At 70.0% G+C, this 54781-nt stretch carries 55 protein-coding genes and 1 tRNA gene (2 of these 56 cut by a window edge); 24 read left to right on the top strand and 32 right to left on the bottom strand.

Annotated features, from left to right (window positions below; translation table 11 throughout):
* Both secD and yajC read right to left on the bottom strand, forming a co-directional pair.
* Window positions 1-1596, bottom strand: the 5' portion of a protein-coding gene (secD, locus tag C6569_RS07180; RefSeq protein ID WP_106748201.1) for a protein translocase subunit SecD. Its footprint begins 21 nt before the window's first position; only the first 1596 of its 1617 coding nucleotides appear in the window; the start codon lies at window positions 1594-1596; its stop codon lies off the left edge, out of view.
* 46 nt (window positions 1597-1642) lie between these two features.
* Entirely contained in the window at window positions 1643-1972 is a 330-nt protein-coding gene (yajC, locus tag C6569_RS07175) for a preprotein translocase subunit YajC (protein ID WP_106748200.1), read from the bottom strand.
* Between the two features lie 217 nt (window positions 1973-2189).
* Here yajC and C6569_RS07170 point away from each other — a divergent pair, with 217 nt between their 5' ends.
* Window positions 2190-3071, top strand: coding sequence for an ATP-binding protein (locus C6569_RS07170; protein WP_106748199.1), 882 nt, complete (start codon window positions 2190-2192; stop codon window positions 3069-3071).
* Between the two features lie 117 nt (window positions 3072-3188).
* On the opposite strand, the gene C6569_RS07165 is transcribed toward C6569_RS07170, so the two are convergent.
* From C6569_RS07165 to C6569_RS07145, 5 genes are all read right to left on the bottom strand, one after another.
* A complete protein-coding gene (locus tag C6569_RS07165; protein WP_106748198.1) occupies window positions 3189-4733 on the bottom strand; it encodes a peptidoglycan DD-metalloendopeptidase family protein in 1545 nt (514 codons plus the stop codon).
* Window positions 4734-4827: 94 nt separating this feature from the next.
* Window positions 4828-5475, bottom strand: a complete 648-nt coding sequence (locus C6569_RS07160; RefSeq protein WP_106748197.1) for a protein-L-isoaspartate O-methyltransferase family protein — start codon at window positions 5473-5475, stop codon at window positions 4828-4830.
* Window positions 5476-5483: 8 nt separating this feature from the next.
* Window positions 5484-6266: a 5'/3'-nucleotidase SurE gene (gene surE, locus C6569_RS07155; protein WP_106748196.1), complete on the bottom strand. Its 783-nt coding sequence runs from the start codon at window positions 6264-6266 to the stop codon at window positions 5484-5486.
* Window positions 6266-7555 carry a serine--tRNA ligase gene (gene serS / locus C6569_RS07150; RefSeq protein WP_106748195.1) on the bottom strand — a complete coding sequence of 430 codons (1290 nt, stop codon included), beginning with the start codon at window positions 7553-7555 and terminating at the stop codon, window positions 6266-6268. Before serS ends, surE begins: the two co-directional genes overlap by 1 nt.
* Before the next feature lie 102 nt (window positions 7556-7657).
* Entirely contained in the window at window positions 7658-8347 is a 690-nt protein-coding gene (locus C6569_RS07145; protein ID WP_106748194.1) for a DUF1045 domain-containing protein, read from the bottom strand.
* 129 nt (window positions 8348-8476) lie between these two features.
* Here C6569_RS07145 and mnmA point away from each other — a divergent pair, with 129 nt between their 5' ends.
* The 3 genes from mnmA (at window position 8477) to C6569_RS07130 (ending at window position 10504) form a co-directional block, all read left to right on the top strand.
* Complete coding sequence (gene mnmA, locus C6569_RS07140; protein WP_106748193.1) at window positions 8477-9646, top strand: tRNA 2-thiouridine(34) synthase MnmA; 1170 nt, start codon at window positions 8477-8479, stop codon at window positions 9644-9646.
* Between the two features lie 11 nt (window positions 9647-9657).
* Window positions 9658-10290, top strand: a complete 633-nt coding sequence (locus C6569_RS07135; RefSeq protein WP_106748192.1) for a class I SAM-dependent methyltransferase — start codon at window positions 9658-9660, stop codon at window positions 10288-10290.
* Window positions 10291-10427: 137 nt separating this feature from the next.
* A tRNA-Met gene (locus tag C6569_RS07130) sits at window positions 10428-10504 on the top strand.
* A 64-nt stretch (window positions 10505-10568) separates the two neighbouring features.
* Here C6569_RS07130 and C6569_RS07125 read toward each other — a convergent pair.
* Window positions 10569-11825, bottom strand: a complete 1257-nt coding sequence (locus tag C6569_RS07125; protein WP_106748191.1) for a GGDEF domain-containing protein — start codon at window positions 11823-11825, stop codon at window positions 10569-10571.
* Window positions 11826-12190: 365 nt separating this feature from the next.
* On the opposite strand from C6569_RS07125, the gene C6569_RS07120 reads away from it, so the two are divergent.
* The 7 genes from C6569_RS07120 (at window position 12191) to C6569_RS07090 (ending at window position 21304) form a co-directional block, all read left to right on the top strand.
* Window positions 12191-12442: an acyl carrier protein gene (locus C6569_RS07120; RefSeq protein ID WP_106748190.1), complete on the top strand. Its 252-nt coding sequence runs from the start codon at window positions 12191-12193 to the stop codon at window positions 12440-12442.
* A 1-nt stretch (window position 12443) separates the two neighbouring features.
* A complete protein-coding gene (locus C6569_RS07115; RefSeq protein WP_106748189.1) occupies window positions 12444-13637 on the top strand; it encodes an acyl-CoA dehydrogenase family protein in 1194 nt (397 codons plus the stop codon).
* A 3-nt stretch (window positions 13638-13640) separates the two neighbouring features.
* Window positions 13641-14558, top strand: a complete 918-nt coding sequence (locus tag C6569_RS07110; RefSeq protein ID WP_106748188.1) for an amino acid--[acyl-carrier-protein] ligase — start codon at window positions 13641-13643, stop codon at window positions 14556-14558.
* Between the two features lie 4 nt (window positions 14559-14562).
* Window positions 14563-15576 (top strand): DUF1839 family protein, encoded by a 1014-nt coding sequence (locus tag C6569_RS07105; RefSeq protein WP_106748187.1) that lies wholly within the window; start codon window positions 14563-14565, stop codon window positions 15574-15576.
* Window positions 15577-15583: 7 nt separating this feature from the next.
* The gene (locus C6569_RS07100; RefSeq protein WP_106748186.1) at window positions 15584-18046 is read left to right on the top strand and encodes a glycoside hydrolase family 2 protein; all 2463 of its coding nucleotides are present in this window, start codon (window positions 15584-15586) and stop codon (window positions 18044-18046) included.
* A complete protein-coding gene (locus C6569_RS07095) occupies window positions 18043-19749 on the top strand; it encodes an alpha/beta fold hydrolase (RefSeq protein ID WP_106748185.1) in 1707 nt (568 codons plus the stop codon). The genes C6569_RS07100 and C6569_RS07095 overlap by 4 nt, the downstream gene beginning before the upstream one ends.
* Before the next feature lie 112 nt (window positions 19750-19861).
* Window positions 19862-21304, top strand: coding sequence for an undecaprenyl-phosphate glucose phosphotransferase (locus tag C6569_RS07090; protein WP_106748184.1), 1443 nt, complete (start codon window positions 19862-19864; stop codon window positions 21302-21304).
* Between the two features lie 102 nt (window positions 21305-21406).
* Here the strand turns inward: C6569_RS07090 and C6569_RS07085 are convergent, their stop codons facing one another.
* From C6569_RS07085 to C6569_RS07075, 3 genes are read right to left on the bottom strand one after another with little or no spacing between them, the layout of a single operon-like run.
* Window positions 21407-22465: a glycosyltransferase family protein gene (locus C6569_RS07085; RefSeq protein WP_106748183.1), complete on the bottom strand. Its 1059-nt coding sequence runs from the start codon at window positions 22463-22465 to the stop codon at window positions 21407-21409.
* Window positions 22452-23762 carry an O-antigen ligase family protein gene (locus C6569_RS07080; protein ID WP_106748182.1) on the bottom strand — a complete coding sequence of 437 codons (1311 nt, stop codon included), beginning with the start codon at window positions 23760-23762 and terminating at the stop codon, window positions 22452-22454. The genes C6569_RS07085 and C6569_RS07080 overlap by 14 nt, the downstream gene beginning before the upstream one ends.
* 2 nt (window positions 23763-23764) lie before the next feature.
* Entirely contained in the window at window positions 23765-24763 is a 999-nt protein-coding gene (locus C6569_RS07075; protein ID WP_106748181.1) for a glycosyltransferase family 2 protein, read from the bottom strand.
* A gap of 191 nt (window positions 24764-24954) precedes the next feature.
* Here C6569_RS07075 and C6569_RS07070 point away from each other — a divergent pair, with 191 nt between their 5' ends.
* From C6569_RS07070 to C6569_RS07055, 4 genes are all read left to right on the top strand, one after another.
* Entirely contained in the window at window positions 24955-25797 is an 843-nt protein-coding gene (locus tag C6569_RS07070; RefSeq protein WP_181313943.1) for a polysaccharide deacetylase family protein, read from the top strand.
* Between the two features lie 121 nt (window positions 25798-25918).
* Entirely contained in the window at window positions 25919-27412 is a 1494-nt protein-coding gene (locus tag C6569_RS07065) for a GumC family protein (RefSeq protein WP_181313942.1), read from the top strand.
* A 1-nt stretch (window position 27413) separates the two neighbouring features.
* Window positions 27414-28193 carry a WecB/TagA/CpsF family glycosyltransferase gene (locus C6569_RS07060; RefSeq protein ID WP_106750936.1) on the top strand — a complete coding sequence of 260 codons (780 nt, stop codon included), beginning with the start codon at window positions 27414-27416 and terminating at the stop codon, window positions 28191-28193.
* Between the two features lie 73 nt (window positions 28194-28266).
* Entirely contained in the window at window positions 28267-29454 is a 1188-nt protein-coding gene (locus tag C6569_RS07055; RefSeq protein ID WP_106748178.1) for a hypothetical protein, read from the top strand.
* Window positions 29455-29497: 43 nt separating this feature from the next.
* Here C6569_RS07055 and C6569_RS07050 read toward each other — a convergent pair whose 3' ends face one another.
* On the bottom strand, window positions 29498-30925 hold the full coding sequence (locus C6569_RS07050) for a lipopolysaccharide biosynthesis protein (RefSeq protein WP_106748177.1): 1428 nt from the start codon (window positions 30923-30925) through the stop codon (window positions 29498-29500).
* Window positions 30925-32022 carry an endo-1,4-beta-xylanase gene (locus C6569_RS07045; protein ID WP_245898264.1) on the bottom strand — a complete coding sequence of 366 codons (1098 nt, stop codon included), beginning with the start codon at window positions 32020-32022 and terminating at the stop codon, window positions 30925-30927. The genes C6569_RS07050 and C6569_RS07045 overlap by 1 nt, the downstream gene beginning before the upstream one ends.
* A gap of 180 nt (window positions 32023-32202) precedes the next feature.
* On the opposite strand from C6569_RS07045, the gene C6569_RS07040 reads away from it, so the two are divergent.
* Window positions 32203-33177: a quinone oxidoreductase family protein gene (locus C6569_RS07040; protein ID WP_106748176.1), complete on the top strand. Its 975-nt coding sequence runs from the start codon at window positions 32203-32205 to the stop codon at window positions 33175-33177.
* A gap of 72 nt (window positions 33178-33249) precedes the next feature.
* Here C6569_RS07040 and C6569_RS07035 read toward each other — a convergent pair whose 3' ends face one another.
* The 3 genes from C6569_RS07035 to C6569_RS07025 form a co-directional block, all read right to left on the bottom strand.
* On the bottom strand, window positions 33250-34689 hold the full coding sequence (locus C6569_RS07035; protein ID WP_146144749.1) for a TMEM43 family protein: 1440 nt from the start codon (window positions 34687-34689) through the stop codon (window positions 33250-33252).
* A 92-nt stretch (window positions 34690-34781) separates the two neighbouring features.
* On the bottom strand, window positions 34782-35504 hold the full coding sequence (locus tag C6569_RS07030) for a response regulator (protein WP_106748174.1): 723 nt from the start codon (window positions 35502-35504) through the stop codon (window positions 34782-34784).
* Window positions 35505-35508: 4 nt separating this feature from the next.
* Complete coding sequence (locus C6569_RS07025; protein WP_106748173.1) at window positions 35509-36066, bottom strand: MarR family winged helix-turn-helix transcriptional regulator; 558 nt, start codon at window positions 36064-36066, stop codon at window positions 35509-35511.
* 190 nt (window positions 36067-36256) lie between these two features.
* Here C6569_RS07025 and C6569_RS07020 point away from each other — a divergent pair, with 190 nt between their 5' ends.
* Together C6569_RS07020 and C6569_RS07015 are read left to right on the top strand one after the other, a co-directional pair.
* Window positions 36257-37144 (top strand): branched-chain amino acid aminotransferase, encoded by an 888-nt coding sequence (locus C6569_RS07020; protein WP_106748172.1) that lies wholly within the window; start codon window positions 36257-36259, stop codon window positions 37142-37144.
* A gap of 184 nt (window positions 37145-37328) precedes the next feature.
* Entirely contained in the window at window positions 37329-38363 is a 1035-nt protein-coding gene (locus C6569_RS07015) for an amino acid ABC transporter substrate-binding protein (protein ID WP_106748171.1), read from the top strand.
* Window positions 38364-38385: 22 nt separating this feature from the next.
* On the opposite strand, the gene C6569_RS07010 is transcribed toward C6569_RS07015, so the two are convergent.
* The 6 genes from C6569_RS07010 to C6569_RS21910 form a co-directional block, all read right to left on the bottom strand.
* Complete coding sequence (locus tag C6569_RS07010; protein ID WP_106750934.1) at window positions 38386-38742, bottom strand: tRNA-binding protein; 357 nt, start codon at window positions 38740-38742, stop codon at window positions 38386-38388.
* 78 nt (window positions 38743-38820) lie between these two features.
* Complete coding sequence (locus C6569_RS07005; protein ID WP_181313941.1) at window positions 38821-39570, bottom strand: TetR/AcrR family transcriptional regulator; 750 nt, start codon at window positions 39568-39570, stop codon at window positions 38821-38823.
* 49 nt (window positions 39571-39619) lie between these two features.
* Window positions 39620-40462 (bottom strand): pyrroline-5-carboxylate reductase, encoded by an 843-nt coding sequence (proC, locus tag C6569_RS07000; RefSeq protein ID WP_106748169.1) that lies wholly within the window; start codon window positions 40460-40462, stop codon window positions 39620-39622.
* A gap of 52 nt (window positions 40463-40514) precedes the next feature.
* Window positions 40515-41018 carry a type III secretion system chaperone family protein gene (locus tag C6569_RS06995; protein ID WP_106748168.1) on the bottom strand — a complete coding sequence of 168 codons (504 nt, stop codon included), beginning with the start codon at window positions 41016-41018 and terminating at the stop codon, window positions 40515-40517.
* Between the two features lie 556 nt (window positions 41019-41574).
* Window positions 41575-43620, bottom strand: a complete 2046-nt coding sequence (locus tag C6569_RS06990; RefSeq protein WP_106748167.1) for an elongation factor G — start codon at window positions 43618-43620, stop codon at window positions 41575-41577.
* A gap of 174 nt (window positions 43621-43794) precedes the next feature.
* Complete coding sequence (locus C6569_RS21910) at window positions 43795-43959, bottom strand: hypothetical protein (RefSeq protein WP_181313940.1); 165 nt, start codon at window positions 43957-43959, stop codon at window positions 43795-43797.
* Window positions 43960-44213: 254 nt separating this feature from the next.
* On the opposite strand from C6569_RS21910, the gene C6569_RS06985 reads away from it, so the two are divergent.
* Both C6569_RS06985 and C6569_RS06980 read left to right on the top strand, forming a co-directional pair.
* Window positions 44214-44528: a hypothetical protein gene (locus C6569_RS06985; protein ID WP_106748166.1), complete on the top strand. Its 315-nt coding sequence runs from the start codon at window positions 44214-44216 to the stop codon at window positions 44526-44528.
* Between the two features lie 14 nt (window positions 44529-44542).
* Window positions 44543-45715, top strand: a complete 1173-nt coding sequence (locus C6569_RS06980) for a PQQ-dependent sugar dehydrogenase (RefSeq protein WP_215905798.1) — start codon at window positions 44543-44545, stop codon at window positions 45713-45715.
* Between the two features lie 2 nt (window positions 45716-45717).
* On the opposite strand, the gene C6569_RS06975 is transcribed toward C6569_RS06980, so the two are convergent.
* From C6569_RS06975 to C6569_RS06960, 4 genes are all read right to left on the bottom strand, one after another.
* Complete coding sequence (locus C6569_RS06975; protein ID WP_106748164.1) at window positions 45718-46476, bottom strand: class I SAM-dependent methyltransferase; 759 nt, start codon at window positions 46474-46476, stop codon at window positions 45718-45720.
* Window positions 46473-46832, bottom strand: coding sequence for a DMT family protein (locus C6569_RS06970; RefSeq protein ID WP_106748163.1), 360 nt, complete (start codon window positions 46830-46832; stop codon window positions 46473-46475). The genes C6569_RS06975 and C6569_RS06970 overlap by 4 nt, the downstream gene beginning before the upstream one ends.
* A gap of 68 nt (window positions 46833-46900) precedes the next feature.
* A complete protein-coding gene (locus C6569_RS06965) occupies window positions 46901-47314 on the bottom strand; it encodes a hypothetical protein (protein ID WP_106748162.1) in 414 nt (137 codons plus the stop codon).
* 61 nt (window positions 47315-47375) lie between these two features.
* Window positions 47376-47639: a SemiSWEET family sugar transporter gene (locus C6569_RS06960; protein WP_106748161.1), complete on the bottom strand. Its 264-nt coding sequence runs from the start codon at window positions 47637-47639 to the stop codon at window positions 47376-47378.
* Window positions 47640-47732: 93 nt separating this feature from the next.
* Between C6569_RS06960 and msrP the strand changes: the two genes are divergently transcribed.
* The gene (gene msrP / locus C6569_RS06955) at window positions 47733-48689 is read left to right on the top strand and encodes a protein-methionine-sulfoxide reductase catalytic subunit MsrP (RefSeq protein WP_106748160.1); all 957 of its coding nucleotides are present in this window, start codon (window positions 47733-47735) and stop codon (window positions 48687-48689) included.
* A gap of 4 nt (window positions 48690-48693) precedes the next feature.
* On the opposite strand, the gene C6569_RS06950 is transcribed toward msrP, so the two are convergent.
* Complete coding sequence (locus tag C6569_RS06950; RefSeq protein WP_106748159.1) at window positions 48694-49566, bottom strand: MBL fold metallo-hydrolase; 873 nt, start codon at window positions 49564-49566, stop codon at window positions 48694-48696.
* A gap of 241 nt (window positions 49567-49807) precedes the next feature.
* On the opposite strand from C6569_RS06950, the gene C6569_RS06945 reads away from it, so the two are divergent.
* Window positions 49808-50161 (top strand): septal ring lytic transglycosylase RlpA family protein, encoded by a 354-nt coding sequence (locus C6569_RS06945; protein ID WP_106748158.1) that lies wholly within the window; start codon window positions 49808-49810, stop codon window positions 50159-50161.
* A gap of 146 nt (window positions 50162-50307) precedes the next feature.
* Here C6569_RS06945 and carA read toward each other — a convergent pair whose 3' ends face one another.
* Window positions 50308-51507 (bottom strand): glutamine-hydrolyzing carbamoyl-phosphate synthase small subunit, encoded by a 1200-nt coding sequence (gene carA / locus C6569_RS06940; protein WP_106748157.1) that lies wholly within the window; start codon window positions 51505-51507, stop codon window positions 50308-50310.
* A 158-nt stretch (window positions 51508-51665) separates the two neighbouring features.
* Here carA and C6569_RS06935 point away from each other — a divergent pair, with 158 nt between their 5' ends.
* Window positions 51666-52118: a GatB/YqeY domain-containing protein gene (locus C6569_RS06935; RefSeq protein WP_106748156.1), complete on the top strand. Its 453-nt coding sequence runs from the start codon at window positions 51666-51668 to the stop codon at window positions 52116-52118.
* A gap of 5 nt (window positions 52119-52123) precedes the next feature.
* Window positions 52124-52591: a DUF2214 domain-containing protein gene (locus C6569_RS06930; protein WP_106748155.1), complete on the top strand. Its 468-nt coding sequence runs from the start codon at window positions 52124-52126 to the stop codon at window positions 52589-52591.
* On the opposite strand, the gene C6569_RS06925 is transcribed toward C6569_RS06930, so the two are convergent.
* The 4 genes from C6569_RS06925 to carB all read right to left on the bottom strand — a co-directional run.
* Complete coding sequence (locus tag C6569_RS06925; protein WP_106748154.1) at window positions 52584-52946, bottom strand: DUF6152 family protein; 363 nt, start codon at window positions 52944-52946, stop codon at window positions 52584-52586. The genes C6569_RS06930 and C6569_RS06925 overlap by 8 nt on opposite strands.
* 101 nt (window positions 52947-53047) lie before the next feature.
* On the bottom strand, window positions 53048-53998 hold the full coding sequence (locus C6569_RS06920) for a YiiG family protein (protein ID WP_106748153.1): 951 nt from the start codon (window positions 53996-53998) through the stop codon (window positions 53048-53050).
* Window positions 53999-54158: 160 nt separating this feature from the next.
* Window positions 54159-54635, bottom strand: coding sequence for a transcription elongation factor GreA (gene greA, locus C6569_RS06915; RefSeq protein ID WP_181314005.1), 477 nt, complete (start codon window positions 54633-54635; stop codon window positions 54159-54161).
* 105 nt (window positions 54636-54740) lie between these two features.
* On the bottom strand, window positions 54741-54781 hold the end of the coding sequence (gene carB / locus C6569_RS06910; protein WP_106748151.1) for a carbamoyl-phosphate synthase large subunit. Its footprint extends 3289 nt past the window's final position; 41 of the gene's 3330 nt are visible here — the last part of the coding sequence; its start codon lies beyond the right edge, outside the window; its stop codon occupies window positions 54741-54743.

Genomic DNA, 54781 nt, shown 5'->3' with positions numbered 1-54781 from the left:
CTTGAACAAGCGCAGCCAGATGACGACCAGATAGCGTGTGAAGGTGATGGCGGTGAACATCGTGGTGATGATGCCGAGGCCGAGGGTGAGCGCAAAGCCCTTCACCGGTCCGGTCCCGAGATAAAAGAGGATCACGCAGGTGATGAGCTGGGTGATGTTGGCGTCCATGATGGTGCCCATCGCCTTGGTGAAGCCGCCGTCGATGGAGGCGATCACGCTGCGGCCCGAGCGCACCTCCTCGCGGATGCGCTCGAAGATCAGCACGTTGGAATCGACGGCCATGCCGACGGTGAGCACGATGCCGGCGATGCCCGGCAGGGTCAGCGTCGCGCCGATCAGGCTGAGGAGACCGAACATCATCACCACGTTGACGATGACGGCGATGTTGGCGAACAGGCCGAAGAGCCCGTAAGTCGCGAAGATGTAGATGAGCACGAAGATCGAGCCGATGATGGCGGCGCGGGTGCCCGAGGTGATGGAATCCTGCCCCAGGGAGGCGCCGACGGTGCGCTCCTCGACCACGGTCAGCGGCGCGGGAAGCGCGCCGGCGCGCAGCAGCAGGGCGAGGTTGGCCGAGCTCTCCGCAGTGAAGCGGCCGGAGATCTGCCCGGAGCCGCCGAGGATCGGCTCGCGGATGACCGGCGCCGAGACCACCTTGTTGTCGAGGATGATGGCGAAGGGCCGGTTGACGTTCTCGGTCGTCGCCTGGGCGAACTTGCGGCCGCCGGACGAATTGAAGCGGAAGTTCACCACCCACTCCGCCTGCTGGGCGTTGAAGGCGGCCTGCGCGTCGACCAGCTCCTCGCCGGAGACGATGACACGGCGCTGGATGACGTAGGGCACCTGCTGGACGACGCGGTTCCCCTCCTTCACCTCCTCGTAGAGGATGACGCTGTCGGCGGGGGGGCGGCCGGACAGTGCCTGTTCCGCCGTCACCGACTGATCGACCATGCGGAATTCCAGCTTCGCGGTCTGGCCGATGATGGTCTTCAGGCGCTGCGGGTCGCGCTCGCCCGGCACCTGCAGGAGGATGCGGTCGATGCCCTGGCGCTGGATCACCGGCTCGGTGGTGCCGAGCTGGTCGATACGGCGGCGCACCACCTCGATGGACTGGGTCACGGCGCGCGAGACCTTGTCGCGAATGCCGGCCTCGGTGGCCGCGACGACGAAGCTGTCGCCCTGGCGGGACACGTCGAAATCATACTGACCGGAGGTGGAGAAGGCGCCGCCGATGAGCTGCGGGATCTTCCTCAGCTCGGTCAGGGCGAGATCGGCGTTCTGACCCTCGCGCAGGCGCACCACGACGGAATTGCCCTGGAAGCCGAGATTCTGCACCTGCAGGCGGTTGTCGCGCAGCACCCGGCGCACGTCGTCGCGCAGGTTCTCCAGCATGGAGCGGCGCACCTCGTCGGAATCGACCTGCAGCATCAGGTGGACGCCGCCCTGCAGGTCGAGCCCGAGGGTCATGTGGGTGCGCATCGCGCGCGGGAGCTTGTCGACCCAGGACTGGGGCATGATGTTGGGCGCGGCCAGCATCATCGTGGCGAACACCGCCACCAGAATCAGGGTCGCCTTCCAGCGCGTGAAGCTCAGCATCGATCAGTCATCCTCGGCGGCCGGCCGCTGGCAGCGGCCTGATGCGTCACTTCTCGTCGGCGGGTTCGCTCTTCGACCGCAGGTCGGAGACGAACTGCTTGGCGGCCCGGATGCGCACGTTGTCGGCGATCTCGAGCTCGATGGTCGAATCGTCGATCACCTTGGTGATCCGGCCGATGACGCCGCCCGACAGCGTCACCTGGTCGCCGCGGCGCAGACTTCCGATCATCTCCTGATGCGCCTTCACCTTGCGCTGCTGCGGGCGCAGGATCAGGAAATACATGATGATGAAGATCAGAATGAAGGGCAGCATCGACATCAGGATGTCGTTGGTGCCGCCCGCACCGGTCTGCGCAAAGGCCGGGGTGATGAACATGAGGGATCCTCTTGGGGATTTCCCGCCGCGGAAGCGCGGCTGGACGGGATTTTGGCGCGGACTATAGCCAGCAAGCCGTCGATTGCAACGATGCCGTCGCGCCGGTCGCGACCCCGGGCGAAACGCCATGTAAGCCGCGCACGGCATTCTTTCCAGTAGGGCTCATTGCCTCATCGGCGGCGCTGGTGCATGGGACGGGAAAATCGCCCGCGGAGGTATGCCCTTGTCCGATCCCCTGACCCTCGACGCGCTGCACCGTATCGCCGCCGCGCTCGAGCGGCTGGCGCCCCCTGCCCCGAAGCCGGCCGACCTCGCCGCCGCTGACGCCTTCGTCTGGAATCCACAGGGCCCCAAACTCGACCCGGTCGCCCGGGTGAACCGCGTCGAGATGGTGCTGCTGCGCGGCATCGACCGGGCCCGCGACACCCTGATCGAGAACACCCGCCGCTTCGCCGAGGGACTGCCGGCCAACAACGCCTTGCTGTGGGGTGCGCGCGGCATGGGCAAGTCGTCGCTGGTGAAGGCGGCCCACGCCACCGTCAACGGCGACCTCGCGCGGGCGGGACAGGGCGCGGTGCTGAAGCTCGTGGAGATCCACCGCGAGGACATCGAGAGCCTGCCGCAGCTGATGGCGCTCGTGCGCGGCTCCGACTATCGCTTCATCGTCTTCTGCGACGACCTGTCCTTCGATCACGACGACACGTCCTACAAGTCGCTGAAGGCGGTGCTGGAGGGCGGCATCGAGGGCCGGCCCGACAACGTCATCTTCTACGCCACCTCCAACCGCCGCCACCTGCTGCCGCGCGACATGATGGAGAACGAGCGCTCGACCTCGATCAATCCGGGCGAAGCGGTGGAGGAGAAGGTCTCGCTGTCGGACCGGTTCGGACTCTGGCTCGGCTTCCACAAGTGCAGCCAGGACGAGTATCTCGCCATGGTCTTCGGCTACGCCGCCCATTTCGGCATCGCCACAAACGAGGACCAGCTGCGTGCCGAGGCTCTCGAATGGGCCACCACCCGCGGATCGCGGTCGGGCCGCGTCGCCTGGCAATTCGTGCAGGACCATGCGGGGCGCGCCGGCCTCAGGCTGGAGGCCTGACCCTGATAAGGATGGGGCGGCACTGCCGTGCCGCCCCGAAAAGACCGGTCCCTTTGGAGGTCGCAGGAGAGGACCGATCGACTACCCGGCCCCGGCTCGCGCCGGGGAATGGATGCCTCAGTTTGCCCCGAGGAAGGTCATCGGATCCACCGGCGTCGCGCCGCGGCGGATCTCGAAGTGGAGCTGCGGCGAGGACACGTTGCCGGTCTGACCGGCGGCCGCGATGGTCTGGCCGCGACGCACCTGCTCGCCGCGCCTGACCGCGATGGTCGAGTTGTGGGCATAGGCCGTGACGTAGCCGTTGGCGTGGCGGACCAGCACCAGGTTGCCGTAACCGCGCAGCTCGTTGCCGGCATAGGCCACGACGCCGTCTTCGGCCGCCTTGATCGGCGTGCCTTGCGGCACCGACAGCTTGATGCCGTCGCTGGAACCGGCGCGGAAGCCGGTGACCACGCGGCCGCGCACCGGCCAGCGGAACTGCGGCTCGGAGGACGCGGCGCGCGCCGGAGCCTCGGCCGCGGCGGGTGCCTCGGCGACCGGGGCGGGCGCCGGAGAGACCGGCTGCGCGGCGGGCTGCGGCTGCACCGGCGGAATGGCGGCGGTCGGCTGCGGATCAGCCTGGCGGCCGGCCGGGGTGGCCTGGGCCTGGGCGACGGCGCGCTGGGCCTGCTCGCGGCGGGCCGCGGGAGTGGCCGGCGCCGGGGTGGCCGCCGGAGCGGCGGGCGTCACCGAGAGCTGCTGGCCGGCGGGAGCGGCTGCGGTGCGGGTCGCGCCGGGAAGGCGCAGCACCTGGCCGGTGCGCAGCGATTGGGTCGGCTGAAGCTGGTTGGCGCCGGCGAGCTGCTGGCGCGTCACGCCGTAGCGGCGGGCGACACCGGCGAGTGTCTCGCCCGACGTGACCGTGTGGCTGGCGGGGCGCGCGCCGGTGGTCGCCGGACGGGTCGGCGCCGCCTGGGGGGCGGCGGGCTGCGCGCCGGCCTGCCAGTTCATGCGGCCAGCCGGCGTCTGCGGCGCAACGGCTGCGGTCCGCTGCTGCGGCACTGCGGCGGCCGCCGGCTGGCGCACGAGGTCCGTCGCGGCCCGGGCGGGCGCTGCGGCCTGCGGCGCTGACGCCATGGAATAGGTGGGGATGACGAGGCTCTGGCCGGCGGAGAAGCCCTGGTTGCCGGAGACGCCGTTCGCCTGGGCGATCGCCGCCGCGGGAACGCCGTAGCGGCGCGACAGCACTTCGGGCGTGTCGCCCTGCGCGGCGGTGATGGTGGTACCGCCCGCGGCCGACCAGGTGCCACGGCCGTTCGCCGCCGGAGCGGTCGCCATCTGTCGCACGGCGGGCGTCGCGGGATTGGCGGAGCCGAAGGGCTGGCGCGGCGTCACCGTGCCGGTGGTCAGACCCGAATCGGCATTGCGACCGAAGGGCGAGCCGCCCTGCGCCGCGGCAGGCGGCGGCGACGTCACCACGAAGTCGCGGGCGGGAAGCGGCTGGGCCTCCACCTGGGCCACGGGCGCCGCATCCACCTGGGGCGGGGGCGCACTGGCGACCTGCCGCGTCGCGAAGGGGTTTTCGTCGAACCGCGCCACGTCGGTGCTGCAGGCAGCACCGAGGCCGGAGACCGCGATGACGAGGACGAGCCGGGACAGCCCGGGAAACGCACGAGGACGCATGGCTACTCTCACGCGGTACGCAACAAGTGACGCCCCGATTTATGACCTGTTCAGGTTAAGTTTCGGTATTCACCGCGCCGATTGTGCCGGACAATCAGAGGCGCCGGGCGACGCCGTGGACCGCCGGGTCGACATGAGCCACCGCGAAGGCAGTGCGCGCCGCCTGGGAATCGGCCTTGCCCGTGCGCACGACGACGCCGGCAGTGAGCGGCACCACCATGACGCCGTCGGGCGCGAGCTGCGCCAGGAGATGGGGCGGTGGATCGGAGACCGCGCAGGTCAGCAGAATGCGGTCGTAGGGCGCGCGCTGGGGATAGCCGTCGTAACCATCGCCGAAGATCGTCTCGACCATGTCGTAGCCGAGCGAGCGCAGCCTGACATGGGCGGAATCGGCGAGGGTGCGCCAGCGCTCGACGGTGACGACGCTGGCGGCGAGCCGGCCGAGAATCGCCGCCGCATAGCCCGAGCCCGTGCCGATATGCAGGACCTTGTGGGTGGGGCCGACGTCGAGGGCGTCGAGCATGGTGGCGAGCAGCGTCGGCCGGAGAATCGACTGCCCCATGGCGATGGGCAGGGCAATGTCCTCGTCGGCGAGGGCGAAGTGACGCTCCTCGACGAAGGGCACCCGCGGCACCTGTTCCATCGCCTTGAGGACGCGGCGGTCCGACAGGCCGGACTGCCGCAGCATGAGCACGAACTCGGCAGCGGCCAGGAAATGCTCCGGTCCGGGCGCTGCGTTCATCGGGTGCCTCAGCTGCCGGGGGCGCGGTCGCCGGCGAAGACGGCGGCGAGGCGCGTCATCGTCGGCTCGTCGGTCATGTTGATTTCGAGCGGCGTCACCGAGACGTAGCCCTCGGAGAGCGCCCACAGGTCGGTGCCGTTCTCGATGCGGTGGCGGTTCCGCACGAAGGCGATCCAGTAATAGGGATTGCCGCGGCCGTCGTGGCGCGGATCGATGGTCAGGATCTCCTGGTCGCGGCGGCCCTGCGCCGTCACCTGGATGCCGCGCACCTGGTCGGGGCTGCGGTTGGGGAAGTTGATGTTGATGAGCGATCCCGGCCGCAGCCCCTCCTCGAGGATGGTGCGGATGATGCCGGGCGCATGGGCTTCGGCGGTCTCGTAGGGAACGGTGTGGCGGCTCTCGGGGCCATAGGCTTGCGACAGGGCGACGGAGGGAATGCCGAGGATGGTTCCTTCCATGGCGCCGGCGATGGTGCCGGAATAGCCGACGTCCTCGGCGACGTTCTGGCCGCGGTTGACGCCGGAAATGACGAGGTCGGGGCCCTCCCCGGCCATAATGTGCTTGACCGCCATGATGACGCAGTCGGTGGGCGTGCCACGCACGGCGTAGCGCTGCTCGCCGACCTCGCGCAGGCGCAGCGGATCGTTCAGCGACAGCGAATGCGAGACGCCGGACTGGTCGGTCTCGGGCGCCACCACCCAGACGTCGTCCGACAGGGTGCGGGCGATGGTCTCGGCCGCCAGCAGGCCGGGCGCGTGGATGCCGTCGTCGTTGGTGACCAGGATGCGCATCAGGCTTTCTCGATCCGTGTGAGGCCGCCCATATAGGGCTGCAGAACGGCGGGGACGGCGATGGCTCCACCGTCCTGCTGGTAGGTCTCCATCACCGCGATCAGGGCGCGGCCGACGGCGGTGCCCGAGCCGTTCAGCGTGTGGACGAACTGGGGCGCCGGCTGCTTGTTGTCGGTGGCCTTCGGCCGGTAGCGGGCGTTCATGCGGCGGGCCTGGAAATCGCCGCAGACCGAGCAGGACGAGATCTCGCGGTAGGCCTTCTGGCCCGGCAGCCAGACCTCGATGTCGTAGGTCTTGCGCGCCGAGAAGCCCATGTCGCCGGTGCAGAGGGTGACGACCCGGTAGTGCAGGTCGAGGCGCTTCAGCACCTCCTCGGCGCAGGCGAGCATGCGCTCGTGCTCGTCGAGCGACTGCTCCGGCGCGGTGATCGAGACGAGCTCGACCTTCAGGAACTGGTGCTGGCGCAGCATGCCGCGGGTGTCGCGGCCAGCAGCCCCGGCTTCAGAGCGGAAGCACTGGGTGGCGGCGGTGAGGCGCAGCGGCAGCACGTCCTCGGCGACGATCTCCTGCGCCACCATGTTGGTCAGCGTCACCTCGGCCGTGGGGGTGAGCCACAGGCCCTCACGGGTGACGAACATGTCCTCCGCCGCCTTCGGCAACTGGCCGGTGCCGTAGGGCGCGGCGTCCTTCACCAGGACCGGCGGATTGATCTCGGTATAGCCGTGGGTGTCGGTGTGCAGGTCGAGCATGAACTGGGCGAGGGCCCGCTCCATGCGCGCGAGATGCTTCTTGAGAAGGACGAAGCGCGCGCCCGAGAGCTTGGCGGCGACCTCGAAGTCCATCTGTCCCAGGGCCTCGCCGAGCTCGAAATGCTCCTTCGCGCCGTCGATCACACGCGGCGTGCCGAAGCGGTGGCGCTCGACATTGGCGGTCTCGTCCGGTCCGACGGGGACGTCGGCCAGCGGCAGGTTGGGAATGACCTCGAGGGCGGCGATCAGGTCGGCGCTGGCCGCCTTTTCCGTCACCTCGGCTTCGGCCATGCGGTCCTTGAGCGCGGCGACCTCGGCCTTGAGGGCATCGGCGCGGGCCATGTCCTTCTGGCCCATGGCCTGGCCGATCTCCCTGGAGGCGGCGTTGCGGCGCTCCTGCGCGGCCTGGAGGGTGGAGACGGCGGCCTTGCGGGCGTCGTCCAGCGCCAGCAGGGAGGCGGCGAGCGGCTCGCGCCCGCGCGCCGCGAGGGCGGCGTCGAAGGCCTCCGGATTGTCCCTGATCCAGCGAATGTCGTGCATGGTCGTCCCGCGGTCTGCGCCCGGCGGATTCCTAAGCGGAATGCGCCGTGCAAGCGGCTTAAGCGAGGCTCACCGCCAAGGCAAGCGCGGCCCTGCCCCCGATCAGGCCTCGAAGGGGAAACGGGCGAGGATGGCGAACCGCCCTGCCCTGTCCGGCTGGCGGAAGAGGCAGAGCGCGTCGACGGCCAAGGGCGCGGCGACCGCGCGATAGCGTTCCGCCAACGCCGCGCGGACCGGCTCGCGGCGCGCCTCGTCGAGCCGGCCGGTCAGCGTCATGTGGAAGCGGAAGTCCTCGAAGACGTGCGGATAGCCCCAGGCGTCGAGATGGGCGATCTGCCGCTCGCTCAGCGGCGAGCGCAGGCGCCGTGCCCGGTCCGCCTCCGTGAGCGGCGCGCGGAAGGCGTCGAAGTCGCGCACGCAATCGGCGGCGAGCGCGTCGAGCTCCGGCGCGGGGCCGTCGGGAACGAGGGCGACGAAGGCGCCGATGAGCGAGACCTTCAGGGCGGGAATCGTGAAGGCGCGGCGCCGCTCGGCGAAGAGCATGGCGGCCTCGAGGAGATCGGCCTCGCTCCGCCCCTCGGCCAGGGCGAAGGGCGGCTTGAGCGTGCCGTGGAAGCCGTAGCGCTGGGGATCCTCGGTCAGCGCCGGCCAGTCCGGGGCGTCGAAGGGCGAACCGTCGGGAAAAGGCGCGTCTGCCGCCGTTGCGGCGTCATAGCCGATGACGGAGGAGCCGAAGCGCCAGAGCTGTGCGTCGGGTGCGGGTGCGGCATAAAGGGCGTAGCGGGCGGTCATGGAGGCCTGTTAGCGGGCGCATGTGACCGTCTCAAGTCTCGGCCGCAATCTCGTCCCTCCCGCGAGCGAATGCTTTGCGGCGGGCGCTTCGCAGCCTATATAGCCCGTTCAGACGAGAAAAGCCGCCCGATGCTGAACAGCCTCGACATCGCCAAGCCCCCCTCCGCGACCCGCGTGGTCGTCGCCATGTCCGGCGGCGTCGATTCGTCGGTCGTGGCCGGCCTCATGGCCGAACAGGGCTACGACGTGGTCGGCGTCACGCTGCAGCTCTACGACCACGGGGCCGCCATCCACCGCAAGGGCGCCTGCTGCGCCGGCCAGGACATCCACGACGCCCGCCGCGTCGCCGAGCGGCTGGGCATTCCCCATTATGTCCTCGACTACGAGGAGCGGTTCAGGAAGGCGGTGATCGACCGCTTCGCCCAGTCCTATGCCGACGGCGAGACGCCGATCCCCTGCATCGACTGCAACCGCCACGTGAAGTTCACCGACCTCCTGGAAACGGCGCGCGACCTCGGCGCCGATGCCCTCGCGACGGGCCACTACGTGTCGAGCCGGACGTCTGCCTCCGGCCGCCGGGCGCTGTTCCAGCCCGCCGACGCCGACCGCGACCAGAGCTATTTCCTCTTCGCCACGACGCCGGACCAGCTCGACCTCTTGCGCTTCCCCCTCGGCACCATGACCAAGCCGGAGACGCGCGACCACGCCCGCCGCTTCGGCCTTGCCATCGCCGACAAGGCGGACAGCCAGGACATCTGCTTCGTGCCGACCGGGCGCTACACCTCCATCGTCGAGAAGCTGAAGCCGGAAGCGGCGGAGGCAGGCGACATCGTCCATGTCGACGGCCGGGTGCTCGGCCGCCACGAGGGCGTGATGCGATTCACCGTGGGCCAGCGCCGCGGCATCGGCATCGCCGCCAGCGAGCCGCTCTATGTCGTCGGGCTCGACGCCACCCGGCGGCAGGTGATCGTCGGCCCGCGCGAGGCGCTGGCCACCCACGCCGTCGCGCTGCGCGACTTCAACTGGCTCGGCGACGCGCCGCTCGCCGAGGGCGAGACGCTCGCCTGCTTCGCCAAGGTGCGCTCGACCCGCCCGCCGCGCCCGGCGCGGCTGCGCTTGGTGGACGGCGAGGTGGAGATCGAGTTGCTCGACGGCGAGGACGGCGTGGCACCCGGCCAGGCCTGCGTGCTTTACGACGGCGCCGAGGGAATGGCGCGAGTGCTCGGCGGCGGTTTCATCCGCCGGCGCCAGCCCGTCGCAGCGGCGCGCTCCGCCGCCGCGCTTCAGGCCACGATCTGACCGGAGTTTCCATGCAAGCCGCCGAGCTCGACGCCCAATCGATCCAGAAGGCCTATGCGCGCTGGGCACCGATCTACGATCCGATCTTCGGGCGCATTACCACCACCGGCCGCAAGGCGGCGGTGGCGGCGGCCTCTCGGGTTGGCGGCCGTATCCTCGAGGTCGGCGTCGGCACCGGCATCGCCCTGCCCGACTACACCCGCGACTGCCGGGTGATCGGGCTCGACCTGTCCTTCGACATGTTGAAGATCGCCCGCCGGCGGGTGGACGAGGGCCTGACCAACGTCGAGGGCATCCTGCAGATGGATGCCGGCCGGCTCGCCTTCGGCGACGCCAGCTTCGACTGCGTCGTCGCCATGTACCTCATCACCGTTGTGCCGGACCCCGAGGGCGTGATGGCCGAGCTCAACCGGGTCTGCAAGCCCGGCGGCGAGGTCATCCTGGTCAACCATTTCGCCGCCGAGGGCGGCATCCGCGCCCTCATCGAGAAGGCCGCGGCGCCCTTCGGCGACAAGCTCGGCTGGCACCCCGATTTCTCCTTCGACCGCGTCATGGGCGAGAAGGAGCTGACCATGGTCGAGAAGAAGCCGGCGGGCTTCGGCGGCCTGTTCACGCTGGTGCGCTTCCGGAAGGCCACGGCCTGAGCCCCGCGGGCCGGTCGGCCGCGCCCCGCGCGCCCGGGAGCGAAAAAAGCCCGCCCCGATCGGCTTGACACCCCTTCGGCAGCGACCTTATATCCGCGCTCTCGCGAGCCGGTTCGCCGGAGCGCAGGCCCTTTTGGGGCGGGGTAGCTCAGTTGGTGAGAGCGCAGGATTCATAACCCTGAGGTCGGCAGTTCGACTCTGCCTCCCGCTACCAAACGGCCGGACCGGCATGCAGGCGCGAGCGCCGCGGCCCGTCCCCATCCCTACCCGAGCCCGAACTAGCCCTCGCCGCCCGAAGCGCCGACGACGCGGTTGCGCCCTTGGCGCTTGGCGACGTAGAGGCGCGAATCCGCCCGGTTCAGCAAATCCGGCAGGGTCGTCGCATCTTCCGGAGCGGTGGCGACGCCGATGCTGACGGTGGGCGCCGCCTCGAACTCGCGGGCGAGAACGTCCTGGACCGTGGAGCGGAGGCGTTCGGCCAGGTTCATGGCGCCGGCGGACGGCAGACCGTCGCAGAGAAGGACGAACTCCTCGCCGCCATAACGGAACATGCGGTCCTGGGCGCGGATTTCGGCGCGCAGGCACTCGCCGGCACGGCGCAGCACCGCGTCGCCGACCACGTGGCCGAAACGGTCGTTGATGGCCTTGAAATGGTCGATATCGAGGATGAGCAGGCTCATCCTGCGCCCGCCGGCATAGGATTCGGAGAGCATGGCGGGACCCAGCGCCTCGAAGCGCTCGCGCGTGAGGGCGCCGGTGAGGACGTCGTGGCTGCTCTTGCCGAGCAGTTCCTCGTATTTGTGGCGGTAGGTGAGCTTGTGGAAGATGTCTGCCAGGGGCTCGGGCGCCGCCTCCAGCCTCTTCCGCTCGAACAGGGTCAGGTAGAGGCCGATATATACGGCATAGACCAGGGCGGCGGCCATCTTGGCGATCCAGCCGCCGATCAGCGCATCGAAGGGCGTGCCCGTCACCCAGCGCAATCCGACGAAGAAGGCCGCCTGGTCGAAGGTGAGGATGACCGCGAGGCTGAGGCCGGCGCGCAGCACCCCCGAGCGCGGCAGCAGGCTGCGCAGCCGCTCGTAGACGAGAATGAGGGCGATGGCGTCGATGAAGAGCAAGGTCGTGCCCCAGACCATCAGCACGCCCATCTGGTTAATGAGGGCGAGGTCGGGGTTGTAGCCCTGCAGCGAGACCGGCGGCCCGTAGAGGCGCAGCGTCGCGACGAGCGCGACCATCAGGAAGTTGCCGATGAGCAGGCCGTAGATCGGCTGGCGAACCGTCTCGGCATCCTCGCGGATGTAGAACAGCAGGATGATGGCGAGCTTGCCGGAGAACAGCACCGTCGATCCCGGCGACAGGAGGCCGAAGGGCAGCTGGATGAAGAAGACCGCGGCCAGGTAGGTCTCGAGGAAATGCATGACCCCGAGCGCACAGAGGAAGGCGCCGAGGCCCATGGCGTGGCGCAGCCGGAAGAGGACGGCCATGACTCCGAAATAGAGGAGCGACTGGGTCAGGAGGAGGGCAATGCCGGACATGAATCAAAGGTCGTGAACGAATGAGGGGAAACGCGTGGCCCTGCCCGCCGCGGCGGTCGCCGGTCACGCCGGCACGCACCCGTTTTGGCACAGGCCTTCCTTACGGTTTCGTAAATATCCCGTCCCGCCCCGCCGAAATGAGCGTCTGCCGCAGCGGAAACAGGGCCAATTCGTCGTGAAACGGCCGGGTCTGGCCCGGCGTCGTTCTTGCTCATCTGACCACGACGCCGCCGCGGTGTCCCCGCCGGGAACAACCGGAGGAACGGCGGGCGGTTAACGCTATCGGTAATCAAACGTTGATTGCCTCGGTCAAATGCAACACAACCGATCCCGGGAACGGGGATCGGCTCACAGGAGCGATCCGAATGAACAGTCAGATCCGAGAGATCATCGCCCGGACCGTCGAGTTGCCGGGCGGCGTGGCTGACCTTGCCGACACGAGCGACCTGTACGATGCCGGGATGACCTCCTTCGGCTCGGTGCAGCTGATGCTGGCGCTCGAGGAAGCCTTCGAGGTCGAGTTCCCCGAGCGCATGCTGAACCGCAAGCTGTTCTCCTCGATCGCCACGATCGGTGCCGCTCTCGAGGAGCTGCGCTCCGAGAACGTCGGAGGCTGACATGCTCGACCGGTCGGAATCCCCCAGGGCGCCCCAGGGCGCCACGACGGCCGCTCGCGTCAAGCGGGTCGCCGAGATCGCCGCCGCCCATGCGGACGCGGTCGACCGTGAAGGCCGCTTTCCGCGCGAGGCCGTCGAGGCCATGCGCGAGGCCCGCCTGCTCGGCATGATGATTCCGACCCACCTGGGTGGCGAAGGCGCCGATTTCGCCGAGATCGCCCAGGTCTGCACCGTGCTCGGCGGCGCCTGTTCGGCGGCCGGCATGGTCTTCGCCATGCACCAGATCAAGGTGTCGAGCCTCGTCCACCACGGGCTCGACAGCGACTGGCACCGCGCCTTCATGGTCCGGCTGGCGGACAAGCAGCTCCTGCTCGGGTCGGCCACCACGGAGGCCGGCATCGGCGGTGATCTGCGCAACTCCATCTGCTCCATCGTGCCGGACGGCGACATGGTGCGACTGGAGAAGGACGCGACCGTCATCTCCTACGGCCTCGACGCCGACGCCATCCTGGCCACCGCCCGCCGCGCCCCTGAGGCCGCCTCCTCCGACCAGGTCATGGTGGTGATCGAGAAGCACCAGGCGAGCCTCGTCCAGACCTCGGTCTGGGACACGCTCGGCATGCGCGGCACCACCTCGCACGGCTTCAAGCTGGCGGCGACCGTTCCCGCCGCCCAGGTCTTCCCCAAGCCCTTCGCTGAGATCGCGGCCCAGTCCATGCTGGCGAGTTCGCACCTGTTCTGGGCCTCGCTCTGGTTCGGCATCGCCGGCTCGGCCCTGTCGAAGGCGCAGGCGAGCGTGCGCGCCGCCGCCCGCCGCATGCCGAACGCCGTTCCGCCTGGCGCCCCGCGCCTCGCGGCGGCCGCCGCCGAACTCGCGGCGCTGAAGACGATCGTCCGCGACGGCATCGCCCGCTTCGAGGCGGCCCGGCACGACGAGGACGCCATCAATTCCATGGCCTTCGCCGTCGCCATGAACGCCGTGAAGGTCGAGGCCTCGCGCCGCGCCGTCGGCATCGTCCAGGAGGCGCTCACCATCATCGGCATCCAGGGCTACAAGAACGACAATCCCTTTTCGGTCGGACGGCAGCTGCGCGACATCCTGTCGGCGCCGCTCATGATCGCCAACGACCGCATCCTCGCCAACACCGCGACCATGCTGCTCATGTCGCGTCTCGACACCGATCTGGAGGACTGAGACATGCTCGCCAAGACCGAGACCGCGACCTTCCTCGACGACCTCTTCGACACGGGCCTGCTGATCGAAACCGGCGTCGACGGCCTCTACGGCCGCTCCGGCCTGTTCGAGGCGATCGGCGACGGCTTCCAGGCCATGGTGACGCGTTACGGCGCCGCGGACGAGCCGGAGGTGGTGCGCTTTCCGCCCGCCATGTCGCGCCAGGTCTTCGAGAAGTCCGGCTACATGAAGAGCTTCCCCCAGCTCGCCGGCACCGTGCACTGCTTCTGCGGCAACCCGGCCGACCACGTCAGCCTGCTGCAGACGATCGAACAGGGCGGCGACTGGACCGAGGGGCAGAAGGCGAGCGAGATCGTGCTGACGCCGGCCGCCTGCTACCCGCTCTATCCGACGGCGGCGAAGCGCGGCACCCTGCCGGACGAAGGCCGCCTCTTCGACCTCATGTCCTACTGCTTCCGCCACGAGCCCTCGCAGGATCCGGCGCGCCAGCAGTTCTTCCGCATGCGCGAATTCGTGCGGATGGGCACGCCCGAGCAGGTGACCGAGTTCCGCGCCTCCTGGCTGGAGCGCGGCCAGGCGCTGATCGCCGAGCTCGGCCTGCCCTTCACCGTGGACGTCGCCAACGACCCCTTCTTCGGCCGGACGGGCAAGATGCTGGCGGTCAACCAGCGCGACCAGCGGCTGAAGTTCGAGCTCCTCATCGCCATCGAGAGCGAGGAGAAGCCGACGGCTTGCCTGTCCTTCAACTACCACCAGGACCATTTCGGCAAGACCTTCGGCCTGACCACCGAGGGCGGCGAGGTCGGACACACCGCCTGCGTCGGCTTCGGCCACGAGCGGGTCATCCTGGCCCTCCTGAAGCACTACGGCACGAACGTGGACCGCTGGCCCGCCTCGCTGCGCCATTCGCTGGGGCTCTGAGGCCATGGCGGCGGTGTTTCCTGAGCTCTCGGCGGCGACCTACCGGCGCCACGGCCTGCACGATGCGGGTCGGGCCTGGCCGGAGACCAACTGCCACACGGATCTCTTCATCGAACTGCTCTCGACCCTCGGCCGCGAACCCGCGGCCGGCCTCGGCATGACGCTCGCCCAGGACTTCGAGGGAGACCAGTTCACCTTCTTCAAGATCCCCAACGGCGATCTCGACACCCTGTTCGGCCTCGACCTCCAGGAACTGTCGATCTACCGCCCGCTGGTGGATCACCTGGAGGAGCAGGTCGCCCGCGGCCGCCTCGTCCTCGTCGAGGTCGACGCGCATTTCCTGCCCGACACCCGCGGCGTCACCTACCGCACCGACCATTCGAAGACGACGATCGCGGTGAACAGTTTCGACCGCGCGGCGTCGCGTCTCGGCTATTTCCACAATGCCGGCTATTTCGAGATGGAGGGCGAGGACGTCGAGCATCTCCTCGGCTTCGGCGCCGTGGCGACGCCGATCCTGCCGCCCTATACGGAATTCGTGAAGGTCGCGGGCCCCGGCCTCTCCGGCCGGGCGCTGCGGGATGCGGCTCTCGCGCGCCTCGGCGGCCACTGGGCGCGGCGGCCCGAGCGCAATCCGGTTATCTCCTATCGCGACGCCCTTCAGCGCCATCTCGACTGGCTGGCGGGCGAACCGCCCTGCTCCTTCCACCCCTATGCCTTCAACACCGCCCGTCAGTTCGGCGCCAACATCGCGCTGCTCGGCGACCATCTCGCCTGGCTCGCGGGCCAGGGCGTCGGCGGGCTCGACCGGGCCGTGGCGCTGTGCGAGGCCATGTCGAACGGCATGAAGACCTTCCAGTTCCTGCTGGCACGGGCGCTCGCGCGCAAGAAGACGGAGGCGCTCGCCGCCGCCCTCGACGAGACCGCCGACCGTTACGACGCGCTCATGGCCGAGCTCGCCGCCGCCCTGCGCTTCCCCGTGGCCGAAACCCGGACGCTCGTTCGGGCCGCATCCTGAGGGGCCGATGGGTCCGATCCGCAGCGACACGGACGACCGGATCGTCCCGCTCGACGCGGGCTGGACCATGGCCGTCCTCGATCCGGGCACAGCGGAGACACCGGCGGAGGCCGAGGCGCGCGGTGACTGGATCGACGCGCCCGTCCCCGGCACGGCGGAAGCGGCGCTGATCGCAGCCGGACGTCTGTCACCCGGGTCGCCCTCGGGCCTCCACGACCGCGACGTCTGGTACCGCTGCGCCTTCACCGCTGAAGGCCCGGCGACGCTGCGCTTCGAGGGCCTTACCGGTCCGGCCGAGGTCTTCCTCGACGGGGCGCCCATCCTCGGCGCCACGTCGATGTTCCTCGCGCAATCCCACCAGTTCGCGGCATCCGGCCGTCACCGGCTCGCCGTCCGCTTCGCCGCGCTCAACCCGCTCCTCGCCTCGGCCAAGGGGCCGCGCCAGCGCTGGCGGCCGCAGATGATTCAGCCGGGCGCGCTCCGGCTCGTCCGCACCACGCCGCTCGGCCATATGCCGGGCTGGTCGCCCGCGGTCGCGGTGGTGGGGCCGTGGCAGCCAGTCGATCTGGTGCTGCGTGGCGCCGGGCCGCGCGTCGATGACCTCACCCTCTCCGCCCGCCTCGATGCGGGCGACGGCATTCTCGACCTCGCCGTCCGCTTCGGCAGGCCGCCGGACCAGCCCGTCGAGGTCCTGTGCGGCGGCCATGCCCAGGTGCTTCACCCCGGCGAGGACGGCCTCCATGCCGGCCGCATGGTTCTCCCGGATGTCGCGCCCTGGTGGCCGCACACCCACGGCGCGCCGGCGCTCCATCCGGTGCAGGTGAGGATCGGGTCCCGCCTGATCGATTGCGGCTCCGTCGGCTTCCGCTCCCTCGCCCTCGACCGCGGCCCCGACGGCAAGGGTTTCGGCCTCGTCGTCAACGGCGAGCCGGTGTTCTGCCGCGGCGCCTCCTGGATGCCGCCGGATCCGGCTTCGCCGGGCGGCGCCGATCCACGGCAGCTGCTGGCGCTCGCCCGCGAGGCCGGCATGAACATGATCCGCCTCTCCGGCACCACCACGCCCGAGAGCCGCGCCTTCCACGAGGCCTGCGACGCCCTCGGCATCCTCGTCTGGCACGACCTGCCCTTCGCCAATTTCGACTATCCGGGCGACGAGACCTTCCGCGCGACGGCCGAGGCCGAGGCGCGCGCGCTGCTCGGCCGGCTCCGGGGCTCGCCGTCGCTGGCGGTGGTCTGCGGGGGCAGCGAGATCGCCCAGCAGGCGACCATGCTCGGCCTGACGCCGGGCCAGGCGGCCCTGCCGCTGTTCGAGGAGGCTCTGGCTGCGGTGGCGGCCAAGGCCGCGCCGCAGGCGATCTACGTCCCGCACTCCCCCTGGGGCGGCCCCCTGCCCTTCGTCACCGACGAGGGCGTCACCCATTATTTCGGCGTCGGCGCCTATCGCCGCCCGGTCGAGGACGCGCGCCGCGCCGACGTGCGCTTCGCCTCCGAATGCCTCGCCTTCGCCGCCGTTCCCGCGCCCGCGACGCTGGCGGCGGAAGGCCTCGCCGCGCCCATGGGCGAACGCTGGAAGGACGGCGTGCCGCGTGACGCCGGGGCCTCCTGGGATTTCGAGGACGTGCGCGACCACTATGTCGCCGCCCTCTTCGGCGTCGACCCGCAGACGCTGCGCACGAGCGAGCCGGAGCGTTATCTCGCCCTCGGCCGGGCGGCCCCCGCCCAGCTCATGGAGGAGGTCTTCGCCGAATGGCGGCGGGCGGGCTCACGCTGCGCCGGCGGCCTCGTCTGGTTCCTGAACGACATGAAGCCCGGCGCCGGCTGGGGCGTGATCGACCGGCTGGGCCGGCCGAAGACCACCTGGCATGCCCTCAAGCGGGCCTTCCGGCCGCTCCATCTCGGACTCACCGACGAGGGGCTGAACGGGCTCGGCGTCCATCTCGTCAACGAGACGGCGCGGGAGAAGCGGGTGCGCCTGACCCTCGCGACCTATGGCGAGGGCGTCCACCCGCTCGTCCGGGCCGAGCGCGAGCTGGTCCTCTCGCCGCGCTCCGCCGACAGCCTTTCGAGTTTCACCCTCGCCGGCCGATTCTTCGACCTGGCCCACGCCTACCGTTTCGGCCCCCTCGCCCATGATGCGACGCTGGCGCGGCTCCTTGACGCCGAGACCGGCGAGCTGCTGGCGGAGGCGAGCCATTTCGTCCCCGGCCGGGCGGCCGAGCCGCGGGATATCGGCCTGACCGTGCGACCGGTGATCCGGGACGGCGCCCCCGCCGTTTCCATCACGACGGAGCGGCTCGCCCGCTTCGTCACAATCGACGATCGGGCTTGCCGCCCCGCCGACGAGGGTTTCACCCTCGCGCCGGGAGAGACGCGCATCGTCGCCCTCATCGCCCGAACCCGCGAGGCCGCACCGGGCGGCACCGTCGCCGCCCTCAACAGCCATCCCGTCCCTTACGAGTTCGCAGCATGATCCCCGTCACGTTCAACGGCCTGATGGGCAAGCTGCACCTGCCGGAGGCTGACCGCCGCTCCGGGCTCGGCGTCGTCATCGTCCCCCCGCACGGGGTGGAGGCGCTGGCGGCGACCAAGACGCTGCGGCGTCTCGCGGAGGCGCTCGCCGCGGCCGGCCACGCGGCCTTGCGTTTCGACCTGCCGGGCACGGCCGATTCGCTCGGCGCCGACGCCGATCCCGAGCGCCTCGCCGCCTGGGTCGCGGCGACGCGCGAGGCTGCCGTCGTCCTCGGACGGCATGCGGGGGTCGACGGCATCGTCTTCTCCGGGCTCCGGTTCGGCGCCACCCTCGCCGCGCTGGCAGCCGAGGGAGCCGACAACCTCGCCGGCATCGTCCTGCTCGATCCCGTGGTGAAGGGGCGGCTCTACGCCCGTGAGCTCGCACTGACGGCACGGGCGCTCGCCGAGGCGGCGCGGCTCGATCCCGACGCCACGGCTACCGAGGCGGGGCTGTCCATCGCCGGCCTGACCACCACGTCGTCCACGCTGGAGGCGATGCGGGGGATCGACCTCGCCCGCCTCGCCCCGCCCGAGGCTCCGGTCCTTTTGCTCACGCGCAAAGGCGCGGCGGACGGACGCCAGCTCGCCGCCGCCTGGAGCACGGCTCCGATCACCGCGGCGGAGGCGCAGGGCTTCGAGGCGATTTCGCTCAGCCCGACCATGGCGGCGACACCCGCCGGCATCCTCACCGACGCCGTGGCCTGGATGGACCAGCTCCCCATCCGGCCCGCCCGTCCAGCCGTGCCGGCGCTACCGGCCCGCCTCGCCGGCCCCCATTTCACCGAGGAAGCGCTGACCTTCGGCGAGGGGCGCCGGCTGTTCGGCGTCGTCTGTGACCCGGCCACGGCCGCGCCGGGCCGCCCGGTCGTGCTGATCGTCAATGCCGGGCGCAACTCCCATGTCGGCTGGGCCCGTTCGGGCGTCCAGCTCGCCCGCGAACTCGCGGCCCAGGGCATCGCCTCGCTGCGCATGGACCTCGCCGGGATCGGCGACGGGCGGGATCGTCCCGACGGCGATGACAGCCTCGACAGCGTCCTCTACAACCGCGCCAACGACGCCCAGGTGCGGGACGCGGTCGACCTCCTCGTCGCCCGCGGGCATGGCGACGTGACCATGCTCGGCGCTTGCAGCGGCGCCTATCTCGCGCTGCACCAGGCGGCGCGCGACGAGCGGATCGCCGGGCTCGTCCTGGTCAATATCCAGCGCTTCGTCTGGCGTCCCGGCGAGACGGTCGAGGAAGCCATCGCCTCCGCCTATCCGCTGGCGGCGAGCTATGCCGGCAAGGTTTTCGAGGCCCGCGCCTGGCGGCGGCTGCTGAGCGGCGAGCGGAAGCTCGGACCGCTGATCCGCGCCTTCAGCCGGCGCGCCGCCGACCGGATCCGGGCGCTGCGCCCGACCGAGGAGACGCGCCGGGCGCGGGACATCATGCGGCGGCTCGCCGACCGGCGCATCCCCGTCGACATCATCTTCAGCGAGAACGATGCCGGGCTCGGCGATCTCGCCCTGCATTTCGGCTCGGGCGGGCGCTGGCTCACCGGGCGCGACAACGTGCGGCTGACCATCCTGCCGCGGTCGGACCACGACCTGACGCCGCCGGCCGCACGCCAGACGCTGGTCGCGCATGCGGCGGCAACCGCCCGGCGCGGCCGAATCCCGTCGTGAACCGCTCCGGCCGCGCCCCGCTGGCACGGCCCCTGCGATGAGGCCGTAAGGCCCCGCCGCCCGTCCCCATTCGAGACAGGCGGTGGCGTCGCGAGCTTCAAGGGTTCACGCCATGACGTTGAAGGAACTTGATATTCCCGCGGCGGCGGTCGCCAGGCGCGGCCGGGGCGGCTATGCGTGGATGCGCCTCGCGCTCAAGCTGTCCACCGCAGCGCTGGACTGGCTCATCATCGCCGCCACAAGCTATGCCACATCCCTCGTCTACAGCCGCGTCTCCAGCGGCGAATGGTGGACCACGACCTCCCAGGCGACGCTCGCCATGCTGGTCGCCAGCACCTTCGTCATGCTCAGCGCCGTGCGCAGCCAGTACGTGATCGGCAATTATGTCGGCGCCCGGCGGGCCTTCGGCACCACGCTGACCATGTGGGGGGCGACGTTCCTGACCCTGATGGCCTTCGCCTTCGCCACCAAGACGACCGACGTCTTCTCCCGTGTCGCCGTCATTCTCACCTTCCTCGTCGGCCTGCCGGCGGTGCTCGTCACCCGCGAGCTCACCGGGCGCCTGCTGACGCTGGGCTCGAAGTTCGGCGTCATCCCGGCCCGGCGCGTCATGCTGGTCGGCCGCGAGAGCGACGTGACTGACTTCGCCCGCCGCTACCAGCCGTGGAACGCCGGCATGCACATCGCCGGAACCGGCCTGCTCTCGGCCGAGGACGGATCGGTCGGCCGCGACGACATCGCCCGCATCGCCGGCCAGGCCCGCGAAATGCAGCTCGACGACGTGCTGATCATCGTGCCCTGGTCGCAGACCGAGACGATCGACCGGCTCGTCGACGGCTTCATGCGCATCCCCGTCACCATCCACCTCGGACCGGAGCGCATCTTCGACCGCTTCCAGGACGTCCACATCGCCAAGGCCGGCGGCATCGCCAGCCTGCAGCTCGGCCGCCCGCCGCTGACCGCCGGCGAGGTGATGGCCAAGCGGGCCCTCGACATCACCCTCGGCTCCTTCGCCCTCTTCCTGCTGACGCCGGTGCTGATCCTCGTCGCCATCGCCATCAAGCTCGACAGCCCCGGCCCCGTCCTGTTCATGCAGCGGCGCCTCGGCTTCAACCAGCGGGCGTTCCAGATCGTCAAGTTCCGCACCATGACGGTGATGGACGACGGGGATGTGGTGCGTCAGGCGACGCGGAACGACCAGCGCGTCACCCGCGTCGGCCGGTACCTGCGGCGCTGGAACATCGACGAGCTGCCGCAGCTCCTGAACGTGCTGGCGGGACAGATGTCACTGGTGGGTCCGCGCCCCCACGCCGTCGCCCACGACCGCGCCTTCGACGAGCGGATCGCGCTCTATGCGCGCCGCCACAACGTCAAGCCGGGCATCACCGGCTGGGCGCAGGTGCATGGGCTGCGCGGCGAGACCGACACCGTCGAGAAGATGAAGGCGAGGGTCGAGCACGACCTCTTCTACATCGACAACTGGTCGATCCTGCTCGACATCGAGATCCTGTTCCGCACCGTCCTGTCGCGGAAGGCCTACGACAACGCCTTCTGACCGCAGGCGACCTCTCGTCCCCCACGACGACAGGAGACCGCGACCCTCCGGGCCGCGGTTTCTTGTTGCATGCGTCACGGGATGAGGCGGGATGTGCGCCGCTCAGGCGGCCAGAACGCGATCGACGGCGGCGAGCGCGTCGCCCCAGGCGGCTGCGACGTCGAGACGGGCGCCATGGCGCGGCAGGGTCGACGCCTGTTCCACCGCGGCGGCCACCTCGTCGACGGTGGCGCGGTGGGAGACGAGGCGCAGCCTGCCCTCCTCCAGGAGGTGCTGGTAGGTCGGGTGGTGGTCGAAGGCGCCGGGCCGCTCCGGCGCGTTGACGACGACCGGCCGGCCCGACATGGCGCAGGCGAGCACGCTGCCGCGCCGGCTGGTAAGGCCTTCGGCGAAGAGATAGGCGAAGACGTCGACGCCGGCGAAGAGCGCGAAGAGTTCGGCGTCATCGGCCACATAGCCGGTGACGGCGATGCGGTCGGCCACCCCGAGGCTCGCCGCCCGCGCCATGAACTCCTCCTCCACGCGGTCCTGGCCCTTGACGAAGGAGCCGATGAAGACGGCGAAGGGGTCCTCGCCGCGCTGCACCAGGGCGGCCGTGAGGTCGAGGATCTGCGTCGACTGCTTGCGCGGATAGATGGAGCCGAAATGGCCGAGGACGAGCTGGCCGCGGCGGCGGGCCTCGTCGAGCCGCGCCGTCAGCGGGCTCTGCGGCAGCAGGTCCGGCCTCACCACGTTCGGCGGTATGGGCACGAGACCCCGGCGACGCGGAGCGAGGCGCGACAGCGGATCGGCGGCGAACTGGGCCGCCACCTCAGGCGCCGAGAACAGGATGGCGCCGGCGAGCGGCAGAAGCGGCGCGTAGCTGACGCGCCGTTTCCAGTCAAGATCGGCCCATTCGTGCAGGATGAGGAGGACGCGCCGGCCGCGGGCCCGCGCCTTCAGCGCGGCGATGACGGGATCGGCGAGCCGTCGCTTCCAGGCGACGACCGGAAGGTTGATGACGAGGACCCCCTCGCCGCCGCCGGTACCGAGTTCGCGCGTCGCGGCGCGCCCGCCCGCAGTTTCGGCCAGGCGGCGGGCGAAGGCCTCCACGCCGCAGGGAGCGGCGCTGTCCGAGATCAGCACGTCGAGGCGCGACGCGCCCTCGTCACTCCGCGACATGGGGCCGCCTCGCCAGGTAATGCAGGCCGAAGACCGCGAAGAGGAAGGTGATCCAGATCGGGTCGAAGCGGACGAAGAGGAAGCTCTCGAGCACCGAGACGTAGATGCCGAAGAGCCAGATCTGCAGGAACATGAGGAGGAGCGCCGGGTCGGCTCCCCGCGCCCGCGCCGCGAGGAAATTGCGCAGCGGCCAGACGACGAAGACGGCGATCACGAGGAGCAGGCCGGGAAGGCCCATGTTGAGCGCCGCGTCGATATAGCCGTTGTGGGCATGGGCGGCGTGGCCGCCCCACTGGGTTGCGTCCTCCTGGCCGAAGCGGGTCGATTCCAGCGCCCAGTAGGCGGAATAGCCGAAGCCGGTCAGCGGCCGCTCGACGATCTTTTCCAGTGCCAGCTCCCAGACGTCGGCGCGGCCGGTGAATGTCGCATCGATCGGCAACAGACGGACGATGTCGCCGAGGCCCTTGCTGACCACGGTTCCGGGGCCGAGCACCAAGAGAACCACGAGCGGGGCGAAGGCGATCGCCCCCGCCAGCCAGCCACGGCGGGTGCGCGCCACCACGACGGAGACGGCGAGACTCACCACCAGAAGCATGGTCGAGCTCTTGGCGCCGGACATCAGCACGAAGGCGGAGCAGAGCAGCAACAGCACCGAGCCCAGCGGCACGAGGCCGGTCCGCACCGCGAAGATCATCATGAAGATGGTCATCGCGAAGATGGCGCCGGCGGTGTTCTTGTGGGCGAAGACGCCGCGCCAGTCGCCGGCGAGCTGCGGCTCGTTGATGTCCGTGATCTGGTGGATCGCGAACTGGGGAAAGAGCGCGACGCCGACCAGCGACAGGAGAACGAGGATGCCGACGGCGGCCGCCAGCAGCCGGGCCAGATCGCGCCTCCCCTTCGGCATCAGGAACAGCGAGGCGGTGAGCACGGCGAGCATGCCGAAGAGGATCAGCCGCCGCAGCGACAGCGAGACATCCGCCGAGGTGACGACGGTGAAGGACAGCCAGGCACCGAGGGCGATCCAGAGCGGGTGGATCAGCGTCGCGAGCGCGCGCGGCTGGGTCAGGACCGCGACAAGGCCGGCGACGGCCGCCATGAGCCCGTAGGCGGCATAAGCCGTGCCCTCCTGGCCGAAGGCGAATTCCAGGGAGGCGGTGGTGCCGAGGTCGGCATAGGGCTCCAGGGTCACCCAGGCGAGCAGGAAGGCGCCGACGAAGACGAGGACGCGGGCCCAGCGCATGAGCTGGGCGAGGTCGTCCACCGGCAGGGCGCCGGGGGCCCCGGTGATGCGCGCCATCGTCACGAGACGTTCCCCGCGCGGTAAGGCTGCTGCTCGACGCCGGCCCAGGCCGCGAGCCGGCCGGCCGAGACGGCAAGAGGATGAGCGGCGACGACCGGATTGCGCGTCCGCACCAGCGCGACGGCGGCGCGCAGCAGCGCCAGCGGCACGATGGCGACGTCCTTGGCGACGATCCTTGCCCCGCCGGCCGCGCCCGTCGCGTGTTTCAGGTCGACGGCCCGGTTGATGGAGCCGATCCGCAGGCCCCGTCTCAGCACCCAGCCGACGCGGGCGCGCTCCGCCGGCACGGTTTCGGTGATCAGCGCCTCCTGCACCCACCAGGAGCGCAGCCCCGCCAGGCGACAACGGGTGAAGAAGTCCATGTCGCCGCCGCCGAGGAAGTTGAAGCGGGGGTCCAGCGGCCGGTGGCCGAGGCGGTCGAAGACGCGCCGGCGCATCAGACAGTTGCCGGTGCCGTAGATCATCGGCACGGGGCCGGTGCGCACGTGGCTCGGCCAGAAGACGGGATGACGGGCGAGCGAGGCCGGCGTCTCGTCGCGGAAGCAGGGCACGACCGGCCCGCCGACGACGTCGGCGTCCTCGCGCTCCGCCGCCTCCACCATCCGCGCGAGCCACTCGGGCGAGGCGACCTCGTCGTCGTCGATCATCAGGATGTGCTCGGCCGCCGGGAAGGAGGCCAGAGCCATGGCGAAGCCCGCATTGATGGCGTGGACATTGCCCTGGGCGGATTCGACGAAGGCGAGGCCGGAGAGGGTGCCGCGGGCGAGCCACTGGGCGGCGACGACGAGGCCCTCCCGGCCGGCCGCGTCATTCTCCACGACGACCACGGCGAAGGGCGGCGCGTCGCGCTGGCCGGCGAGCGAGGCGAGCGTGTCCGCCAGCATGGCCGGCCGGCGAAAGGTCGGCACCACCACGACGGCCCGCGCGGCCTGCAGGTCGAGCCCGGCGCTGCGGACCAGGGCGCGGTCCTCGGACGTCTCGCTGCGGGACGATTCCATGGAAACAGTCTCAACCTGGTTCACGATCGGCTCCTCACGCGGGGGCGGATGGATGTCTGTCGCGTTCCGCAGCAAATGGCTTGCCGCGGCGACCGCGACCGGTCCTGGCCCGGCTCTTGCCAGTTTGCGCCTCACCGCTTGCCCGGCCAGTGTATCTGTCCGGAAACAGGGCAGACCGCATGGAGCAGGGCGTGAACGAGAAGATGAACGGGCTGGCGCACCCTACCCTGTTCCGTCCGGTGCGGGGGCGCGCCCCGGCAGATCCGCTGGTCGATCCGGACGAGGTTGATTTCGGCGGCCTGTTTCCGCGGCTCGACCATATGATCGGCCGCCGCATCGCCTTCCGCACCGCCGCGATCCATCTCGACCGGCCGGTCGTCTCCATCACCTTCGACGATTTCCCCCGGACGGCGGACACCCCCGGCGCCCGCATTCTGGAAGATCACGGCGCACGCGGCACCTTCTATCCGGCGTCGGGCCTGTTCGGCCTCACCAACAGCCGCTGGACTGTGGCGGGGGCCGAGACCGTCGCGGACCTCCACCGCCGCGGCCACGAGATCGGCCTGCACGGCCATGCCCATCGGCCGGCCAATCTCCTCGATCCCGCGGCGTTTGCGGCCGACCTCGCCGCCAACCGCGCGGCGCTGCGGCGGATCGTGCCGGGCCTCGTGCGCGAGAACTACGCCTATCCCTACGGCCAGTGCGGCGTGAGGCAGAAGAAACGGCTCTCCGCCAGCGTGCGGAGCTCCCGGTCCGTCCAGCCGGGGATCAATGCCGGGCGCACCGACCTCGACTTCCTCAAATCGGTCGAAATCAGCGCCCGGGGCCTCACCGAGAACAATCTCGACCGCTGGCTCGACAGGGCCGAGGCCGCCTCCGGCTGGCTCGTCCTCTTCACCCACGACGTCAGCGAGGCGCCGAGCCTCTACGGCACGACGCCACGGGTGCTGGCGCGCATCGTCTCGCGCGCCCTCGAACGCGGCTTCGCCGTGCTGCCGGTAGCCGCGGCGCTCGACCGGGCGGGCATCGCCTGAAACGGCACAACCCCCGCTGGTCCCGTCCTTGCGGAGCATGAGCACCACCGATGTCTCGTGTTCCACTCCGGGACTCCCGCCCCTCGCGGCGGCCCGGACAGGCCCAGGAAAGGACCCGACCATGTATGACGATGGTCGTCCCGAACGCCGCGACCCGCCCGTGCCGGCCGCCACCGCCGGCCCTGTCCCGCCGCCCTCCGGCGGGCTGGGGGCGGCCATTCTGCCCTACTGGATGCCGATCCTCGCGCTGGCGCTCGCCTGCGCCGGGATGGCCTATGGCGCCTCGCGCCTGATGACGCCGCGCTTCATGGCGACGTCGCAGATCTTCGTCGATCCCCGCGGCATCCAGGTCTTCGACAACGAGCTGACCCCGCGCCAGCAGGATTCCAACGCGGCCATCAACTTCGTCGAGAGCCAGGCGCGCATCGTCACGTCGCAGAGCGTGCTGTCCCGCGTCATCGACAGCGAGCGCCTGACGGACGACCCCGAATTCAACGGCGAAGGCGGCGCCAACTGGGCGGTGGCGCTGCTGCGCTCGCTCGGCCTCGGCCGGCCGGCCGAGGAGAGCCTGGCGAGCCGCGAGCGGCAGGCGCTCAACGCCCTCTACGACCGCGTCATCGTGCGCCGGCCGGAGCGAACCTTCGTCATCGAGGTGACGGTGCGCGCCTCGGACGCCGACAAGGCTGCGCGGCTCGCCAACGCCGTCTCTCACGCCTATATCGACAGCCAGACGGCGGCCCGGGCCGATGCGGCGCGGCGTGCCACCCAGTCCCTCACCAACCGGCTCGACGAGCTGCGCACCCGGGTTCGCATCGCCGAGGAGCGGGCCGAAGACTTCCGCCGCCGCAACGGCCTGGTCGGCACCCGCACCCAGCTCGTCAGCGAACAGCAGCTCACCGACGCCAACAGCCAGCTCGCCCAGGCCCAGGCCCGCGTCGCCGAGGCCCAGGCGCGCAGCGAGCAGATCCAGATCTCGCTGCGCACGGCGAGCCAGGCGGGGGCATTGCCCGAAGCGGTGATGAGCCCGACGATCGCGGCCCTGCGCGGCCAGCAGGCCGAGGCGCGTCGCCGGTTGGCCGACGCGCAGACCGAGTTCGGCCCGCGCCATCCCACCGTCCGCAACGCCCAGGCGCAGGTGAGCGATCTCGACCGCGCCATCGCCGACGAACTCGGCCGCATCGCCCAGGCCGCCCGCGCCGACCTCGACCGCGCCCGCGCCGCCGAGGCCACCCAGCGCCGCACCGTCGAACAGCTGACCTCGCTCGCCTCGGAAGCCGGCCAGGCCTTCGTCCAGCTGCGCGAACTCCAGCGCGAGGTGGACGTCAACCGCAACCTGCTCCAGGCCTTCCTTTCGCGTTCGCGCGAGACGAGCGAGCTGGAGCGCCTCGACACGAGCAATGCGCGGATCATCACCGTGGCCCAGCCGCCACGGGACCGCGTCTTCCCGCCCCGTGGGGTGGTGATGGCGCTGGCGGGCTTCGTGGTGGGTGGCGGCCTCGGCGTCGGTCTCGCCCTCGCGGCGGCCCTCCTGCGCGGCGGCGGCGGACGACAGGCCCCCGCCCCGGCACCGCGCCCGGTCGCCGCCCGGCCGCCCCTCGCCCGCCTGGTCCACTGACATGAGCGCGGCCTTCGACACCGCCTTCGCGGCGATCCCGACCGTCACGGTGGGCGGACTGCCCATCGCGGTGCTCGACCGTGCCGCCACCGCCGGCTGGATGATCCGGGCGGCGCGCGAGCGGCAGCGGGGCCGGCGGCCGCTCTACCTGACCTCCGCCAACGGCGAGGTTCTGGCGCGCGTCGCGGCAGAACCGGAGCTCGCCGCTCTCGTCCGTGACGCCGACCAGATCGTCGCCGACGGCCAGCCGCTGGTCGTCGCCTCGCGGCTCAAATGCAGGACGCCCCTGCCGGAGCGCGTCGCCACCACGGATCTCTTCCACGACGTCGCCCGGCGCGCCGAGGAGACGGGGACGAGCTTCTACCTCTTCGGCGCGACGGCCGAGGAGAACGCGCGGGCCGTGGCCAACGTCCGGCGCGCCTATCCGCGCCTCGTCATCGCCGGCCATTGCCACGGCTTTCTCGCCGGCGCCGAACTGGAGGCGAAGATCGCCGAGATCGACGCCCTCGCCCCGGACATCCTCTGGCTCGCCATGGGCGTGCCGCACGAGCAGCGCTTCGTCGCCCGCCACGCCGACCGGCTCCGCCATGTCGGCATGATCAAGACCTCGGGGGGTCTGTTCAATTTCCTCTCCGGTACCAACAGGCGCGCGCCCGAGTGGATGCAGCGCGCCTCGCTGGAATGGGCTTATCGCATCTGGCTGGAACCGCGCCGCCTGTTCTGGCGCTATGCCGTCACCAATCCGAAGGCCATCTATTTGATGGCCCGGCGTTCCGCGTGATCCCATGAGCGCTCCCGGTTTGACACGCGCCGCAGAGGCCCTCCATGGTCCCGCCCCCGCCGGGAGCAGCCTCGTGAGCCGGAACCGCGCCGACATCGCCATCGTCCGCCCCTGCCCGACCCTGCTCACCGACTTCACCGCCGCGCGGCGGCTGTCGGTGCGGCCGGCGGAGGCGCGGGACGCCGACTACGACGCGAAATTCGACGCCGAGACCCTGTTCTTCGACGCCTTCATCGGCATTCGCGGCCGCATCGTTCTGGTCGGACCGCCCTTCCTCAACCTCCGCGCGGCGATGGAGGCAGCGACGATAGAGGCGAAGCCCTCCGGCCGGCCCTGCCGCTTCGAGCTGCGCGAGCTCGACCGCCACGGCCAGATCCATGTCGAGGCGCCGGACGGCACGCGCAGCCTCGTCGTCACCTCCGCCCTCGGCAGGGTCGAGGTGAGCGTGCAGCCGAGCGAGGTCGACGTCTTCGCCGGCCGGCGCGTGGTCTTCACCCAGTCGCGCAACAACGACCTCGCCTGGATCCAGGACTGGGCCCGCTACGCCCGCGACGCCCACGGCGCCGACGCCGTCCTGCTCTACGACAACGCCTCGACGCGCTACGACAGCGCGGCGGTGGCCGAAGCGCTGGCGGCGGTCTCCGGCATCCGCGCGGTGCGCGTGGTCGAATGGCCCTTCAAGTACGGCCCGCAGGGGCTCGATGCCCGCCGTTTCTGGGATTCCGATTTCTGCCAGCACGGCGCGTGGGAACATGCCCGCCGCCGCTTCCTCGAGGCCGCCGCCAGCGTCCAGAACGCCGATATCGACGAGCTCGTCGTCTCGGACGACGGGCGGAGCGTCTTCGCCGCCGCCGAGGCCGATCCGTTCGGCATCCTGCGCTATCGCGGCCGGTGGGTCGTCGGAACCGGCGACGAGGTCGGGGCGCCGGCGCATGCGGTCCGCCATGCCGATTTCGACACGGTCCAGCGCGAGCGTTTCGAGCGACGCTTCGGCCTCATCCGGCGGAACGTGCTTGCCTGCCCGGCGAAATGGACCCTCGTGCCCTGGCGCTGTCCTGACCGGGCGCAGTGGCGGGTCCATACGGTCGGCCACTGGCCGGCTGCCCTGCGCACCAGCGCCGCCTTCGGCTACCGGCACTTCCGCGAGATCAACGACAACTGGAAGTACAAGCGCACGCGCGCCGACCGGTTCGATCCCGCCACGCACGAGGTCGACGGGCCGCTGAAGGCGCATTTCGCGCGGGTGGACTGGAACGCCTGAGGCGGAGGACCGGCCGCGCCGGCGCTTCTCCCGTTCCCGCGGCTCAGGCCCGGCCGCTGCTCCAGCCGATCCGATGCATCATCGCCGACCGCACGCCTGCGACGTCGAGGGCGAGCGCCGCCGCGGCATAGGTCACGACGCCGGTGACCACGGCCGTGGCGAAGACGGCGAGGTCGCCGGTGGCGCCGGCCCGGGCGATGACGACGGTCGGCGCCGCCATGACGAGCACGGCCGCCACGACCCGGATCACGGGGCGCCAGGCGAAGGGCAGCGGATGGGCGCGGCGCGACAGGGCGTAGCCGGCGGCGACGCCCACGGCCTCCGCCAGGACCAGCGACCAGGCCGCTCCCTTGAGCCCGAAGGCCGGCACCAGGACGGCCATGCCGACCACGTTGGCGACGAGGATGGCGGTGCCGTGGGCGACCATCAGCGAGGGCTTCTTGGCGAGGTGGAAGCTGATCTGGACGAATTGCTGCGAGATGGTCTGGAACAGCCAGGCGAAGACCAGGATGGGGATGAGGACGGCCGCGATGTCGCGGAATTCGGGACCGAGGATCAGCGCGGCGAAATGCGGCGCGACGATCGCCAGCCCGACGACCGCCGGCATGACGACGGCGAGGAGAAGCTCGCCGCTGCGGGTGAGATGGATGTCCGCGGCGGCCGGACCTTCTTCGGCGAGGGCGCGGATGGCGAGCGGCACGACGGCGGAGGCGACCGACAGGGCGGGAAAGAGGATGATCTGGCGCACGAGGTCTGCCGCCGCGCCATAGACGCCGGCCGCCGCATCCCCGAGGAGTGCGGCGACGAGGAGGCGGTCGAGGGCGGCGTGGAGGGCGAAGACGCCGCCCGACATGGCCATGGGTATGCCGAAGCCCAGCATGGTGCGGAAGGTGACGGCGTCGAAGGGCTTTCGCGGGCCCTTCCAGACGGCCGGGGAGAAGGCGAGCGCGGCGATGACATAGGCACCGGCGACACCGGCGACGAGGCCGAAGCCGCCCCAGCCCGCCTGGACGAGGGCGAAGGAGATGCCGATGGCGGCGAAGGCGCGGACCACGGTGGCGCGCATGTAGGAGGTCGAGTCGAGGCGCGCCCGGAGGATTTCCTGGCCGAGTTCGAACAGGCCGAGCGCCGCGGCCAGCACCAGCGCGGCCAGGGCCTTGTCGAGCGGCACGGCGAGCGCCCAGACCGTGATGCCGAGGGCGATGGGCAGTGTCGCCGCCGACACGGCATAGGCGGCGAGCGCCGTCAGGCGGATGTCCGTCGCCTCGCCCTCCGATTCGAAGCGCAGCACGGAGAGGCGCACCCAGGTGAAGAGCAGGGCCGAGACGATGCCGGCGACCGAGAGCGCGACGACGTAGACGCCGTACTCGGCCGGCGTCAGCATCCGGGTGAACAGGATCACCGACAGGAAGCCCAGCGCCGAGGAGGTGCCGTGTGCGACCATGTAGGTGGAGGTCTGCCGGATGAGCATCAGCGGCGGTCCCGCAGGACATGCGCGATGACACGCGCCAGCGGCTTCACCCGGTAGGCGGCGTCGAACGGCAGTGGCCGGTTGGGCAGGCCGTCGGTGCGCTTGAAGTAGGTCGGCACCCAGGTGTGCCTGTCGGTGATGCCCCAGGTGAGGATGGAATCGATGGGCGACCCGGCGCGGACCGCGTCGAGGAACTCGTAGGCCTTCGCGGCGACGAGGATGTCGCGCACCTCCGGGGGGCCGGGCAGCTTGTCGTCGATGACGTCCAGCTCGGTGACGAGCACGGCGAGGCCCATGGCGCGGCATTCCGCTGTGAAGGCGGCGACGCCCTCGCGGTCGATGGCGAGGTCACCGCGCAGGTGGCCCTGCAGGCCGACGCCGTGCAGCGGCACGTTGCGCAGCTTGAGGTCGCGGATGAGGCGCAGGAGGGCCTCGCGGCGGCGGCGGTAGCGGTCGCCGACGAATTCGATGTCGTATTCGTTGATGACGAGCTGCGCTTCGGGGTCGACGCGCGCCGCGGTGCGCAGGGCGAGCGCGAAATGGGCCTCGCCCAGGCGCTGCTGCCAGATCGAGGGGCGGATGTCGGACCGGCTCGTCGGGTCGTCGGGGATCGCCTCGTTGATGACGTCCCAGCTCTTGATGCGGCCGCGATAGCGGCCCATCACCGTCTCGATATGGCCGACCAGCAGCCTCTCGGCGTCCGAAGCGGAGGCAATGGCCTTGGTCCAGTCGGGCATGGCGCCGTACCAGACGAGCGTGTGGCCGCGCAGGGTCATGCCGTTGGCGGTGGCGAAGGCCATGTGCTTGTCCGGCGCGTCGAAGACGAACTGCTCGCGCGTCGGCCGGATGTCGTACCATTTGAGGCCGCCCTCGCCGACGATCTGCCGGCAATGGCGGGCGATCGCGGCCCGGAACTCCGGCTCGACGGCCAGCGGCACGTCGCGCACGGCGGCGCCGTAGCGCAGCCCCGCCAGCGGCGACGCCTCATCGGCGGCGGCGGGTCCGGCCAGCAGAGTCCCCAAGGGGGACGTGGCGGCGACGCCGAACGCGGCGGCGGCCTTCAGGGATGAAAGGATCGTATCGCGACGGGACAGCATGGCGGCTCCTTGCCCCGCCCTCGCAAGACCCGTTCCGCGCCCGGGCGAAATGTTCGCCGGCAAGGCTGGCAGGTGACGGAAGGGCTTGGAAGTCTCTACAACCGATCGTAACACGGTGATGGCGCGTTGGACGGCGCGGGTCGGCGAGAGCGGATCCGGCACGATGAAGGGACTGGCGACATGGTGAAGGCGATCCGCATCCACAAGACCGGCGGACCGGATGCGATGGTCTACGAGGACGTTCAGGTGAAGCCGCCGGGGCCGGGCGAGGCCTATATCCGGCAGACCGCCATCGGCGTGAACTTCATCGACGTGTACTACCGCAGCGGGCTCTACAAGTTTCCCTCGCTGCCGCACGGGATCGGCATGGAGGCGGCCGGCGTGGTGGAGGCCATCGGCCCCGGCGTCACCGAGGTCGCGTTCGGCGACCGCGTCGCCTATGCGGGCGGCCCGCCCGGAGCCTATGCGGAAAAGCGGCTGATCCCCGCCGCCCAGCTCGTCAAGCTGCCCAAGGCCGTCGACGACAAGGTGGCCGCGGCGATCATGCTTCAGGGCATGACGGCGCGCTATCTCCTCAAGGAGACCCACGTCGTCAAGAAGGGCGACACGATCCTCGTCCACGCCGCGGCGGGCGGTATGGGCCTGTGGCTCTGCCAGTGGGCCAAGGCGCTGGGCGCCAACGTCATCGGCACCACGTCGAGCGCGGAGAAGGCGGCGCTGGCGAAGAAGAACGGCTGCAAGTTCCCGATCATCTATACCGAGGAGGACTTCGTCGCCCGCGTCATGGAGATCACCGGCGGCAAGGGCGTGCAGGTCGTCTATGACGGCGTCGGCAAGGACACGTTCCTGAAGTCCCTCGAATGCCTCGCCGTGCGCGGTCATCTCGTGCTGTTCGGCACCGCCTCCGGCGTACCCGACCCGATCTCTCCCGCCGTGCTGGCGGCGAAGTCGGCGACGCTGACCCGGCCGGGCCTCTACCACTACATCGCCACCCGCAAGGACCTGCTGGCCAATGCCAAGGACGTGTTCGAGGTGGTGAAGAACGGCACGGTGACCATCCAGAAGCCGCAGGAATATGCGCTGAAGGACGCGGCGAAGGCGCACAAGGACCTCGCGGGGCGCAAGACGACGGGCTCGATCATCCTGATCCCCTGATCCTCCCCGCCACAGCGACACGAGAACGCCCGGCCGCAAGGACCGGGCGTTCGACGTTTCGGAAGGGGTGGTTCAGCCGCCCTGCCCCGGCCTCAGGCCCGGCGGCACGTTGAGGAAGCCGCCCGGCTGCTGCGGCGCCGGCTGCGGCCAGCCCTGCGGGGAATGGCCGGGCTGCGGAGGATAGCCGGCCTGCGGAGGATAGGCGGCCTGGGCGGGATAGCCGGCGGGCGGGGCCTCGGCCGGCCAGCCCGCCGCGGTCGCGGCGGACATCGGGCTCACGCCCACGGGAGAACCGACCACCTGGCCACCCACGGGCGGGGCAGCGGCACGGCGGCGCTCGCCGAGGACCTTGAGGCCATAGGCGCCGGCGACGCCAGCCGCGATCAGCACGATCGACATGACCGGGCGGTGCCAGAACCAGGCGATGGCGAAGGCCGGCAGGGCGACGACGAGGGTCAGTGCCAGGGCGACGATGCCGGCACCCGCGGCCATGGCCGAGCCGAACAGCGGGATGACGTCGGCGAGCACGACGAAGGGCCGCAGAACCAGGTTGAAGCCGATCCACATGACGATCAGCGCCACCAGCCGCAGCACCCAGGTGAGGATGCGGTTCGACTCGTGGGCATGGGCATAGAGCTCCTGGGCGGCCTTGGTGCCGGTCTCGCCGAGGAAGACGTCACGGCCGTTGGAGGCCTGGTAGGGACCGAAGCCGGGCCCGACCTGCTTCGCCACCACGGTCACCGGCCCCTCGGGAAGCACCGTGTAGGAGATGCGGATGTCGCCAACGGCGGGGGTCCCGGCGTCGTAGCCGACATAGACGTTGCCGTCGGCGAGGCGGGCCTGGGAGCCGAAGCGGGACTGGAAGGCGCGAAGCTGCGCGTCGGTCACCTCGAGGCGGCGCTCCGCCGAGCCGCCGAACAGGCCGACGACGCGGCTGTCGGCGCGGAAGGCGCCGATGGTGGCGTTGGGTGCGGTCTGGCTGCGGCCGGTGACCGGCATGGCCGGGTTCTCGTGGCCGTCACGGCGGCGGAAGCGGCTGGAATCGATCGGCCGATCGGACCAGACGCGGGTATATTCATAGGTGGTGGTGCGGGTTTGCGAGCCGCCGGCATTGCTACGCGTCTCGGTGCGTTGCTCTTCCTTCCACTGATACATCTCGACCTTGCGGACGAGGCGCACGGCGTCGGTCGAGATCTGGAAGTCGGCGTCGGTCAGCCGGCCGCCGGATCGCAGGTCGCCGGACACGTGGACGAGCTTGCCCTCATTGGCGGGATCGACGCGGGTCGGCGGCACCGTGACGGTGACGCCCGCCCCCTCGTTGAGCGCCCGCGTCGTGCCGATGGCGCGGCCCTCGTTCCAGAAGATGCCCCAGACCGTGGCGGCGACCAGGGCGAGGCCGATGAGGATGCCGGTGATCGACTGCCACAACCTCTCGAGAAAGCCGACATGTTCCGTGGTGACGTCGCCGGCCTCCGCGGGTCCCGCGCTCCAGCCGTCCTGATCCATACTCATCCCGATTTCCCCCCATGCAGGTTGAGGGTAATCCGTCACGGCCGTGTTTCAACGCGCCCGCGCTGGCCGGGACGACTGTTTCAGCAGCGCAATCAGGGCGTCGCGATGAGCCGGTAGCCGATGCCGCGAACGGTCTGCAGGTGCAGCGGATTGGCCGGATCGACCTCGATCTTGCGGCGCAGGCGGTTCACCTGCACGTCGACGGTACGCTCGTTGATGTCGCCGCCCGGGGCTGCAAGATCGTAGCGCGGCACGGTCTCGCCGGGCTTCACCGCGAGGACGCGCAGCATGTCCTTCTCACGATCGGTCAGGCGGACGACCTCATCGCCCTTCTTCAGCTCCAGCCGGCTGATGTGGAAATGGAAGTCGCCGAACTTGACGGCCTCCACCACGGGCTGCGGCGAGGGCATCGCGCGCCGCAGGATGCCGCCGATGCGCAGCAGCAGTTCGCGCGGTTCGAAGGGCTTCGGCAGATAATCGTCGGCGCCGATCTCCAGACCCGTCAGGCGGTCGGAGAGATCGGCGCGTGCCGTCAGCATGAGGATGGGGATGGCGCGGGCCGGTCCGGCGGTGCCCTCGCGGATCGCGCGGGCGAGTTCGAACCCCGTCTCCCCCGGCATCATCACGTCGAGGATCAGGAGGTCGAAGGTCAGGCCGTCGAGCTTCTTGCGGGCGGCGGCGGCCTGGCCGGCGGTGGTGATGCGGTAGCCGTTGTTGGTGAGGTAGCGGGCGAGCGTCTGGCGGATGACCCGGTCGTCGTCGACGATGAGCAGGTGCGGCGCGTCGTCGGCCGGTGGTTTCAGCGACGTCGACATCGCGTCAGCGCTCCTTGCCGCGCTGCAAGGCGCGATCGGCCTGGGTGATCATCCGCGTCACGTCCTCACGGCCCTCGGGATCGATCATGGCATAGAGGAAACGCACCGCCTGGTCGCGGGTGGTACCGGACTGGGCGATGGCGCGGGCGAAGCGCTCGGTCTGCAGCTTGGCGAGTTCGAGGGCGAGCGCCCTGCCCTTGTCGGTGACGGCCAGCAGGCGCTGGCGCCGGTCGACCTGCCCCTCCTTCTGCAGGATGAAGCCCTGCTCGACCAGCTCCTTCAGCACCCGCGCCAGGCTCTGCTTGGTGATCTTGAGGATGTCGAGGAGGTCGGCCACCCGGATCTCCGGATGGCGGAAGACGAAATGCAGCACGCGGTGGTGGGCGCGGCCGAACTGGTAGCGCTCGAGGACGTGATCGGGATCGCCGACGAAATCGCGATAGGCGAAGAACATCAGCTCGATCAGCTCATATGCGGGATCGCGGCCCGGCGGCTCCGCTCCCGCCGCCGCGGTGCCGGACGTGGTGCGGCGCTGGGCCGTCGAGACATTTATGTCAGCCATGTTGACATATTCGATGCCGATTGTTACTCATCTGCCCGCATTCACGAAACGATCGTACCTAAAGGCTGCTCACCCCGTCGGGAATCGTCGCTCAGCGCCGGCTCTCGCATGACAAGGTTAGCCGGACCCGGCCCAGTTCGCAAAACGCGATGTGGACGCCCGAGAAGCCCGGAGAGTACAGGAGGAAGACATGTCTCTGGTCCCGTTCCACGACCGCGATGGCTTTATCTGGATGGACGGCAAGCTCGTCCCCTGGCGCGACGCGCAGGTGCACGTGCTCACCCACGGCCTGCACTATGCCTCGGCGGTGTTCGAGGGTGAGCGGGCTTATGGCGGCGCGATCTACAAGTGCACCGAGCACTCGGCCCGCCTGCGCAAGTCGGCGGAGCTCCTTGACTTCGAAATTCCCTTCTCGGTGGCCGAGATCGACGCCGCGAAGATGGCGACGCTGAAGGCCAACGGTCAGACCGACGCCTATGTGCGCCCGGTCGCCTGGCGCGGCTCGGAGATGATGGGCGTCTCGGCCCAGCACAACAAGATCCACCTCGCCATCGCCACCTGGGAATGGCCCAGCTATTTCGACCCGGCGACCAAGATGAAGGGCATCCGCCTCGACATCGCGGAATTCCGCCGTCCCGACCCGGCCACGGCCCCCTCGACGTCGAAGGCGGCGGGCCTCTACATGATCTGCACCATCTCCAAGCACAAGGCGGAGAAGAAGGGCTATGCCGACGCCCTGATGTTCGACTGGCAGGGCCGCGTCGCCGAATGCACCGGCGCCAACGTCTTCTTCATCAAGGACGGCCAGGTGCACACGCCGATCGCCGACTGCTTCCTGGACGGCATCACCCGCCGCACGGTCATCGACCTGTGCAAGAAGCGCGGCTTCGAGGTGGTGGAGCGGCGGATCATGCCGGAGGAGCTGTCGAGCTTCAACGAGTGCTTCATCACCGGCACGGCGGCCGAAGTGACGCCGGTCTCCGAGATCGGCCCCTATCGCTACACGCCCGGCAACATGTCGAAGACGATCATGGACGACTATACGGTCGAGGTGACGCCGAAGGCCGCCGCGGCCTGAGCCTTTGCCGCCGCCATGGATATGCGAAGGCCGGGCTCGTCCCGGCCTTCTTGGCTTTCCGGGTCGGGGATGAGCCCGACCTGTCGCTTTCCGCCGGGTCCCTGTTAGGCTGCTCAGGAGCGGCGTCCGTACGGATGGCGGGCGCCGCAGCCAGACAACATCCAGAGCGGAAAGCACCACAACCATGAAACGGATCGTCTCGTCCCTCGCGCTCGCCGCGGCTCTCGGCATGGGGACCGCCGGCGGCACGGCGCTCGCCCAGAGCGGCGGCGCAACGCTGCGCAACATCCAGAGCGCCGGCGCGGTCAAATGCGGCGTCAGCCCCAGCCTCGCCGGGTTTTCCCAGCCCGACAGCGCCGGCACCTGGACCGGCATCGACGTCGACCTTTGCCGCGCCGTCGCCGCGGCGATCTTCAACGACCCGAACAAGGTGCGTTTCTCGCCGCTCTCGGCCAAGGACCGCTTCACCGCGCTGCAGTCCGGCGAGGTCGATCTCCTGTCCCGCGTCACCACCTGGACGCTGCAGCGCGACACGGCTCTCGGCCTGAACTTTGCCGGCGTGAACTACTATGACGGCCAGGGCTTCATGGTGCGCAAGTCGCTCAACGTGAAGACGGCGCGCGAACTGTCGGGTGCCTCGGTCTGCGTGCAGACCGGCACCACGACCGAACTCAACGTCGCCGACTATTTCCGCACCAACGGCATGCGCTACGAGCCGGTGGTGTTCGCCACGGCCGACGAGACGCTGAAGGCCTATGAATCGGGCCGCTGCGACGTCTTCACCACCGACGCCTCGGGCGTCTATTCGCAGCGCCTCAGCCTCGCCAAGCCCGACGACCACCTCGTCCTGCCGGACATCATCTCCAAGGAGCCGCTCGGCCCGGTCGTGCGCCACGGCGACGACCAGTGGTTCGACATCGTCAAGTGGACCCACTTCGCCATGGTCACCGCCGAGGAGCTCGGCATCAACCGCGGCAATCTCGACCAGATGCTGCAGTCGACCAATCCGGAGATCCGGCGCGTGCTCGGCGTCGAGGGCAATGGCGGCGAGGCCCTGGGTCTGACCAAGGACTGGGTGGTCCGCATCGTCCGCCACGTCGGCAATTACGGCGAGAGCTTCGACCGCAACCTCGGCACCGGCTCGCGCCTCGGCATCGCCCGCGGGCTCAACGGCCTGTGGAACGCGGGCGGCCTGCAATACGCGCCGCCCATCCGCTGAACCGCGCGAACGGCGGGCGTCTTCAAAAGAGGCGCCCGCCGATCGGCACCTGATGGCCGGGGCCGATCAGCACCACCTCGCCATCGGCGTCGGGAACGCCGAGGGTCAGCACCTCCGACATGAACTTGCCGATCTGCCGCGGCGGGAAATTGACCACCGCCAGCACCTGGCGCCCGATCAGGCTCGCCGGGTCATAGTGCCGGGTGATCCGGGCCGAGGACTTCTTCCGGCCGATGGGTGCGCCGAAATTGATCACCAGCTTGACGGCTGGCTTGCGCGCCTCGGGAAAGGGCTGGGCCTCGACGATCTCGCCGACCCGGATGTCGACCTTCATGAAATCGTCGAAACCGATGATCGGACTCGGGTCGGCAGGCAGCATGAGGTTCTCGCGCGCATGAAAAAGGCCGGGACGAACCCGGCCTTTCTCGCGCATTGCAGCAGAAGGTCAAGCGGCCGCTCAGACCGGCGTCACCTTCGGGTCACGGAAGTCGTCGCCGCGCCAGCCGCGCGGCGGCGCCTCGCGCTCCTCGGCATCAGGCCCCCAGGAGGACGACCGGCGACGGCAGCCGAACGGGGCACAGACGAGGCTCTTCAGCGGCGCGGCGAGCTGCTCGACCGATTTCAGCGTCTTCGCCGCGCGCCCTGCCTTGGCGAGTTCCTCGTCGAGCACCCGCATGGTGCGGGCGAGCGCGGGATCCTCGTCGTCGAGCCAGGCCCGCACCACCTTGGCGAAGGCGATGGCGAGCCCTTGGGCGCGGATCATGCCGCCGGCGCCCGGTACCTCGACGCCGGCCGCGGCCAGCATCCAGCGCTGCGAGCGCCGGGCGACGCCGTTGAGGGCGAGGGCCAGGCCCGGATCGCGCATGGCGGCCCGCGACAGGTTGCGGATCGCCGGCTTGTGGGGCGCCAGGAGATCGAGGCGGCGCATCAGCACGTCGAAGAGCTTCTCCTTGGTGTCCTGGTCGGCGAGGTCGGTGTCAATGCCGTCGAGGACGGCCTTGTCGATGCCGGCGACGAAGGCCTCGACGATGGCGAAGCGCGAATCGAACAGGGCGCGGATGTCGCCAAGAGATACGCCGGACCGCACCGCGATGTCGGCGAGCGTCACCGCCTCGTAGTCGCGCTCGGCGAGCAGCGCCATGAAGGCGGCGACGACCGCGTCGCGGCGCTCCGGCGTGGCGGTGGAGGTCTGGGTCGCGTCGGTCATGGCCGTCTCCGTCGGTGGAAGCCCCTGCCCCAGAGATAGGTCGTTCCGCTCAGCCCGCCAGTTCCCGCGAGCGTTTCGCCGCAGCCGCGATGGCGGCGACGAAGGCGGCATCGATCCCCTCGGCGCCCATCAGCACCTGCAGGGCCGCATGGGTGGTGCCGTTGGGCGAGGTGACGTTCTGCCTCAGCGTCGCGGGTTCGACGTCGGGCGAGCGGTGCATGAGCTCGCCGGCCCCCTCGACGGTCGCCCGGGCGAGGCGAGCCGCGAGCTCGGGCGGCAGGCCGGCCGCGGCGCCCGCCTTCGCCATCACCTCGGCGAGGAGGAAGACATAGGCCGGGCCGGAGCCGGAGACGGCGGTGACGATGTCGATCCAGTCCTCGCGCATCAGCCATTCGACCCGGCCGACGGCGGAGAGCAGCGTCTCCACCGCGGCGCGCTGGGCCGCCGTCACCTGGTCGCTGGCGGCGGCGCCGGTGATGCCGCGGCCGACGGCGGCCGGCGTATTGGGAATGGTGCGGACGATGGCGGTCCCCGCCCCGAAGACCTCCTCCAGCCGCGCGATCGTCTTGCCGGCCATGACCGAGACGACCACCGTTCGCGGCCCGACGAGGTGGCGCACGAGCGGCATGACGTCGTCGGCGATCTGCGGCTTGACGGCGAGGATCAGCACGTCGGCGACGGCAGGCTCCGCCGGGTCGAGGGCGATGCCGTGCTCGTCGATGATGGCCTGGACATTGGCCGGCGGCCGCGGATCGACGACGGTGATGCGGGCCGGCGGCAGGCCGTGGCCGAGCCAGCCGCGCAGCAGGGCACCGCCCATCTGGCCGGCGCCGACCAGCACGACATGGCCGGCGAAGGTGGCGAGGGATCGGGGGCTGGCTGCGTCTGTCATGGCATCCTCAGGGGCTGGCTGCCCCCACGGATAGCCGCCCTGCCCGGCCCTGTCACGCCTCGCCAGCGGTCTCGAACAGCGCCGAATCCATCGCCTCGCGCGCCGACTTGCCGGCCCAGACGACGAACTGGAAGGCCTGGTAGTAGCGGTCGCAGGCTTCCATGGCGGCATCGAGCTGGGCCTCGCACTGGCGGCCCGAGGCTTCCGCGCCCCCGGCGAGGAGCAGCGCGTGGCGGAACATCACCACGCCTTCCTGCGGCCAGAGGTCGAAATGGCCGAGCCAGAGCTGTTCGTTGATGAGCTGGATGAGGTCCTTCACCTCCGACCGCCGACGGTCGGGCACCTTCAGGTCGAAGGCGCAGGCGAGATGGAGCGATTCGATATCGTCCATCCAGGTGAAGGAGGCATGATAGTCGGCCCATCGGCCGGTGACGGAGAGGGTGATCTCGTCATCCCCCGAACGGTCGAAGGACCATTCGTTGAGAGCCGCCAGGTTCTCCACCAGATCGACGGGATTGACCTGCCGGTCGGTGCTTTCGATATCGATCAAGGACATTCCGCCCCCGTGCGGTTCGCTCGGTTGTCGGACAGACGCGACGGGACGCAACTGGACGCGAGACCGGCGGGCGGCAGGCTTACGAAGCCGGCTGCAAGCTTTTGATTCGACTGTTCGAATCGATCCCTGACCCAGACCCTAACGCAGGATGGCGGCGCTGCCTACTGACCCCACAAGCGATCTTGGATTCGCCGTCGGGCCGCAATCGCGGCGCCGTTCTTATCCACACGGGAAGGGCCTCGGCGGGCCCGTCCTCCACCGTTTGCCGCCGCAGCCGGCAGTCCGACTCGCGCCCGCAATTTGCCTAAAATGCGGGCATGCTGCCGAGGCGTGCGGCAGGTGAAATCCAGCCATGCAGGCATTCCGGTTGTGCGCTGCACACGAACACGCCATCTTCGGTCCGTCGATAGCTTTTTTGGGTCACGTCCTCCCTGTGACCCTCGCGTCGCTGTCGGCGTTCCCCTCTGGAAGGCGGCTTCCCGGTGTTCGTCATCGGAAGCCGAAACTCAAAAGGCCGGGCTCGACGAGCCCGGCCCTTTTTTTGGCCGTGACCGGCTCAGGCTGCCCGGGTCTGGACGATCCTCTCGGCGTCGCGCCCCGTCAGTTCGGCGAGATGGTCGAACTGCGCGGTGAAGGAGCCGACACCCGCCGTGGCCGAGCGGATCTCGACGATGAGATCGCCGATCTCAGCCTCCGGCATGAGGGCGGACACCACGTCCCAGCCGGGCCAGCGCTCGCGGGCGTCGAAGCCGAGGATCTGGCCGCGCCGCGCCGAGACGATGGCGTTGACCCGCGCCGTGGCCTCCGAGGGCACCGTCACCGCGATGCGCAGGACCGGCTCCAGCAGCACCGGATGGCAGGCGGCCAGAGCCTCCTGGATGGCGATTCGCCCGGCCTGCTGGAAGGCCATGTCGGAACTGTCCACCGTGTGGAAGCTGCCGTCGGTCAGGGTGACCGCGAGATCGACGACGGGAAAGCCGAGCGGCCCCTTGCGCAGGGCGTCCGCCACCCCCTCGCGGACCGCCGGGATATATTGCTTCGGCACGACGCCGCCGGTGATCCGGTCGTCGAACTGGAAGCCCGTGCCGCGCGGCACCGGCTTCACGTCGATGACCACGTCGCCGAACTGGCCGTGCCCCCCCGACTGCTTGCGGTGACGCCCGCGCACGCCGGTCGCCGCCTTCTTGATGGTCTCGCGATAGCCGATGGCGGGGCGGCTCTGGTTCACCGCCACGCCGTAGCGGTTCGACAGCTTGGCCATGGCGACGCGCAGATGCATCTCCCCCTGCCCGGCCAGGATGATCTCGCCCGTCCCGGCGTCGTGGGTGACGGCGAGCGAGGGGTCCTCGTCGACGAGCTTGCCGAGAGCGAGGCCGAGACGCACGTCGTCCTTGCGGTCCCGCGCCGACAGGGCGAGGGAGAGCACGGGCTGCGGCGCCTCGATCACCACCAGCGGTGCGAGGGGCGTCCGGCCGGTGGTGACCGCCTCGCCGGTCGCCATGTGGTCGAGCTTGCCGAGCGCCACCGTGTCGCCGGCCTTCGCCTCCCGCATCTTCTCGACACCCGGGCCGAAGAGCCGGAACAGGCCGGAGGTGCGCTCGGCCACCCCGGCAGCGCCGGTCAGCACGGCGCCCTCTGCGAGACTTCCCGACACCAGGCGGGCGACCGAGATCTTGCCGCCATGGGCCGTGTGGACGGTCTTCATCACCTGCGCCACCGTCTCGCCCGGGGCGACGCCGAGACGGCCGGCGGCGGCGGCGACCGGCGGCACGTCATGGCGCAGGGTCTTGAGGAGCCGCAGCACGCCGTGGGTCTGCAGCGCCGAGCCGAAGAGCACGGGCACGACGAGGCCGGCGGCGAGTTCCCGCCCGAGGTCGTCGAAGACGCGGTCGCGCGGCGGCTCGAGGTCGGAGAGCAGGGTCTCCATCAGCTCGTCGTCATGGTCGGCGAGCGTCTCCAGCATGGAGAAACGCGCCTCCTTCTCGCGGTCGAGATCGGCCCCGTCGAGCGGGATGACCTCGGAGGCGGCATGTTCGCGATAGACGAAGGCGCGCTCCAGGGCGAGGTCGACGAAGCCGGAGACGATACCGTTCGACCAGATGGGGATCTGCCGAAGCAGCAGCGGCACCCGCGAGGCCGGCCGCAGCACCTCCAGCGTCTCGCGCAGGCGCCGGCTGGCCTTGTCGATCTTGTTGATGAAGAGGATGCGCGGAATGCCGCGGTCCTCCAGCTCACGCAGGATGAGGCCAAGGGCCGGAACCTTCTTCTCGTCGGCCTCGCAGACCACCACCGCCGCATCGACGGCGGGAATGACGGCGCGCATGTCGTGCAGAAAATCGACCGATCCCGGACAGTCGACGAAGGTGTAGTCGTCGCCCATGAAGGAGGTCGTGGCGAAGCCAGCCTCGACGCTCATCCTGAACTGGCGGGATTCGGCGCTGGAATCGGAAACCGTGCTGCCGCTCTCGGTGGCGCCCATCCTCGCAATGGCGCCGGTGCGCTCCAGCACCGCCTCCAGCAAGGTGGTCTTGCCGCTCTGGAACGGGCCCACCAGTGCTATGCACCGGGGACCCGACTGTCGTCTGCCGGCTTGATCGCCCATGTCTGCAACCCCTCGTGTCGGGGCCCGGGCGAGAAGGTCGACCCGGAAGTGACAGGCCAAACGGAGGATCTTGTTCGGGGACCTCGCGTGGGCACCATCGTCCTCCCGCACGCGGCGTGGCGCAAGGGCGCCGTCTCGCGTTGCAACGAGGGCGGCAATGTGCCCGGCGCGCCGTCAGCGCTGCGGCGGGCGGCGAACCGAACCGGTGCGGATATCGTCGTCGGAGACCGGCGCGCGCGCCGTCTGCAGGCCTTCCGCGAGGTCCTTGGAGCCGCGGTCGACGAACTGCGCCAGAAGGATGGAGGCGGCGGCGACCGCGATCAGGACCCAGCGGGACATCGAAACCTCGGTACCGGACGAAGCAAGGACCTTTCGTCGCATGAACGTGGTTAAGGGAGGGTTTCGGCGCCCAAGACCCGTTTCGTGATACCGCCATCACGCAACAGTGAGACTGTGCCGCAATTTCGCCCGGAACCATCGCCCTTCCACCATGGTTTCGGTCACTGTCGTTCACCGGTCGACACCGGCAACGTCATCCCGATTCCCCCGGTCGGGACGGCGCCGCCACACAGACATCAGGACGGAGATGCCGAATGCTGCGTTCGCCTCAATCCTTCCGCATCGGAGCCCCCCGCGCGGGGTTCGGCCGTGGCTATCCCCGTGTTCCCACGATCGTCTCCGCGGGGATCGTCGCGGCGCTGCTCATCGCCCTTCTGGTCGCCGGTGTTTCGCTCACCACCGAACTCATCGACACGGCGGCATTCGAGGACGGCGCTGAGGCCGAGACCCTGGTCCTGTCGGGCGCTGTCGCCGTCCTGACGATCGGCCTCGCCGGTCTGCTCCTTACCATGCTGCGGCGCTACATCTCCGTCAGCCAGGACCGGAAGGATCCTCCCGTCACGGCCTGAGGGAGATGAGCCACATGTCGGGATCCGGTCCCCATCGCCGCGCCGTTCTGGCCTCCGGCCTGTCGGCCGCCGCCCTGCTCGGCCTGACGCCGCGGAGCGCCGCCGCCCGGACCGTGCGCGCCGACTCGCCCGGCCAGCCGCTCGCCGTCACGACGGTCGCGGGCAGTCTCGAGCATCCCTGGGGGCTCGCCTTCCTTCCCGACGGCTCGATGCTTGTCACGGAGCGCCCCGGCCGCCTGCGCCGGATCATGCCCGACGGCGAGGTGTCGAAGCCGCTCGAGGGTGGACCGCGTGTTCTCGCCCGCGGACAGGGCGGACTGCTCGGCATCGCGCTTGCGCCGGACTTCGCCCGCAACAGGCAGATCTTCCTGAGCTTCGCCGAGGCCCGCGAGGGCTCCACCAACGCCACGGCCGTCTACCGGGGGCGGCTCTCCGTCGCAGGCGACGCGCTGGAGGACGGCCGGGTGATCTGGCGCCAGCAGCCGGCCTTCGCCAGCAGCAACCATTTCGGCTCGCGCATCGTCGCGGACCGCTCCGGCCATCTCTTCGTCACCACCGGCGACCGCTTCAGCCAGATGGATCTGAGCCAGGACCCGTCGAACACGATCGCCAAGATCGTGCGCATCACCGCCGACGGCGAGCCGGCCCTCGACAATCCCCGCGCCGCCGGCCGCTCCGGCTGGGCGCCGGAGGTCTGGGCCATCGGTCTCCGCAACGTGCAGGGTGCCGCCCTTCACCCGGAGAGCGGACTGTTGTGGGTGAGCAATCACGGACCGCGCGGCGGCGACGGGCTCTATGCCGTGCGGCCGGGCGAAAACTACGGCTGGCCGCTGATCTCCTGGGGTACCCATTACGACGGCCGGCCGGTGAACGGGGGCTTGAGGGAACGGGAGGGTCTGGTCCAGCCCCTCGTCCACTGGACGCCCTCCATCGCGCCGGCTGGCCTCACCTTCTACACCGGCGACCTGATGCCCGCCTGGAAGGGCAGCGCCTTTTCCGGGGCTCTGGCGGGTCGCATGCTGGTGCGGATCATGCTCGACGGCGAGCGCGTGGTCGGCCAGCAGCGCCTGCTCACCGATCTCGGACACCGCTTCCGCGACGTGCAGGCGGGGCCGGACGGCGCTCTGTGGGCGCTCACCGACGCCCGCGACGGCGCCCTCCTGCGCATCGCGCCGCCCGAAGGCTGACGTCAGACGTCGGCGATCCGCGGATGCGGTGTCAGCACCACGCAGTGGTGGCCCATGGCGTCACCTCCCAGGATGAAATGCTGGGCGGGGAAGCTCTGCATGAGGTCGTTCTCGTAGAGCTTTACCGCGTCACGCCGGCAGATGAGGAACTTCGCCGCCGCGACGATGTCCTCCCGGTCGATGACGCACATCAGGCACATCTCGGGATGGGCCGAGAGATAGGCGTGCACCGTGACCACGAGGAACGGGTAGCCGGGGTGCAGCATGTCGTCGAGGCAGATCAGCCCCTGGGGGTGCAGCCGGGCATGGGCGAGCGCCAGGTCGTGGCCGAGCGCCTCCGGCGAGTGCTCGCCGTCGATGTGGACGAAGCGGAGGGGTCCCCGCCCGGTCAGGCCGGCGAATTCGTCGACGGTGAGCTTTCCGGTGTCGAAAGGGCGCGGCGTGAACCTGTCGGCCGCCAGGCCACAGCGCGCCGCATTGGCGACGAAGCGGTCGAGGACGTGGTCGTCGGGCCAGGAGAAGATGTCGAATCCGTAGGCGTGTTCCCCCGGTGCCAGGGCATGGCCCATGGCGATGAAGAAACGGCCCTCGAAGGTGCCGATCTCCGCGAGACTGCCGCGGATGCCCATTTCGCTCTGGCGGCGCAGCACGTGGCCGCAGATCGTCGCCGAGAAGCGCGAGGACATGCCGGGCACCGTGTCGTAGCCGTCGGCGAGATAGGCATCGAGGGCGGGAATGCCGCTCGAGAAGGCGCGGGTCATGCGGCTCTCCCCTGGAAGACGAAGAAGGCGCCGGCGGCGATCAGGGCGAAACCGATCGCATGGTTCCACGTCAGCTGTTCCTTCAGCACCACCACCGAGAAGACGGCGAAGACGACGAGGGTGATGACCTCCTGGATCGTCTTGAGCTCGGCGGCGCTGTAGACCTCGTGGCCGATGCGGTTGGCCGGCACGGCGAGGCAATATTCGAAGAGGGCGATGCCCCAGCTCGCCACGATGACCAGGGCGAGCGGAGCGGCCTTGAACTTCAGGTGGCCGTACCAGGCGAAGGTCATGAAGACGTTGGAGGCGAGCAGCAGCAGGATGGGCGAGACGAAGGGCGAGGTCAGCGACGCCATGGGGAACTCCGGTGGGACGGTGCATGGCTAGCACGAACCGGGCCGCGACGGCATGACCGCCGCTGCGGTCAAGATGCGCAGTTGGCGACGCTCCAGACGCCGTCGAGCGGACCGCCACGGACGATGAAGCTTTCGCCGAGATCCCAGCGTCCTGCCGGCTGCCAGCGCAGCGACACCGGTGGACGATCCAGCCGATAGGCGAGATGGTGATTGGGTCCCGACGTGCCGGGGATCTCGTCGAATGTGAGATAGGCGCCACGGTCGCCGATCCGGCCGCGCCAGACCTGCCGGCCGTAAGTGCGCATGCGCCCGTCGGAGCCGCGCTGGCGCCAGGTGGGATGCGCGAAAGCCTCGGCCGTGAAGACGCGGCCCTTGTCGGAGCGGATGACGGGCAGGGACGGATGGCAGGCAACGGCCGGGGTTGCGCCGAGGCCGATCGTCAGCGCGAGAGCGGAAAGCTGCGCGAAGGGCGTGCGGGACATGGAATTCTCCTGCCGCCCCCTGTGCCACCCGATCGTTTCAGCCGCGATCCGCGCGGCGGCCTCACCCGTATCGGATCTTGAGACCGACGATGGTGAGCTGCAGCGCCAGGGTGATCGTGTTGGCGAGGATCAGCGGCCCGTCGCCCAGCGCGACGCCGTAGACGAGCCAGAGGGCGATGCCGCAGGCGAAGGCGGCATAGGCGGGCAGCGAGATGGCGCGGGTGTCGCGGGTGCGGATGATCTGAAAAGCCTGGGGCAGCCAGCAGAGAGTCGTAACGAAAGCCGCGGTCAGGCCGATATAGGGAACGAGGGTCTGCGGCAGCACGTTGGCCTCCGGGGGGTCGGACGACTCGCCATAGCGTGATTGGATGACGGGCCGGCCGGCCTATAGCCTGTCAGAACGACAAAAGGAGCCCCCATGCTGATCAAGTCGAAGCGCGGTTGGGAACTGCCGGAATCCGCCGTCACACCCGAGAACATCTTCCTGTCGCGGCGCGGCCTGATGGCCGCGGGTGCGGGATTCGCCGCAGCCGGACTGGCGGGGCGTGCCGAGGCCCAGGGCGCGGCCGATCCGACCGCCGATCTCTACCCCGTCCGGCGTAACGAGACCTACACGGTCGAGCGGCCGCTGACGGCGGAAAACGTCGCCGGCAACTACAACAATTTCTACGAATTCGGCACGTCCAAGCAGGTGGCGCGCGCGGCCCAGGCCCTGCCGATCCGCCCCTGGACAGTGAAGATCGACGGCCTCGTCGAGAAGCCCCAGACGATCGACATCGACAAGCTGATCCGCGCCATGCCGCTGGAGGAGCGCGTCTACCGCTTCCGCTGCGTCGAGGCCTGGGGCATGACCGTTCCCTGGACGGGCTTCCCGATCAAGGCGCTGATGGACATGGTCCAGCCGCAGGGCTCGGCGAAATATCTGCGCATGGAGACCTTCGACACCCAGAGCTGGGCGCCGGGCATGCGCTCGCCCTGGTATTCCTGGCCCTATGTGGAGGGGCTCGCCATCGACGAGGCGGCCCACGACCTCGCCATCCTCGTCACCGGCACCTACGGCAAGCCGGTGCCGCGCCAGCACGGCGCGCCGCTCAGGCTCATCGTGCCGTGGAAATACGGGTTCAAGTCGGTCAAGTCGATCGTCCGCATCTCCTTCACCGAGCAGCGGCCGCAGAGCTTCTGGGAGCGGCTTCAGGGCGGCGAATACGGCTTCTGGGCCAATGTGAACCCGGCGGTCGCCCATCCGCGCTGGAGCCAGGCGACGGAGGAGCTGATCGGCGGCGGCGGGCGCGTGCCGACCCAGCTCTTCAACGGCTACGGCGAATATGTCGCGCCGCTCTATCGCGGCCGCGAGCGCGAGCGCCTCTGGGCCTGAGGCGTCAGGCCGCCGGCTCGCAGCGGAACCCGTCGCGCCAGGGCCGGATGCGCCCGACCGAGGGCGAGGGGAAATGCGCCATGCAGCACAGCGTGTCGGTGTCGCTGTAGCGCTCCAGGAAGTCGCGGCGGGTCTTCGCCGCCTCGACCCTGTCGACGTCGAACTTGGTGGAGAGCACGGGAAAGAGCGCCTGCAAGGGCGAGTGGATGAGGTCGCCGGGTGCCACCGCCGCGTCGCGCCCCTTGCCGAAGAGGATCGAGACGTGGCCGGGCGTGTGACCCGGCGTCGGCATCAGGCGGACATGATCGCCGATGGCGTGGTCGCCGGCGACGAGATCGGCCCTGCCTGCGTCCACCACCGGCAGCACGCTGTCCTGAAAGGGGAAGACCGGCGCCTTGGCGTCCGCCGCCTGCCAGTGCTCGAACTCGCGGGCGGAGAAGACGTAGCGCGCCTTCGGGAAGGTCGGCACCCATCGGCCGTTCTCCAGCCGGGTGTTCCAGCCGACATGGTCGGCGTGGAGATGGGTGCACATGACGTAATCGACGTCGTCCACCGACAGGCCGGCCGCCGCGAGCCCGTCCATGAAGCGCGTGTCGGTCTTGCCGTGCCAGTCGGGCCGGGTCGGCCGGTGCTTGTCGTTGCCGATGCAGCTGTCCACCAGCACGACGTGGTGCGGCGTACGCACCACATAGGTCTGGAAGGCGAGGCTCAGCCGCCCGTCGGGGATGAGGCCGCCGGCCGCCGTCAGCCAGCCGCGCTCGGCGGCGAGGGTCTCCGCCGTCAGGTCGGGAAGCATGTCCATGGCGTCGAGGAAGCCGCCCTCCTGCTCGACGATACGGTGGATGACGAGATCGTCGGCGCGGAACGTGTCGGTCATTCTGGCCTCCCTTGATGCCTCTGTCGGGAGGATCGGGCTTCGCCGGCCGGGCCGCAATCGCGATTTGCTGATGGGGCCCATCGGCGGCCGTTATCTCCGCAGGACCCGGCGCCGCATTCTGGTCCCATTTCACCTCTAGCTGGCGTGGATCGCTTGGTGGCCGGCGTGACGATCGTCCCGGCTGCTGGAACCCACCCGGGTCGCGGCGCGTTCGCCCACCCGAGAGCCGAGACCCCCATCGATGACGTTTTCGCTTCGCCTCGCCGCGATCGGCGCCGCCGTTTTTGCCCTCGCTCCCTCGGGTGAGGTCCGCGCCGCCGACGGCGTCGGCCTTGCCTCCTGGTACCAGCTCCCGGGGCGCACAGCCTGCGGCGGGCGCCACAATCCCGAGGCCATGACCGCCGCCCACCGCTCGCTGCCCTGCGGATCCGTCATCACCGTGACCAATCTCGCCAACGGCCGCTCCACCACCGTCACCATCGTCGACCGCGGCCCCTTCGTGCGCGGGCGGATCGTTGACGTGTCGCGCGGCGCGGCCCGCCGGATCGGCCTCATCCAGCGCGGCGTCGGCCGAGTGCGCATCGCCCGCCACTAAAGTCGAAGTGCTGACACGGCACATGAAAAAAGCCTCGCAAGATATTGCGAGGCTTTTTCTTTGGTCGTTATGGATCGACCGGTGTCAGACCTTGTCCGACGGCGATCTTCCTGTGGATAACGTGGATAACGCCGCAGCCTCGCCGGTCAGGCCGGAGCCTTGGCCCTGGCCTGTTCCATCATCGCGACGAAGCGGTCGAAGAGATAGTGGCTGTCCATCGGACCGGGACTCGCCTCGGGGTGGTACTGGACCGAGAAGGCCGGCTTGTCAGTCAGCGCGATGCCGGCATTGGAGCCGTCGAAGAGGCTGATGTGGGTCGGCCGGGCATTGGCAGGCAGTGTCGCCTCGTCCACGGCGAAGCCGTGGTTCATCGAGGTGATCTCGACCTTTCCCGTGTCCATGTCCTTCACCGGGTGGTTCGCCCCGTGATGGCCCTGGTGCATCTTCTTGGTCTTGGCGCCGACGGCCAGGCCCAGCATCTGGTGGCCGAGACAGATGCCGAAGGTCGGAATCTGCTTGTCCAGCACCGCCCGGATCACCGGCACGGCATAGTCGCCGGTGGCGGCAGGGTCGCCGGGGCCGTTGGAGAGGAAGACACCGTCGGGCTTCAGCGCCATGACCTCCTCGGCAGTGGCGCTGGCCGGCATGACCGTGACCTTGCAGCCGGCATTGGCGAGCAGGCGCAGGATGTTGCGCTTCACCCCGTAGTCGAGCGCCACGACGTGGAAGCGGGGCTCGCCGGCGGTGCCGTAACCCTCGTCCCATTCCCAGACCGTCTCCGACCAGGGATAGCGCTGGCTGGAGGTGACGCCGGGCACGAGATCGAGCCCGTCCATGGGCGGCAGGCCCGCGGCGCGGCGCTTCAGCGCCTCGACGTCGAACTCGCCGCCCGGCGAATGGGCGATGACGGCATTGGGCATGCCCTTCTCGCGGATGAGAGCAGTGAGCGCGCGGGTATCGACCCCGCAGAGGCCGACGATGCCGCGACGCTTCAGCCAGAGGTCGAAATGCCCGCCGGAGCGGTAGTTCGACGGGCTGGTGATCGCCGCCTTCAGCACCACGCCGCGCACGCCCGAGGCGGCGGCCATGTTGACCGTCTCGATGTCCTCGTCGTTGGCGCCGACATTGCCGATATGGGGAAAGGTGAAGGTGATGATCTGCCCGGCATAGGAAGGATCGGTGAGGATCTCCTGGTAGCCGGTCATGGCGGTGTTGAAGCAGACCTCGCCGTCGGCGATGCCTTCCGCTCCGAGGCCGAAACCTTCGATCACCGTGCCGTCGGCGAGGACGAGCAGGGCCGTCGGCTTGGGATCTGTCCAGCCGGATTCGTCTTGTCTGTGTGTCATGAGGCGCCTACATAGCGACGACTTGGGCGTCGGTCAAAAGGAATGCGGGCTACGGCCTGCCGAAATCCACCGTCGCCCGGCTTCTGCGACGCTGCCGGCCCTGCCCTGCTCTCTGCCGGGTCTGGACTGCCGCCCGCGTCCCACCTTAGGAATTTCCGATGCTGCGCGACCGGTTCATGAGCGATCTGAAAGAGGCCATGAAGGGCGGCGACAAGCCGCGCCTCGGCACGATCCGCCTGATCCAGGCTGCGCTGAAGGACAAGGACATCGAGGCCCGTGGCGCCGGCAAGGGGCCGATCTCCGACGACGAGATCCTGCAGCTTCTCCAGAAGATGGTGAAGCAGCGCCAGGAGAGCGCCAAGATGTATGGCGAGGGCGGCCGGCCCGAACTCGCCGAGCAGGAGAATGCTGAGATCGCCGTCATATCCGCCTATCTGCCGAAGCAGATGGACGAGGCGGAGGCCAAGACCGCCATTGCCGCCGTCATCGCCGAGACGGGTGCCACGGGTGTCAAGGACATGGGCAAGGTGATGGGCGAGCTGAAGGCCCGCTATGCCGGCCAGATGGACTTCGGCAAGGCGAGCCCGCTCGTCAAGCAACTGCTCGGCTGAGGCCGGTGGAGGCGCTGGTCGGCCTGTGGACCGATCTCGGCCGGATCACCGGCATCGCCCTCTCGACACCCGTCTATGCCGCCGTCTCGGCCCTGCACGTCGTCGGCATCGCCCTGCTCTTCGCCCCCATCGCGCTCGTCGACCTCCGGCTGGCAGGCTTCCTGCGCGGGCTGGACACCGGGGCTCTTTCGGTCCTGCGCAGCACGGCGAAGCTCGGAGCCGGCCTCGCCGTGCCTTCGGGCATCCTGCTGGCGTCGGCGCGGCCGGACGAGTATCTCGCCAACCCGACCTTTCTCGCCAAGCTGGCGGTGGTCGTTCTCGCGCTCGCCAACGCCGTCGCCTTCGAGGTCGCGGCCCGCCGGCTGGGGCTCCCTGCCCTGCTCGACCGGGCGGCTGGCCGCCTCAGCGCCCTCGCCTCCCTCGCCCTGTGGCTCGCGGCCATCGGGCTCGGTCGCTGGATCGCCTTTACCTGAGCTCGACGCGGCGGCCAGACACCTCGACCCACTCGGCGCGGTAGACGGCCGGGTTGCCGCGGTTCTGGTAGGCGTAGACACGCACCGTCTTGCCCGCGGCGATGTCCTCCGCCGTGAGGCCCCTCGCCTGCATGCGCGATGTCGGCGCCAGCTCGATGGTCAGCTCCTGGCCGTCCTTCTGCATATAGAGGGTGCCGTGGGGATTGGCGTAGGTCGAGCGGGCGACCGGGCCGGAGTGATCGAGGACCTTGTCGCGGTCGAAGCCGCCCCAGCCGTGATGGGCGAGAGCGGCACCGGAGAGAGCGGTGACGATGGCGACGGCGGCGGCGCCCGAGACAGTGCGTCGGTTCGGCATGGTCGATCTCCCACGGAGAGTGGATGGACCAGACTAACGCACGGTCCCGCGGGCCGGACACCGGCCGGCGCTCACGCCTGCGTGAGGCGGCCTGCGGCCTTTTAGCGCCCGATCCGCAGCCGCGTCTGCGCCATGGACACCATCATGTTGTAGTTGTTGACGATCCACATGCGCTCGTGGCCGCCCGCACGGCGGGCGTCGCCGCGGGCACGGCCGAGCTTCTGCCGGTATTCGCGCAGGCTGCCGAGCCAGGAGCCGGCCTGCCCGTCGATGATGGAGGCCCCCGAGGGATCGGTCTCCTTCAGCTTGTCCAGCTCGCGAAGCGCCGCCGCATAGCGCCCGATCGCCGCGTCGAAGGCCGCGAGATCCACCACCGGCCGCGCATCCGAGGGCATGAGGTCCATCACCCCGCGCGCGGCGATCATGACGTTGCGGACGTTCCAGCGGGCCGAGCGCCCCTCCCGCCGCTCCACGTCGGCGAGTTCGCGCACGTCGAGATCGGCGCGCATGGCGCGCATGTGCTGCTCCACCTCGGCGCGGTCCTTCAGGAAGGCTTCCGCCGCCGGCACCATGTCGCGGTGCAGCTCGCGGCCGAACGCCGCGCCGTCGTCCTGGTAGTCCTTGCGCTCGTAATAGACGTTGGCGCGGGTGATCAGGGGCGCCAGGGCTGAATAGGACTGGATATAGCGTCGGATGGCGTCGTCGAGGTCCGGCATGGCCGGTTCCTGGATCACCGCCTGCCCGGCCTTCTCGATCTCGCCGCGCACGTCATAGAGGCTGTAGAGGCCGTAGGTGATGTAGCGCTCGCGGCCCGTCGGCCCGCGCCGCATGTCGACCCAGCTCCGGTAGCGGTTCCAGGAATCGACCGCCCGCAGGGTGCGGTTGAGCAATTCGGTATAGGCGTTGGACTTGACGATGGCCGCCTGGAGTGCCGGGTCGGGCGTCGGCCTGTCCTGCGCCCGGGCCGTGGCTGTCACGGCGAGTGCGGCGGCGAAGCCGAGACGAAGCGCCTGGCGGCGATCCGGGCGGTGGGTCGGGCAAGGTCTCGTCATGGTGGAACGTCCTCTCCAGCGGCCGCCGACCATCCCCCCGCAGCGTTTCAGTCCGTCCGCGAGGCTCGGCCGCCATCGTTTCAGCGGCAGGGTACGCCAAAGACGAAGGCGCCGCCCTCGCGGACGGCGCCTTGCTGCATGGCCTCATGCGCCAAGAAGGTCAGCCCCAGCGGATTTCCAGGACCTCGTAGCTCTGGGCGCCCTTCGGCGTGTTCACCTCGACGACGCTGCCGGCGGCCTTGCCGATCAGGGCGCGGGCGAGCGGCGAGGAGATGGAGATACGGCCGGCCTTGGCGTCGGCCTCGCTGTCGCCGACGATCTGCCAGACGCGCTCTTCCTCGGTGTCCTCGTTGACGAGCTTCACCGTGGCGCCGAACTTCACCGTGTCACCGGAGAGCTTGGTGACGTCGATCACCTCGGCACGCGCGATGAGGCTCTCGAGTTCCGCGATGCGGCCCTCGTTGAGCGACTGCTGCTCCTTGGCGGAATGATATTCGGCATTCTCCGAAAGATCGCCGTGGGAGCGCGCTTCTGAAATCGCCGCGATGATGCGCGGGCGCTCGACCTGCTGGCGTTCCTTGAGCTCGGCTTCGAGCTTGGCGAAACCGCCGACGGTCATCGGAACCTTTTCCATGATGCTCGCCCTTGCCTTTCAATGACGAATAAAGGTCCGCGGGCCGAGGACGCCGGCCCCGCGAACCTTCATGGTTTACCCTTGCGTGTTCCGGCAGCGGCCGAAAGATCAGGCCTTGCCGAAATAGCTCTGCAGCGCGCGCACCTCGA

This window comes from Phreatobacter cathodiphilus, from assembly GCF_003008515.1.
Classification (GTDB): Bacteria; Pseudomonadota; Alphaproteobacteria; order Rhizobiales; family Phreatobacteraceae; genus Phreatobacter; species Phreatobacter cathodiphilus.
The sequence above is the reverse complement of the archived record's forward strand: the minus strand, read 5'-3'. Positions and strand labels throughout refer to the sequence as shown.

Coding starts and splice junctions, on each gene's coding strand:
- C6569_RS07040 (WP_106748176.1), top strand. CDS start 32,203: ATGGTGAAGGCGATCCGCATCCACAAGACCGGCGGACCGGATGCGATG.
- C6569_RS07090 (WP_106748184.1), top strand. CDS start 19,862: ATGACGTTGAAGGAACTTGATATTCCCGCGGCGGCGGTCGCCAGGCGC.
- C6569_RS07100 (WP_106748186.1), top strand. CDS start 15,584: ATGGGTCCGATCCGCAGCGACACGGACGACCGGATCGTCCCGCTCGAC.
- C6569_RS07095 (WP_106748185.1), top strand. CDS start 18,043: ATGATCCCCGTCACGTTCAACGGCCTGATGGGCAAGCTGCACCTGCCG.
- C6569_RS07015 (WP_106748171.1), top strand. CDS start 37,329: ATGAAACGGATCGTCTCGTCCCTCGCGCTCGCCGCGGCTCTCGGCATG.
- C6569_RS07045 (WP_245898264.1), bottom strand. CDS start 32,022: ATGCTGTCCCGTCGCGATACGATCCTTTCATCCCTGAAGGCCGCCGCC.
- mnmA (WP_106748193.1), top strand. CDS start 8,477: ATGCTGAACAGCCTCGACATCGCCAAGCCCCCCTCCGCGACCCGCGTG.
- C6569_RS06995 (WP_106748168.1), bottom strand. CDS start 41,018: ATGTCCTTGATCGATATCGAAAGCACCGACCGGCAGGTCAATCCCGTC.
- C6569_RS06975 (WP_106748164.1), bottom strand. CDS start 46,476: ATGACCCGCGCCTTCTCGAGCGGCATTCCCGCCCTCGATGCCTATCTC.
- C6569_RS06945 (WP_106748158.1), top strand. CDS start 49,808: ATGACGTTTTCGCTTCGCCTCGCCGCGATCGGCGCCGCCGTTTTTGCC.
- C6569_RS07085 (WP_106748183.1), bottom strand. CDS start 22,465: ATGTCGCGGAGTGACGAGGGCGCGTCGCGCCTCGACGTGCTGATCTCG.
- C6569_RS06965 (WP_106748162.1), bottom strand. CDS start 47,314: ATGTCCCGCACGCCCTTCGCGCAGCTTTCCGCTCTCGCGCTGACGATC.
- C6569_RS06985 (WP_106748166.1), top strand. CDS start 44,214: ATGCTGCGTTCGCCTCAATCCTTCCGCATCGGAGCCCCCCGCGCGGGG.
- C6569_RS06935 (WP_106748156.1), top strand. CDS start 51,666: ATGCTGCGCGACCGGTTCATGAGCGATCTGAAAGAGGCCATGAAGGGC.
- C6569_RS07110 (WP_106748188.1), top strand. CDS start 13,641: ATGCTCGCCAAGACCGAGACCGCGACCTTCCTCGACGACCTCTTCGAC.
- C6569_RS07125 (WP_106748191.1), bottom strand. CDS start 11,825: ATGTCCGGCATTGCCCTCCTCCTGACCCAGTCGCTCCTCTATTTCGGA.
- C6569_RS06920 (WP_106748153.1), bottom strand. CDS start 53,998: ATGACGAGACCTTGCCCGACCCACCGCCCGGATCGCCGCCAGGCGCTT.
- proC (WP_106748169.1), bottom strand. CDS start 40,462: ATGACAGACGCAGCCAGCCCCCGATCCCTCGCCACCTTCGCCGGCCAT.
- C6569_RS07165 (WP_106748198.1), bottom strand. CDS start 4,733: ATGCGTCCTCGTGCGTTTCCCGGGCTGTCCCGGCTCGTCCTCGTCATC.
- carA (WP_106748157.1), bottom strand. CDS start 51,507: ATGACACACAGACAAGACGAATCCGGCTGGACAGATCCCAAGCCGACG.
- C6569_RS07105 (WP_106748187.1), top strand. CDS start 14,563: ATGGCGGCGGTGTTTCCTGAGCTCTCGGCGGCGACCTACCGGCGCCAC.
- C6569_RS07030 (WP_106748174.1), bottom strand. CDS start 35,504: ATGTCGACGTCGCTGAAACCACCGGCCGACGACGCGCCGCACCTGCTC.
- C6569_RS07050 (WP_106748177.1), bottom strand. CDS start 30,925: ATGCTCATCCGGCAGACCTCCACCTACATGGTCGCACACGGCACCTCC.
- C6569_RS07065 (WP_181313942.1), top strand. CDS start 25,919: ATGTATGACGATGGTCGTCCCGAACGCCGCGACCCGCCCGTGCCGGCC.
- C6569_RS07010 (WP_106750934.1), bottom strand. CDS start 38,742: ATGCTGCCTGCCGACCCGAGTCCGATCATCGGTTTCGACGATTTCATG.
- C6569_RS07005 (WP_181313941.1), bottom strand. CDS start 39,570: ATGACCGACGCGACCCAGACCTCCACCGCCACGCCGGAGCGCCGCGAC.
- C6569_RS07115 (WP_106748189.1), top strand. CDS start 12,444: ATGCTCGACCGGTCGGAATCCCCCAGGGCGCCCCAGGGCGCCACGACG.
- C6569_RS06970 (WP_106748163.1), bottom strand. CDS start 46,832: ATGGCGTCGCTGACCTCGCCCTTCGTCTCGCCCATCCTGCTGCTGCTC.
- yajC (WP_106748200.1), bottom strand. CDS start 1,972: ATGTTCATCACCCCGGCCTTTGCGCAGACCGGTGCGGGCGGCACCAAC.
- serS (WP_106748195.1), bottom strand. CDS start 7,555: ATGCACGACATTCGCTGGATCAGGGACAATCCGGAGGCCTTCGACGCC.
- C6569_RS07120 (WP_106748190.1), top strand. CDS start 12,191: ATGAACAGTCAGATCCGAGAGATCATCGCCCGGACCGTCGAGTTGCCG.
- C6569_RS07160 (WP_106748197.1), bottom strand. CDS start 5,475: ATGAACGCAGCGCCCGGACCGGAGCATTTCCTGGCCGCTGCCGAGTTC.
- C6569_RS07025 (WP_106748173.1), bottom strand. CDS start 36,066: ATGGCTGACATAAATGTCTCGACGGCCCAGCGCCGCACCACGTCCGGC.
- C6569_RS07170 (WP_106748199.1), top strand. CDS start 2,190: ATGCCCTTGTCCGATCCCCTGACCCTCGACGCGCTGCACCGTATCGCC.
- C6569_RS07145 (WP_106748194.1), bottom strand. CDS start 8,347: ATGACCGCCCGCTACGCCCTTTATGCCGCACCCGCACCCGACGCACAG.
- C6569_RS06980 (WP_215905798.1), top strand. CDS start 44,543: ATGTCGGGATCCGGTCCCCATCGCCGCGCCGTTCTGGCCTCCGGCCTG.
- C6569_RS06925 (WP_106748154.1), bottom strand. CDS start 52,946: ATGCCGAACCGACGCACTGTCTCGGGCGCCGCCGCCGTCGCCATCGTC.
- C6569_RS07060 (WP_106750936.1), top strand. CDS start 27,414: ATGAGCGCGGCCTTCGACACCGCCTTCGCGGCGATCCCGACCGTCACG.
- C6569_RS21910 (WP_181313940.1), bottom strand. CDS start 43,959: ATGTCCCGCTGGGTCCTGATCGCGGTCGCCGCCGCCTCCATCCTTCTG.
- C6569_RS07020 (WP_106748172.1), top strand. CDS start 36,257: ATGTCTCTGGTCCCGTTCCACGACCGCGATGGCTTTATCTGGATGGAC.
- C6569_RS07035 (WP_146144749.1), bottom strand. CDS start 34,689: ATGAGTATGGATCAGGACGGCTGGAGCGCGGGACCCGCGGAGGCCGGC.
- C6569_RS06990 (WP_106748167.1), bottom strand. CDS start 43,620: ATGGGCGATCAAGCCGGCAGACGACAGTCGGGTCCCCGGTGCATAGCA.
- C6569_RS07135 (WP_106748192.1), top strand. CDS start 9,658: ATGCAAGCCGCCGAGCTCGACGCCCAATCGATCCAGAAGGCCTATGCG.
- C6569_RS07075 (WP_106748181.1), bottom strand. CDS start 24,763: ATGGAATCGTCCCGCAGCGAGACGTCCGAGGACCGCGCCCTGGTCCGC.
- msrP (WP_106748160.1), top strand. CDS start 47,733: ATGCTGATCAAGTCGAAGCGCGGTTGGGAACTGCCGGAATCCGCCGTC.
- C6569_RS06950 (WP_106748159.1), bottom strand. CDS start 49,566: ATGACCGACACGTTCCGCGCCGACGATCTCGTCATCCACCGTATCGTC.
- C6569_RS07080 (WP_106748182.1), bottom strand. CDS start 23,762: ATGGCGCGCATCACCGGGGCCCCCGGCGCCCTGCCGGTGGACGACCTC.
- surE (WP_106748196.1), bottom strand. CDS start 6,266: ATGCGCATCCTGGTCACCAACGACGACGGCATCCACGCGCCCGGCCTG.